This window comes from Synechococcus sp. MU1642, assembly GCF_020514115.1.
In the GTDB taxonomy this organism is placed as follows: domain Bacteria; phylum Cyanobacteriota; class Cyanobacteriia; order PCC-6307; family Cyanobiaceae; genus Parasynechococcus.
In genome coordinates, this window is record NZ_VTKZ01000004.1 from 110,059 (window position 1) to 162,892 (window position 52,834).

Genomic DNA, 52,834 nt, shown 5'->3' on the forward strand with positions numbered 1-52,834 from the left:
AGATTTTTCTTTCAGTGTTGAGGGAGGAGCGGGCCGAGGGAAGCGGAAGCCCGCTGCATGCATTCCCATCTCCCAAGACGTGGCAGTGGTGCTCGCGTCATTTGGATCGTCAGACAAGTGGAAACGATTCTCACTGAGCTGTCATGCCTATTGGTTCTTGATTCGGTTCGTGGGGCTACGCAGCTCAACCGCATCTGAGCCAGAGTTTGGTAGTGGTGTCTTAAGTGCATCGAGCATTTTTTTGAGGGGGGGGATGGCTGAGGGGCTTACCCGTTTTTTGTTGCCTGCCGCCTCAGCGCTGATGAGCGAATAACCACCTTCTGAATAGGGCAGTGTTCATTCGCCATCTGTCGTAAGACCGCAGCGACTCCGTGAGTGTTGCGGAATGCTTGGTAGATAGCCAATTGGTTGTTTAGGTGTTGGCAGCTCTTGCTTTTGGGATCCATTGGGTCAGTGCAGAGAACTGACTTGACGCTGGCCTTGGTTCGATATCGATTGAAGTGTGATCTGGCACAAATTGCTGACTACTGCTTTTGCCTTAGTGGTTTAGGCCTCCTGGACTGGTGCCCTCGAGCTTCGGTTTGGTGTTGAACAATCACCCTCTTCAACGCGTGACGGTCACGTCAGTCGAACTCAGCCAATACGGTATAGACGTTCTAGGAGTGATGCGACGAGCATTCGCTCGCAGTAGTAGGTAATACAAAAAAGACGGCACTCAGTCGTTTTTCAGGGAATTGAGAAATCGCTGCAGGGCTCCCGAACTGCCCCCATATTTGGTGTCCAGACGGTCTGCACGTATCACGTGTCACTGTCTTGGCAGCACGGGAGAGCGACCCGTCGGCTGGCAGTCAAAGCACCCTTGGCATGAGCGATGGTCAGGGGTTGCTTTCTGCGTTTTTTGCAAATTGGAAAAAATTTGTACTTTTTGACCTAAAGGTTTGTATACCTTTGAACATGTTTATGCGGATGCTGCATCGCTCGGGGAGGACTCGTTCCTCCTTGCAGTTCCGTGACCCCAAGTCCTTGCTTCGGTTGTTGACACACCGACGGAGGGGTCTGTCAGCAAGTAGGGCGGTTCGGGTTCGCTGTTCGGATTTCAGGGAGAAGGAGGCAGCCGTAAGCCTCCAACTCCACAACGGCAAGAAAGACCCCTGGTGGTGTCAGTCCCAGGGGCTGAGCTCTTCTCGCTGAACTCAAGTTGATGCGCCCATGTGACCAGGTTTTGATCAACACGCTCGGATTTGATGAGCAGGTGCAACTGGCAGGCTTATCTCCCCACTGGCTCCCTTAGGTCTTGAACGCCCCCAGACAGCTAATCCGTCAAGAGGTCAGGGCCATTGGCGCGAAGTGCTGCCACCAGCTCCCCCCATCAGAAACAGGGCAATGAGGCTTTCGCGGGTCATGGGTCAAACGTGACTGTCTTGAGTGTTCCCTGCTCTGTTCAAGCAATGAAAAACAGATGCTGTTCCTTAGCGTGGGTCATCCTTGAACCCCTGTATTGAACCTGAGTACGGGTAACATTTTCTGAGGCTTAGCTGAGAGACCTATTGGTATTCAGATGCTTATTGAGCCCAATTCACTTGCTTCTTCCATGAGTGTTTCCCGCTCATTCCAGAACGTCACTTCCCAGGCTAATGCTAGATGGTTTGCCAACCAGGATCCCGCTCTAAAGCCGCCTTCTTTGCCCGATTCAATGCGTAATCTCCGAGATATTCACCCTTGATGAGAGTCGTTAGCCGTCGTAGTGCATATCTGCTTTGCTCGTCGCTGATCTAGCCAAGGTTGTAGTAGGTGCAGGTCACGTTTAGCCACCCCTTAGCTTCGCCTTTTAGCTCGATCTCAGTCTCATCTATTAGAGATAATGCCATTAAAGGAGCACCTTCGAAAACACCAGAGGCTGTAATAAGCAGAAGAGCCAGCAGAAATCTCGTCAACACAAGAAGAGGTAGACGCGAATGATGCCGGTGATGTTCTCGGAGGTCACTCAGCGCTGTAACCCGGCTTCAGGAGCCCACCCCATCTCCCTATGCCACGTCGGCTCCACGAGCTTGCAGCTTTCTTGTGTGAGGTGCACCCCAACATCTAGTGGAAGCTCATATCAGATCAGCGTCACACCCTTGTTCCGGTAAAAGGCAAAGCGCTCGCGGATCTTTTCGGCGTCGGGCTTCGGGTTGTCGTAGGCCCACACCACATTGGCTATCACTTGATTGCCCACCACCACATCCCAGTAACGGGCCGTTCCCTTCCAGCCGCAGACGGTGGTGAGTCTCGAGTCACGAAAGAACTCTGTATTCATCGCTTCACGGGGGAAGTAGGGATTGCCATCCACCATCGCGATGTCGTCGCTCTCAGCAAGCACCGTGCCGTTAAAGGTCGCCTGCATGGCTTCTGTATTGAGCGTTAGAGAGATCGACTCTAAGAAGGTCATCCATCCACTGTGCACAGCACGCTGTTTCCACACTCGGCTGATTCACCCCAGAAGGCAATGAGCTCCATTTCAGTTGTTTGGGTACGAAAGACAGTGGGTTCCCTCTCCACGCCGCCTGAGGGTGCAAGGATTCTGAGGTTGACCTCAGTTGCTACCTGTTTTGCTATTCGCCGAGATGCAGCAACCTGCAGAACCGCGGCCACTACTGGCAATTAGTGTGTTGATTGTTGATCTGTGACGGTGATGCACCGTTGGTTGGTGCCGTTTATTGTCACCGCCCATGCGGTGGCAGCTTCAGCGGACCAGGTCACCGATAAAAAACAGCAGAGCACCATTGCCCGATGGACTGCCGAGAAAATCTGTGAGATGGGAGTAGATGCCTTTTATGCGTTGCAGGATTCTGAGCTCAAAATTATGTTTGAAGGCGACACTTCGATGCGTTACGAGGATGTCCCTGCCGCACCAAATGACCAGGAGAGAGCACGCATCACCGGGCAATTGATGGGATATCTAATGGCGGCTTGCCCGCAGCAGCTTGAGTCTTACAAAAACCGCTGAAGAGCAACGCGATGCGTAAGGAACGCTGCTGGGTTTGGTTCAAAGGTGGACTCTCTGAAGAGGGCCACTGGATGTCGGGCTGGGTGGCCAGCACAAGCGAGGAGCCGGGGCTGCTGATTGAACATCCCGGTTACGTCTCCTGCCGGGTGCCGGAATGGCGCGTCGTCTTCAAAGAGCCCAAAGACCTGAACCTGGCGCCGAGCATTCCCGACGCTGCGGTGTGGAAGCTGGTTTGAGCTGAGCTTGCGCTTGCGGCGCAGGACAAAGAACGGTACAAATGTATTGCCCGAACCTTTTCTTGCGGTGACCCGAGCCCCCCAGGAGCCCCTCACCACTGCTCAGCAAGAGCTTTACGACTGGCTGGCGGACTACATCGGCACCCATCGCCACAGCCCTTCCATCCGCCAGATGATGCAGGCGATGGGGCTGCGCTCTCCTGCACCGATCCAGAGCCGGTTGCGCCATCTTCAGCAGAAGGGATGGATCACCTGGCAGGAAGGCCAGGCGCGAACTCTGCAGTTGTTAGGAGACATGGTCGGTGTCGCTGGGATTCCTGTGCTTGGCGCCGTTGCGGCGGGTGGCCTTGTGACGGCTTTTGATGATGTTCAGGAGCATCTCGACCTGGCACCGGTGCTGGAGACCCGTGGACTGTTTGCCCTGACGGTGAATGGAGATTCGATGGTCGACTCCCACATCGCCGATGGTGATGTGGTGTTGATGGAGCCTGTTCAAGATCCCCAGCGGCTGCGCAACGGCACCGTGGTGAGTGCTCTGGTGGCCGGAAGCGGCACCACGCTCAAGCATTTTCATCGCCAGGGGGCGACGGTAGTTCTTGAAGCTGCCAACCCCGCTTATCAACCAATTGAGCTCCCTGCCGAACAGGTGGAGGTACAGGGTCGCCTGGTTGCCGTCTGGAGGCAGATCTAAGGCTCTCGCGGTGTAAGATTGCCCCGACAAAGGCGGCTCTGCAGCCACCACGTCGACATGGGGCCATAGCTCAGCTGGTAGAGCACCTGCATGGCATGCAGGGGGTCAGGAGTTCGAGTCTCCTTGGCTCCATTCTTGAAAACACTGTCCTAGATAGGGTTTTCGGCGGTCGCAAGACCGCTTTTTTAGTGCCCTTCTGCGCATCGTGTCCTACCTGGGTAGTCCCATGTCTGCCCATTTCTGCGCATGATTCTGCGCATAGGAATTTTTCTGCGCACATGCCTCAGCAGAAGTGGTTCGCCCGCCTTCGTGGGCAGATAAAAGACAGATGTGGACTGGGTTGGGGCATCGCTGATCGCAACGGTGACACCCAGCTCACCCGACGCATCAATGATGGAAAGCAGCACCAGAACCCGCGGCAATCGGTGCAGCTGGGGGTGCCATGGAACCCGGCCTGCAGCGGGGACATTTTTCTGAAGGTCTGCCAGCTCAAGCAGCTGGTGGACGAGCGCCACTGCTCGCTGGCTAAGGCCAAAAAGAAACTAGATGCCAAGGACAGCGCCACCCCCACCATCACCCGCTCGGTGGAGGACGAGGACAGCGGCTGGGAGGCCGTCATCGATGACTTCATCGACAGGCGACGGCAGGTGAACCGCGCCACAACCATGCGCGACCTGAACTGCCATATGAAGCGGGTGCTGAAGACCCTGGAGAAGAAGCCACGCCCCCAGAGCGGAGCGGACTTGATGAAGGCTTATGCCCGGCAGCATTTCAAGCATTGCCGCCCCGGTGGATCAGGTTGTTTCGGAGACGCGGGAGTTTCACCAACCTCCCGACACCATCGCAACCGTGATGATGCGCCACGTCCACAGCCTCAGCTGGGATAACGATCGTGTTCAGGATGAGTTGATCACCTGGCAGATCGCAAAGGACTGCGGCAACACCCCGATCCGCAAAGGTGGTGCGAAGGGCTTCAAAAAAGCCATCGCAGCTTTGGAGGAGCAGGGCTTGGGTGAAAGTCTCCTGGTGGGCACGGTGTGGGCGTTCAAAGCGTCCAAACCATGGCCGTAGACACAGCAGACAGCGGTGGACATGTGGATTGTCTGCTGCAATCGCAGTGGTCAGCTGGGCTCTGCGTTGATTCAGACAGATGGACACGGTTCCGAGTTCACTGAAGCTCCAGGGAACCCCTCCTTGGGGGGGGGGCATCTCGAAGCATGTCTTCCTGTCCGAACCGGCTCAGAGCCACTGCACCGCATGAGATCTGAGCAGACAGCATCCCTGTCTGAGCGTGTCCATGGTGTCTGACCTCCTCATGGGGGACAGGTGGCCAATCGCTGAGTCAGCAGCAGATGCAGCTACAGCAATTGTCAGCGCACAGGCAGCAAAAAAAAGAGGCAGGCCCCTCAGCCCACCCCAAACAGACGCATTAGAGGCACCACTGCCTCTTCAACCATTGTGGCTCTCGTGCGACTTGCTTGTGTAGCCCTATGAACTAAATCAAGAACCAATTAGGCATAACAGCTCAATGAGAATCGTTCCCACTTGTCTGATGATTTCCTTGGGGTGAGCACCACTGCACCGCCATCGGGAGATGTGAATGCATGCAGCGGGTTTCCCTCGGCCCGCTTCTCCCTCATTCTTCAGCGCACGGGCGGAGATGCATCGCGTCGAGCGATGAAGGATGCGACTCCGCCACCGTTGTGCCCTCGAACGCACAGCCGGCATTTTGGTTTTATCCCTGGACCAGGGATAGAAATTGAGTCACTTACTACCGGCAACAGCAGTCGGCAGTTTTGTGGCAGATCACACTTCAATTGCTTGCGAACCAAGGCCAGCGTCAAGTCAGTGATCTGCACTGGCCACATGGATCCCAAAAGCAAGAGCTGCCAAGACCTGAACAACCAATTGGCTATCTACCAAGCATTCCGCAACACTCATGGAGTCGCTGCGGTCTTGCGACAGATGGCGAATGAAAACTGCCCTATTCAGAAGGTAGTTATTCGCTAATCACCGCACAGGCGGGGGGCAGCGCCTCCAGCCCGTCTTCTGCATCGTCTGCCAAGCCTCAATGGCGTTGTGTCGCAGCATCCGCCTGCGAGTCATCGGCTCAGGTGGGCGGGGCGGTAATCACTAAACGCTCGCAGACACATTCCTAACGTCGAGCGATTTTTTCTTTTTAGTTTTTTACTCCGTTGATAAGGAGTGAGATGCGAGCAGCCATAACTCCAATGGAGAGGCTGGAGTTCGGTCTTCGGTGGGAGGCTTATCGGCTTGCCTACTTCTCGTCCATTGGTCACAGCACGAAAGTTGCCGCTTTGACCGCAAAACTACAAACGCTTGAAGAAGACCTGCGCAGAGAGAGCTACCAGTTCAGCGATGAAGGTCAAACAGCTTTCCAGTAGTCGCTAGTTAGTCAACATCCTGAGCCAGCTCAATCACGTTCCGCAGCGTCATTGCTGAGTTCAAAGCCTGGATTGGTCAATTAAGGATGTCGTCCCAAAGGGACGGCTCGTCGAACTCCTCAAGCAGTGAGTTTGCTTCCCGCTCTTCGCCGTGCTCAAGCAGGCATACGACTCTCGCCCAAATAAATCGAGTCAGGCGCTCTGCCTCCCTTCCCTGGTGCCCAGTCGCGAACTTCAGCGGCGGGAGGTCGTCAGGGCCTTCATCAAGAAAAGATGCTTTAGACACAAGACGAGACCAGGTGACCTCTGTCGTAACTCTCCTGGGTTCGGCGTTGGAGTATCAATGCACTCCTAAAGCAATCTTTGCCTTGAACGTCTAACGCTCTAAGCATTAAATGAACTCAGCAAGCTGAATCACGTATCGCAGCGTCACCCACTGCAAATGAGGTGAATAAGCTCTGCCTTACGGAAGGGATCTATCGGTTAGGATGTATCTCTATATCAGTGAAGCCTGATCAAGCAAAATCCTGTCAGAAGTTATGCCGAAAGGAGGTTTTTTGGGCCGAGACGTTGCGGTTCAAAAGGCCGTTAATTTCTTCGCCATGAAACAACTGAACACGGCTCACATCAGTGCCTCGTATGGCGTCTTACGCGTCCGTGCAGCTGTGGTAATAGCCGCGATCATGGCAGTGCTTGTTTTCGTTGGCGGAGCCAACGCTTGTCATCACAACGCTGAGACAGCCGAGCAGACCTCCACCGAAGCTCCTCAGAAAGCTGACGAGAAGACTCAATTCAAAGCCTGAGCAGCTTCCAAATGGATGACCGCTTGAAGGTCGCTGTTAGTGCGGTGCTCATTGCTGCAATGTTTGTAACCGCGGCTGGCGGGAACTGGATGGTTTTCCTTGTCCTCACCTCTATGGCACTACTTGTGACCCGGGAGTTCGGCTGAGAAGTAGATGAAAAAACTCCTACTGCTAGTAGTTGTTGCGGCATCAATCTGGTCTGGAATTGCTCTGGATAGAGCGGGTTGGCGATACCGAAAGGAGCTTTGGCAATTTCAAGGAGCCACAGCTGGCTTCGTTGCTGGATACCTACTAGGACGTTCAAGGCTTTTGTGAGTTCTCAGCGCCGTCTCCAAGACAGACGTCAAACAAAAAGCTGATTGATGCGATCGCTGCCAGCATGAGTCGAGTGGGTCCTTGCGCATGACCACCGCACCAGCCAGTTCCGGCGTCCCGGTCACCATTCTCAGCGGCTTCCTCGGAGCGGGAAAAACCACGCTGCTAAACCACATCCTGAGCAATCAGCATGGGGTGAAGACCGCGGTGCTGGTGAATGAGTTCGGTGAAATCGGCATCGACAACGATCTGATCGTCACCACCGATGAAGACATGGTGGAGCTGAGCAACGGTTGCATCTGCTGCTCGATCAACGACGAGTTGATGGAGGCGGTGGAACGTGTGATTGAACGCCCAGAGCCGCTCGACTACATCATTGTCGAAACCACCGGTTTGGCCGATCCCCTGCCGGTTGCGATGACCTTCCTTGGCAGTGAGCTGCGGAGTCAAACCCGCCTGGATTCGATCATCACGTTGATCGATGCAGAAAACTTCGACGACGTCGTTCTGGACACGGAAGTTGGCCGGGCCCAGGTGATTTACAGCGACATCCTGCTGCTGAACAAATGCGACCTCGTCTCCGAAGAGCGGCTTGAGGTCGTCGAGAAACGCCTCAGAGACATCAGGAACGATGCGCGGATCCTGCGGTCGGTGAAAGGAGAGGTGCCCCTAGCCCTGTTGCTGAGCGTTGGACTGTTCGAATCCGACAAGGTGAGTTCACCCGCCACCGATCCGAGCCTGGATCACAGCGACTGCGACCACGACCATGGCCACTGCAGCCATGACCACGACCACGGTCATGACGACCATGGTCATGATCACAGCCATGGTCACGGACACCATCACCACAGCCACAACCACGGGGACCATCAAGACATCGAGGGATTCACCTCCGTGTCCTTCCAAAGTGATGGTCCCTTCTCCCTGCGCAAGTTCCAGAACTTCCTGGACAACCAAATGCCCGAAGAGGTGTTCCGAGCAAAGGGAATCCTCTGGTTCAACGAAAGCGAACACCGCCATGTGTTCCATCTGGCGGGTAATCGATTTTCTCTCGATGACACCGACTGGACCGGCGATCGCAAGAATCAATTGGTGCTGATCGGCCGAAACATCGACCACGACACAGTTAGAGAGCAACTCCAAGCGTGTGTGACAACAGATATTTCAGCTGATTCAGCAAAGCCTAAAAATGCTGCTCTAAAAATCGGTTAATCGCTGTACGTGACCGTGCACCGCCAGCGTGTTTGGAATACATAGTTGATCTCCGTGCAAGAGGTGTCAGTAACCGTCGCTCCTTCAGGCACACGGCGGTTCGCCCTGGCAGTCGCGACCTCCAGTGACTTATCTGAGGCACGTGCCTTGTGGGAGTCATGGGCATACACAACTCCTGGACTCAGCAACACCAGCGAAAGAAGCGCAGCAAGTCGCATCGGCATAGAGCCCAGTACATCAATTTGATAGCAGCTCCAGCAGGGACAGAACCTTCTGAGTTCTCAGCGACGTCTTTGGGAGCGCAAATTAATCACCGTGTTGATGGCCGCCAAAGTGACCAGACAGGTGAGGCAAAAATCCTTGTAATCCATACGTGCAATGCGAGAGCCCCGCAGATTGCCACGTTGCCCTTGCGCCGCATCGTCCCCAAGGCCTGAGTTGCACCGATAGGGTCTCTTGGCTCTTAGGCATGCCTCTCGTGAACCGTCATCCGAACATTGCCTTCTTCGGTGGCACCGTGGTCATCGCGATCATGGTTATGGCTGCCTTCGCCAACGTCGCCAACGCTGGCGGTTGCTCCTACACCAAGTCCAAATCAACCGAAGCAACAACTGAAGAGATCAAAGGCACACCCGACCAAAAGTCTGAGGTTGAAGCCTGATGACCGACTATTCATCAGCTATCACTGCGCTCGTCATCGTCACCGTGGTGATCTCAGCGGCAGTCGTTTACGTACTGGCTCAGCCCACTGACCTGCCGAGATACAAGGAGAACGATCCGAGATCTAAGGAGGAAGACCGCTGAACGTCGATCACGCCACTTGCCGTCCCAGCTTGAGGAGGTGTCGGCGCCCCGCTGCCGCAGCCAGCTTTTCGTCTTCTATTTCCGCCCGCAGAAACCGTTTTCTCTGGGCTGACTCGTAACCACTCAGATCTGTCTGTTTTTTGGAATGTGGTTTGGGCTTCGGTTTGTCCAAACCCATCAGCAGGGGTGGATTCCTCTTCGGCTCATTGAACTCTTCTGATATGTGGTTTTCGCGTAGTGATCTGCCTGACCCAGCCGCGTCATTACGAGTATCTTGGCATTGGGCAAGGATTGCGGTGTAGGGGACGACATTTGCACTAAAACGTCGATCACGTTGGACGTTGAGTTGCCTAACGCCACAGGTAAGACATCACGCCGACGTAGCAGAAGGTGATGGGCTTAGCGTATGAGGCGGGGTGACGCCAAAGCAGCAAACCGTGTCGTCGGAATTACCTTCTTTGAGGGTGATTAAGTAACTCAAAGTTGGTATCAAGCGGTAAAGTCACTCCACCGCAGTGGATTTACATAACTCATTCTGGAACCACATGAAACGCAATGCTGGATATTCCGATTGCCTTTAGGTTTTTCCTATGGCATTCGCGGGGGGCAATCGTTGCAACTGTGGCTAACTCCAAAAAAGACTTTGCCTTGCTCGCGGGCACCTTCCTCTTAGGGCTTGGAGCCTTAGAAGCAGTCCTTAATTTCTTCGGCATCTAGGCCCTCCAAGTTGCAGAAAAAGATGGGCTGGGGAAAGACTCAGTTGCCCACTGTTTCGTCTGCTGACAATCCCCTAATCAACAGTTCGACGTTGTGACGCTGCAGCTTCAGCAGTGATGGAGCCGGTCCATCTTCAGTTGAGAGAGAGTCCACATAGAAGGTCCCTCCGAAACGAGCACCGGATTCGGCTGCGACCTGTCTCTGATTTTTGTCGCTCACTGTGCTTTCACAGAAGATCGCTGGGATCTGACGTTCGCGCACGGTGTTGATCAAACGCGCCATGCGTTTTGGTGTGACCTGGCTTTCAGCATTTACAGGCCATAGGTAAGCCTCATCAAGGCCGTAATCGCTGGCTAGATATGTGAAGGCTCCTTCGCAACTCACCAACACCCGGCGCTTTTTGGGAAGCGTTGAGAGTGCGGCCCGCAACTCCTGGTCGAGCCGATTCAGTTTCTGCTTGTAGGAGGAGGCGTTGGTAAGGAATTCATCAGCTCCTGCAGGATCCAGCTCACGGAATGCTTGCTCGAGGCGATCCACGTAGTCCATCGTGCGCTGGGGTGACATCCAGGCATGGGGGTTGGGCTTACCGGCGTAAGCGTCTTCTTCGATTAGCAGAGGCTCCATGCCCTCGGAGAGGGTCAGGGTGGGTATGTCGCCGCCGGCGCTGGCGGTGAATTTCCTCGCCCAGAGTTCCAGCCCCAGCCCGTTCTCAACGATCAGATCGGCTCCACTGGCCCGTTCGATATCACTAGGCGTCGGCTGGTAGCCGTGAATTTCTGACCCTGGCTTCACGATTGATCGAACGGTCAGGCGATCCCCTGCCACATTCCTGGCAAGGTCTGCCAGCACCGTGAAGGTGGTCAGAACAACAGGCTTGGCGGGGCTGACGTTGTCTTGTCTGACTTGCCTGCATCCACTGCTGAAAACTGCAAGAACTGTGAGGAAGAGCCCGGCGGCGAGGCGTTTCAACAATTGACTAAGGACTTGCGGGCAAATCTCGCATCCGTAGCGTTCGGTTCTGGTTTCAGCAGGGGTCAGCCGCTGAAGGAAACGGGGAAAGAGCAGTGAGAATCTGCCGCTGTCCCGCAGCTGTGAAACGTCGGCTCTTCGCCTTCGTCAGTCAGAACGCCCGCCAGGATTCCAAACGACGCGGATCGTATGAGCGCACTTTCGAAAGCCAGCCCCATGCTGAGGGCTGGTGTGATCTCCACAGCAGGATTGGTCGGCTTTTCCCTGTTCAGTCCTGCTCATGCCCATCATCCCTTCGGGATGGGAGACAGCACAGATCTATCTGCTCTGCAGGGATTCTTGAGTGGCATTGGCCACCCGCTGCTCGGTCCCGACCATTTGCTGTTTCTGCTGGCGATCGCCTTGATCGGCCTACCTCGACCTCGCACATGGGTACTCCCCTTGCTGGCTGCTGGCCTAGGGGGGAGTGTTCTGTCGCAGTTCATCCCCCTGCCGGATGCCGTGGCTCCCTGGGCTGAGGCGCTGGTGTCTCTCACCCTTGCAGCAGAGGGTCTGATGGCTCTTTTCGCCATCCCTTCCTCTCTTTTATTGCCGCTAGTGGCCCTACACGGTTTCCTGTTGGGCAGCACCATTGTTGGAGCGGAACCTACACCGCTGTTCACCTATTTCTTGGGTCTGCTTATCGGGCAAGGTGCCCTGCTGCTGGTGGTGACCAGCTGGTCCCAGTCTCTGCTTGAGCGCATCGGTGCCCAGGGCCAACGGCTTGGTGCTGGTATCTGGATGGGCATCGGCCTGGCATTTGCCTGGGTGGCTCTGATCGACTGATCACGAGCACGTCGTTCACAACTTCTCGCCCCAGAGATCCCCTCTGGGGTTTTTCTTTCCTGTACAAGCGAGCCAAGCCTTCGTCCTCTCGGGGAGAGCGTCCTTTCTCATTTGCTTGATCCAGTACTGCCACATCTCATCGCCTAAAAGCAGATAAATCAATCAGCGCCGGTAGTGGTGGTTCGAGTGACCGCGAAATCCTTTCTGGTCAGCCCCCAAAGCCATCATTCGATTCAACGCAGTAATGGCACCGACTGCCGCTGAAAACTGTCCTGCATTTTCTGCCTTACGGGCGATGCGCTCTAGCCGTCCCACCTGCTGGAAAAGCAAGTCCCGCTGGTCGATCTCCTCAGATCCATAGCAAGCATCCAACCAGTCCTTGTGGGCCGCAGCGACGACATCACGAGCCTGTCTGCGGGAGCACCCCCATGTTTCGGCAGTAAAGGCGGTTAATTCGCTGAGACCCATTCCGGCGTCTATCTGTCGCACCGCCCACTCATGGCGTTGTTTCTTCTCTCCCTTGGTGACTCTCTTCCGGGTCATGGCTACCTACAGGGCAGTGACTGATTGGTGTTGGAGTGAGTTGGAGTGCTCCTGCCTGGGTCGGGTTTAGCGATGGCAAGTACAGCGAACTGATCCAGTGGAAGGCTGTGGGAGTTACTAGACGCGAAAAGAGGCGTGGTGGCTAATACACCGTCAAGCAAGCGATAGAAGCCATTCATGAAGCGTTCCACCGTTGCAGCGGTTCTGACCCTTGCGACGGTTCCACGCTCGATCCAGAGCTGCTTGGCACCTACAGCAATGAGCGAAGTAAGGAGAGGGGTGCTGCTTACAAGCAGGAGATGGCGATTTTGCCGACCGTTGATCACGTCACAGCAGAGCCGGTCCCTGACTTTGAAATCGTCATCTGGCAGACCAATGACGCCAAAGGAGACATGCCTCCTGAGGAGTTCATCGCTTACTGCCGCAGAGTTGTTCAGGTCGCAGATCAACAAGGATCAGATCGACGTTGATCAATTTTTACTGTGATCGCGGCCTGATCGGTGCCTGGCAGTAGGACAAATCTGCGCACCTTTCTGCGCACATGTTTTGTATTAATTAGGCGTTAGCCCAGTACGGGCAGTGGGTTTCGGCCTCAAAAATACCTCTATGGCATGCAGGGGGTCAGGAGTTCGAGTCTCCTTGGCTCCATTCTTTAAAAAGTCAGTCCAACACTGGCATTTTATTGGCGGTCCACACGGGCCGCTTTTTGATGCCAAAACGCTGAATATCACTTTTGATGCGCAAAATACTGAGGGGGCGGCTAATTCGTTCTGGTTACGGGTTCAGTGCCCTCGGATAGCCTTAGAAAGGGCTCATTGCTGGTATGAGCATTTATCTAAGTAATACAAGAGACGAATTGTCGTTCAGTTGGTCGGGGAGCATGAGTGATAGGCAGTATTTACTGACCTAAGGAATAATGTTTCAACTAAAATTACGCCAAGTAGCCATTGGTCTAGTAGTAGCAGGAGGCCAGTTGCAATTGCTCGTGCTTCAAGAGATTATCCCGATGGAAATACTTGGGGTCTATCGCTAGATGGAGAATATCTGGGGATAATTTGGAAGCAGCCGAACGATGCTTGGCAGCAGAGGCATTATGAATCTGGAAATGCTGGAAACTACTATTCTGGTGGCTTGAGTAGCACACTTCATCCTTACTACGTAGTTGGCGAGGACTATTTTCAATATGATTTGAACAGAAATGGCAAGATTGATGATCACTCTTTTTTGTTCTATAAATAATACCAACGCTGTAGAAAGTAAGTCTGCAATTTTTCAGATAACTAGGTATTCGAGACTTGCTTGGGATGTAAAAGTTTTTCTTGTGCCTCCAAGTGTGGATATCATTTCAGGCGCAAAAGGGGCCAAGATGGAGAGGATCTTGAGTCGTTTAGTAAAACATTCTCTTTTGGACATGGTGAGACTTCTAAGACGGTTGTAATACCCACGATTGATGATTCCAGCCGAGAGGGTGACGAGCGAATTTCTTTATGGATGTCACCGGTAAATCACTCTTTTGTTGAAACAAAAAACCCACGGTACAGTGGCACATTAACGATAAAAGACGACGACGCCTTGCGTCCTTCTTACTATTCGTTGAGAACGATTGGTGATGTAGCTGAAAGCGTGAACGGTTGCAAGATTTTGCTCCAGACAAGTGGAGCCGTTGGTTGCAAGAAATATGGCTCCGCTGCACCGAGCAGATGAGCCCCGTCCCGATGCCTCAGTCGAAACCGTTCTGACTACGGCTATGTCGCCTCACCTACTACCGAATCGCAGACAGTCTTATCCATCGTGCATGGACCAGATCACCCGAGCCACACCTACCAACCTCTTGTGGGGAGTTTCTCTGTTGAGGTCATAGCTCTGTCGGCTTTGCCATACCGGATAGGAGTTCAGTCAACGAGTTCAGTGTCTTTGCGGACAAACCAGTCGGTCTCATCCGCGAATTCTTTGTCGATGCGGTGCCGAGTCTCGACGACTTGGCGGCGTTGTGCCCACAATTCACTTACGAACTTGGCGAGTCGTTCCCGGTGATCGCCAGGCTGCATGGCTACCAAGGGATCCTGTTCCGTTATTTCTGGATATCCAGAGGTCATCTAGATCGGGATGGTTGAACTCAACCCACAGCCAGATCTTTGGTTGTAGGCCATTCCCCAAAAAGAAACCCCGGAGGTGTCTCCGAGGTCGCTCATCCTTTCGGTTGATCCCCATCACCCGACCGGACTGGACAAAACTAGCCTCGTTGGACTCAGAAGCGCCAACAAATCCATATTCCGGACATAGTGCGGTGAAGTTCTGTACCGACTCTTAAGACACCACATGTGGGGCTAGGCAGTGGCTTAGAGCTGGGCCATATTGTCAGTTCCCCCATCACCCGGCCCGATGTGCGTGTCACAGCGGGTTTTTTTATGCCTTGAACCACTAGCAGTAGTGCTTTTGAGGTGCTTTGAGGCTCGAAGCTGCAGTTAGCGCTACTTGGTATGTGGATAACGCGAGGCAAAAGGAAACCCCCGCCGAAGGCAGGGGCTCCAAAACGTCTCTCGGGAATGTGACCTTGTTTCCACCCCGTGAGGCGTTTTCCCTCACCTCATCACTATCCGCACCCAACTGGCACAGTGACAGTTGTGGGTGGACGGCTTGTGGCTTGTCCTTAGCCAGCTTCTTGAGCCCAGCCCATCACCCTCTGCTGTGTCGGCGTGATGTCTTGACTGTGGCATTGGGGTAACTCAACATCCAACGTGGTCACGTTTTAGTGCAAATGTCGTCCCCTACACCGCAAATTCGTCCCACATAGGGATATTTATTTCACGCGGCTGGGTCAGGTAGACCACTACGCGACAACCACATATCAATCTAGTTCAATGAGCCGAAGAGGAATCCACCCGCTGCTGATGGGTTTGGACAAACCGAAGCCCAAACCACATTTCTCAAAACAGACAGATCTGAGTGGTTACGAGTCAGCCCAGAGAAAACGGTTTCTGCGGGCGGAAATAGAAGAGGAAAAGCTGGCTGCGGCAGCGGGGCGCCGACATCTCCTCAACCTGGAACGCCAAGTGGCGTGATCGACGTCTGAAGTCTTTTGGCCACGGGCTGGTAGGCGTCTCGTCGGTAGTCCGCGATACCACTGAACAGACGTTCACGGAAGATTTTCTGGAAACTAAAACCTGTCCAAAAAGTTGCTGCAAACTCCGGCGTTAGCCCCCATATTTGGTGTCCAGGCAGCAGACGCGTATCACGTGTCACTGTCCAGGCAGCATCGGGAGAGCGACCCGGTAGCTGGCAGATACAGCCCCCATGGCAAGAGCGATTGTCATGGGGAGCTTTCTGCGCATTTCAGATCTCTGAAAAGAGTTGGTGCATTCTCACTAAAGCTGTGTATTGCAACGAACTTGTTTGCAGCGGATACCGCATCTCTCGCGGACAACGCCGTTCTCCTTGCGGTTTCGTGGCCTCACATCATTGATTCGGTTAGTGGCTGTTAGTCAGCCCAACCGATAGAAGGGGCTGTCAGTGTCAGACCCTTGGGCCGCCCAACGTGTTCGACGTTCAGCGGTCGTCCTCAAAGATCCCGGATCGTTCTCTTTGTATCCCGGAAGATCAGTGGGCTGAGCCAGGACGTAAACGACTGCCGCAGATATAACCACGGTGACGATGACGAGCGCAGTGATGGCTGATGAATAGTCGGCGATCAGGCTTCAACCTCAGCTTTTTTATCGCCTGTGCCTCGCTTTGACCTTTAAGGCACGCTTGTTGCGCCATACGGCGAGATAACCGCCGAGCCCTAAGCCAACTAGCAGGAGTAGTGGGCTCATGCGTGTTCAGAGAGCATTAACCACCATCTACCTGACAGCCGACCACCGCTCCTGCCGCAGCCCCAACCGGGACTCCCACCCAACGGCCTTCTTTTCTGGATAATGCCGCTCCAAGACCAGCTCCAAGCAGTCCACCAATCACACTGCCCTGACTGCAGTCGTTGTTGTCGACATCAGCCGTTTGGTGTTTTTGTGTAGAGGATCGAGACGGCGTGTCAGAACAAGCTATCTCTACCTTTTCAGTCCAGTTACGTACGTATCCGGGCCTGTCTTTTGTGCCAGGGATGTATTCCTCCCTGTATTCGTCCCGAAAGCACTGAGTGGTGTGCGAATAACCAGGCTGCGAGACCGTTTGAGCTTTGGCTCCTGCAAGGCCAATGCATGGCACTGTCGCGGTGCCAATCAGAAGGGATGCAAGAGCAGCCTTAAGCGCAGGCATCAAGTTCGTTCCATTTCCTGAACGTTATCCCCCTTCATGAGTCGAACCCAGTTCATTTGACGGATATGTAGTGCTGAAGTCATGGAATGTGAAGAAGATGACTGAAGACAGCAATCGCAAGAGTTTCTTCCTGGCCTTGAGGACTCGCCTGGAATGCAAGAAACCTTGAGCTACGCCTCCCTGTCGTCTAGATAGGCCTGTGGCACTGAAGAATTGCAGCGTTGGTGAGCCAATGACTTGTAGGCGCTCTTCTCAACTCTGTTCAAGGACCTCCACTTCGCTTGGTCCAACCACTCTCTTAGCGCTGTATCTACACAGTTTTTGTAACCTTCATCTGGATCAAATCTCTCCCAAGCTCTAACAGGGTTTGCCGAAACCAGCAGAGGGGTGAGCAGCAGCAGTAGCCATTTCATCGCATAAGGCTCGGTATCTCACTCAGTTTGGCTAGGAGCTTGGATATGCCCAACAAAGACCGCAGCTTTCACGAGGCGCCACAGAAGGCCGGTGGTGAAGGGTGGCTGTATTCCGAGCAGCAGCAGCAGCTCTGTCACTTCAAGCCCGACACGGCGACGGTTCACGCGCAGTGGGTAGCCATCAGGACGTACAGCTACGTTCCGCCCCGCCCGCCTGAGCCGATCACTCGTAGGCGGATGCTGCGGCACAACGCGATTGAGGCTTGGCAGACCATGCAGAAGACGGGTTGGAGGCCCTGCCCCCCGCCTGTTCGCTGAAAGCAATCGTTTTTCGCTAAGTCAAGCGAACCCAGCAGTTTGCCGCTGACATGGGTCCGCGTCCCGCCCGGAGCCCTCCAGAACGGGACACATCTCAAATACGCCAGTGACACCAGTCGATTCAGCGTGAATTGATACCAACTTCGGTATTTTGTTACTGATAGAAAAAAGGGGTCAGAGTGGCGCCATGAGCAACACCAATGATCCGAACGCATGGCATCTGGGTCTGCGTCAGCCAATGGGGGGTGACCCTCTAAATGAACCCGTCATGGCGGCGATATACGGCTACAAGTTCAATGGCGAGTTATGGCGACTCAATGACCAGGGCTATCCAGAGCCTTTGTTAGAACCCATGCTCGGCCGGTGGGAACAACTGCACTATCCCGAGGGGTAGACCTCAAAATGGTTACCCCCGCCTGTGCGCTGATTATTCGCAGCAGCCGCATTGTTGCAGGGGAACCACTGTTACCCCGCTAACGACATTTGAATCCATAAGCACCTGTCCTTGAACTCCGCCACTGGGGTCTTCAGCTAGTTCCACAGCAAGCCCAACTAGCTCCTGTCCGTTGGCTTTCGTGTAGTTCAACAGCTCCACGCGTTGGAGTTCTTTGGGAGTGGACACAGGCAATAAAGCGATTTTGAGAGCTTTTTAACGCTGATCTGACTCCCCGCATCGCCTCAAGAAGTCAGTGGTGTTATCAGCGCCCAATTGTCATTGGAGAAACCATTGGAAGGAGGCTGCAGGAACCCTCCGAAGACAACATCACCCCTGAAGGGGTTATGTGCCGTTCAGATGAGGCGATGGCAGTGACCAAATGAGCCGCGACTACTACTGCTGTTGCTGCATCTGCTGCTGACGCTTGGTCAGCGATGCGGTGAGCTTGGCGTTGGCTGCACCAAAGGCAGCATCGAGGCCAGCCTCATCAGTCCACTGGCCGTAGTGCTTCATGTGAGTGCGCACGTCGTGGCCCATGGATGCAGCGAGTTGTCTGAGAGGTATGCCGGCAAGGGCTCCGCGGTAGGCGTAGCCATGCCGAAGGCTGTAAGGGGAGAGCCCAGGATTGGCCTTCACCAGCGCAGCCCAATAGGGATGGCGATCGAGGTATTGCCGGAAGGTGTGCCCGCAGGTTTTGAAGTCTTGAGCGTTCAGGATCCCGACCGGCAGCTTGACCAGCCCGCTGCTGAGCTGAGCCAGAGCCTGACCTGCTGCACCTGCGAGTTCTGAAATCTCCAGTGGGTAGGCAATGCGATCGGGCTTGGGAGCCTTTGCTGTTGCTCGGTTGCGTTTGACGTTGCCGACCTTGAGCTTCCCGTCCTCCACACGCATTGCTTTCAGCTCTGCTGGACGTAGACCGAACAGCCCCACAAGGGTGACGGCGAGGCGTAGCTCCGGCTTCTGGTAAAGGCTGTCGATCAAGCCAAAGAGCTGCTCAGGCTTAACCGGGACTTTGTCCTCTTTCCTCGTCTCCGCCAGGCCGATTAGGTCTTGGAGATCGTCACCTTCCAGTGGGAGGTACGACGCTTCTGCACCGCACTTTTTGACCGCAAAGCGCAGGAAGCGTGAAACATCGAGCAGGGTGCGCTTGCGTCCGACGCCACCCAGCTTGAGGTCTGCCAGGTGCTGGCTTGTGTAGTTCCGCATGACACCTGGCCCATCATTCGCAGCCCCGCGCCCTTTGGCGCAGATCAGCTCGATGGTGCGTTCAATGCGACTGCGTTCCTCGCGGTCGTAGGTCGCAGCTTTGACCTGTCCTGTGCTGACGCGGCTGGCCTCATATCGCTTCGCCACTTCCTGCCAGTTCACCGAGCCGCCAGCACCCTTCTCAGGCGCTTTGCTCGTCAGCTCATAAGCGGCGTAGAGCCCCAAGTTGAGGTCAGCCATCTTTTCGATCAGCTCACCGATCAACACCTGGAGTGCTGTGCCGCTGCTGGGTGCAAAGGCGATGTTGGTGCAGATGGTGGGGCGCTTGGCTGCCTTGCCCTGAGCGTCACGTCGCGGGCCTTCGATTTTCTGGACTTTGAAGTTCCCTGATTGCTCTTCAAGCACCCACCCCTGGCCATAGGTGCGGCGCACCGTTGAGCGGAGGTCTTTCAGCCAACGGGCCGCTTTGGCCATGAGCGCCTGATGGGCATGCAGGTGCTCATTCTCTCCGATTTAGTGTGTTTTTCTAGTGTGTTTTCTGCATGAACTTGCTACGACATGTCCCTGCAACACTCGGAGCTGATCTGTCCAAGCCAGTAATAGCAATAGATTTAACCTGATAGTCGCAGGGTTCTCAGAGATTTGCTGAGACGCTTAGCATGCAGGGGGTCAGGAGTTCGAGTCTCCTTGGCTCCATTCACAAGCAAAGTCAGTTCAGGACTGACATTTGAGCGGTCCATAAGGGCCGCTTTTTAGTACAAAACAGCTAAATATCATTTTTTGTGCGCCAAATAGCCTTAGAGGGCGGCATGAATATACTCATCAGCCGTTGATTCATTACGACTTCCAAGTTCCTGATCGTAATTTTATGTTAGATGTTTCTATTCAGCTTGGCTTTTAGGAGAATTAGGTAGTTCGTGAGCTAAGTTGACCTCATTCACTCAAACTGCATTGACAGTTGTTCTCGCGTTTCCCAATAAGTCACTTTAATTATGAAAGTCAAGACAAATAGTAACAAGGAATCAGCCAAGTTTGGATTTGGTGCGAAACCTGGTTGGCTGTTCTTGGTAATAGCTATTTGCGTTGCCTTTGGCTTACGGGCATTACTTTTGGTTGATGCCTCAACTCTTTGGGGTGATGAGCTTTATACTGTAGGGAAGAGCTTTCTTCCAAGCTTTAGAGGAATGCTTGGTAATTTAAAGGGGGATATGCATCCTCCTTTTTACGACATCTTGCTCTGGCTATGGGGCCGTTTGTTAGGCCAAAGCCCAGTCACCCTTCGTTTATTGTCATGGCTGACTTACTTGGCAGCAGGCTTCATCATGGTTCGCCAAGCGTCAGTTCTTGGTGGTGCACGCCCCAAGGTGATCGCTATCGCAATGATTTTTGCTTTCTGCAGTCCATATCCGCTTCGTTTTGCGATTGAGGGTAGGAGTTATTCACTGCTTGTTCTTTTGATTACGCTTCTTTGGTGGTGGCGTAATGCAGAAAATCGATTGTTTTACGGAGTTGCTGCTTGTCTCACCGGACTTACGCACTTTTATGGAATAGCTATTGTGCTGGCAGTTGCTACCTGGGATTGTTGGCAGCGACGATGGAATTTTGCGGCTGCTGCTTTGCTTGGCGCCATCCCCGGCTTGGCATATATTTGCTACGCATTTGATCATCTCAGTACATCTACACAAGCATCGTGGATTCCCCGGCCAAATTATGGCTTATTTGAAGAAATCCTGGCTCGTGGTATTGGTATTTGGCCAATTCCAAAGTTGGCAATCTTTCTGCTTTTGATTATTGTCTTGAGGCGCTATGGAGGTTTGAAAAGTTATCGATGGCCTCAATTGTCTTTGCTCGACCGAAGTGGTGTGATGCCGTCCTTATTAATGGTTTTCGGGGTTGTTGTTATTTCTTTTGCTAAGCCGATTGCCTTTAGTAGATATTTTGTTGTGCTTACACCTGCTGTAGTTCCTTTTTTGGCTACTCAGTTGGGTGGTTGGGAACTTAATCGTTTTGGTCGTTCCTGTTTTCTTTTGGTGTTAGGACTTTTATTAGTTAGTTGGTGGGGACCCGGATTTGCCGAAATAGATACTGGTGTTAGCGGTATACGCGAGTCCGATCAATTTCGTTCGGTTAGTCAGCGCACAAGTGGCTTGATAAATCGATACAGTCCTCGTGCACGGATGTTTAATCTCAGTGATCGCATGGAACTATCAATGGGGCGTATTCCATTCAATCCGGATCCGTGGGGCAACTATTCAGACTTAAAAAGTCTTCTTGATAAGTCATCGCTACCGAAGGAACTGTGGCTTGCTAACAGTGGTACAACAGCGATTAGTCAGCTAAATGCCCTGCAGTCATTCCAGGTTCAGGTTGAAAGCGTTGGTTTTACTTGCCAGGATCGATCAGCTGACCTAACCCGTGCACGAGTCCTGCAATGTGAATACATTCCATAGGTAGATATTGTACTGTTTCTACAATGATCTTTTTTAGAATATCAGACCCATGTATTGGTTATTACTGTTTTTAGCCGTTTCAGTCATCAATTCAAAATATAGTAAATATTGGTGGTATTTCTGAACCTATATTTCCGGCCTGTGGTTTATAGGGTTCTTCGAGAGAAATATTTTTTAAGTTTATGCTGTATTATATTCATCGGCGTTAAGTTTTCAGGCCAAGATTTCGGGGTTTGGCTGACAAGGTATTAAGCGGCTTGGTTGGTAGGAAAATATTTTAGCTGCCTGCGACTTTCCATATAAACTTTGAGGTTGCAACGTAGTTCCAGATGTAAGCAACGATGATTCCTGCTAGTTGTGCGGTATTTGTATTTGAAATGAGTTCTTTGTAGACTAAGTTTGCTACACTTATATTTAGTGCTACTGGTAGGGATATAACGAGAAGGTATTGAATAAAGCCTTTAAGAAAATCCATGCCGTGCAGGCTCTCAAACCTAAAAGTTAGAATGTTATTTATGCAAAAATTTGAGGCGGCTGCTATAAATACTGAGGCAATCAATCTCGCCTCGAAGCTGGAACCTAAAGCGTTTTCAAGTGCGTGAAAGCTAATAAGCTGGACTAGAACGCCTATACATCCTACAAGCCCGAATGAGATTGCTCTTCTTGGAATTATTTTAAAGGTAAACCCGTAAGCAAGTGAAATGACGAAATCCCAAACTATTGGTATGTTTAGTTTCGACTCACCGTATTGCCTTTCTTCAAAGTCAAGGGGCACATCGCCACAAGAGATTGTTTTGCCTCCTGTCGAAAGGAATTCATACAAGAATTTAAACCCCTTGACCTCAATCCGTTTCGCAACTTCGTTCACATGGCTAGTGTTTTTTAATATAAAAAAACCGCTCATGTAATCGCTTAAATGACTGTGTTTTTTGTCGAGGCTTAGTCGAGCTATTTTGTTGGCTAGTAGTGATCCGTTTGTTCTTCTTTTGCTCAGGCCTCTAACGCTTGAGTCGTCCATGAATCTACTCCCTACTACTATGTCAAGGCTTTCATTAATTATTTTCTTTAGAGCAGATTTGACGTTTTCAGCTTTATGTTGTCCGTCGCTATCCATTACTACTATGTAATCGTTGTAGCTGTTGAGGATTCCTTCTTTGATGGCGCTTGCAAGTCCTTTTCTGTCAAATCTTTCTATGAGTCTGAGGTTGCTGTCTTCATTCGACCGTAATGCAATTGCTTCCTTGGTTCCGTCAGTTGAATTGTCGTCAATCACTAGGATGTCTAGTTTAAATTCGTTAAGCTCTTTATTTAACGAATCTATTAACCTGACTATATTATCTCTTTCGTTAAGAGCGGGAAGGATTATGGAAATTGATGGATTCTCTTTATTCATGGAATGACGTGCTTCTTTATATAGAACTGTACCACCTCGTGTAGTTTGTTCGGTGGTTATCGTGTTAGCTGATCTGTTCCTGCTTTGTTGGTTTAAGTCAGGATTGTTTGTGATTCATCTGGTTGTGTTGAGTTGCTCTGAGATTAGCCTTTGAAGTTGTATTAATATGGCTTGCGTTTCTCGTGTATTTGGCGATTAATTTTTTGCCTGTTTTTTGTCGGATATGCTTTAGTTGGATAATCATCGTTTTTCTGATTCTCTTCTCTGTAAAGTTCAGTTTTTAGTGGGTTATCCATGGCCAGGACAAGCAGGGCTGAACGCCACAGACGCCGTGAATTAGCTTTGGCTCTAGTCAGTCAGGGCAAAAGCTGCAGTGATGTTTTGATCGCTCAGATGTCTCAATGGGTTGCTCACGTTCATTTGCCCAGCGGGACTGTCGTTGGGCGCATGACCAGCTTGAACTGAGCGTTGATTCACACGATGCTCAGCATCTAATGGTGCACATGGCGACAAGCCTTCAACGCATCTCTCTCAAGGCTGAGGGGAATAAGCAATTCGCCGCGGCTGACGGTGCCCAGAAGATGCTCTACGAGCTTTTGCTGCGCCGGAAAATGGATGACGAAGCTGCCAAAGCAAGTCGTCCTGGTTTGGGTCGTCGCCACGGCAACACCCGGCATTAAAGATGACAACGTCATCTTTTTCATGCTTGACACACTAACTGGCGCACATCAGAGGTGTTTGCGGTTGCTGGCTGCTTTTGTGGTTTTGGACTATCTGACCAACTTCACGACTAATAGGGGGGCAGGAGTTCGAGTCTCCTTGGCTCTATTTAGTTATCACGAGAGCTCTCGGAATTCCGCGGGCTTTTTTTGTTGCTTGACCCGGGCGGCGGAGCCCTTATTCATGGCAGAAGCAAGTGGGCTGGGTGATCAAAAACCGCGTCCGTCACGCTCCCGCATTTCCAGGCGAAGTTTCTGGTAGCGAAGCAAGGCCCGCTACTCATCCAGTTGAGGAAATAGCAAACGCGCCTCCTCCAGGCTCGGGGGATCCAAGAGCCAGTCATCAGAGCGATCCGGGGCCACTTGCTCAGGATTGCGATCCCAACGCTGGCGACCTGGCGCAACCCAGCCCAACAAGCGACGAAAGCGATCGAACAGCTCGAGTGGGTGCATCAAATCACCCTAGGAAGATCACGAATCCAAGCGCATCTGAGATGCGTGTGAGCTGGTTTGCAGCCGAGGGCAATGCTGTAACTGGGGGGTATCCATTGGCATGCTCCCCTTGGAGGATGTGAAAAACCAGCGCTGATCAGCCCGAGGGACCAGCCTGTTCAGAGCGATGAACTGACTCGTTCCGAGGTATCAAGCTTTTAGGAGTTTGTTGCCGTGGATCCTCTCCGTTGCGCCAGGGGGTGAACAACAGGAAATTTCCGGCCACCAGCCCTGCCGTCACGATCACCGCAGCAAGCTGTTCCAGCTGTTCAACATCCATCCCTGCATTGTCACGCTTTCTCCGAGTAAGGGCGTCGCCTTAGCCGTTGATTGCTCGTAATTCAATCCTGTCTGCAGTTCTAGGCAAAGGGCCGTGCCCAGCATCACTGTGATCACGGCCAGCCCCTGAGTCAGCTTGAGCCTTCGCTGGGGTTTGCGGAAAGTACAGCAGGTCATACCAGGACCTTGCTTCACAGCCTGGTTTGAAGCCTCTTTTCAGTTCAGATTGAAGCGTTTGCCACGAGAAAGCTGGGAAAACGCTGAGACGACTGGGCTCAATCCTCTTTTGGGTTCTCCAGGTCTCGGCGGATCAGAGCCAGCAGGTAGGAGGGGGACTTGTAGCGGGTTGGCAGGCAGCGGTTCAGCGTCTCTAGGTGCCCCCGCAGACCGTACGCTCAATGTCCTGAGCAGTTTTTCCCTGCTGGAGGAGACGCCGCAGCGCCTTGCAATACATCGGATATCCCGCCTCTAGTTCACCGATGGTGAGTTTCGCCTGAGGCATGGGACCACTGAAGCCAGTTCCAACCTATGCCCCCGAGGGTCAGGCTCAGCTGCCGAGCCAGGCGACGCAGTCGATTTCCACCCGTGCTCCCTTGGGGAGGGCCGCCACCTGAAGGCAGGCGCGAGCTGGGCTGACCCCCTCACCAAATACCTCGGCATAGATGCCATTGACGGTTTGGAAATCGCCCAGGTCGGCCAAGAAGACCGTGGTGCGTACTACCTGAGCAGGGGTGGCGCCGGCTTCCTTCAACACAGCACAGAGGTTTTTCAGCACCTGATGCGCTTCCGCCGCCACATCACCGTTACCCACCATCTCGCCGCTGGCTGGATCCAGGGGAATCTGCCCGGAGCAATAGAGCCACTCTCCGGCAAGCACCGCTTGGTTGTAAGGCCCAACCGGTGCAGGGGCGTCTTGAGTGGTGATGGCCTTGGCGCTCATGGGGTGTTTCTGAACAGCATTCACCCCGATCATCGCCGTTGGTGATCCCGTTCTTCGCCATCGCTCATGCCGGCCGCCACTGATCCTTGTCCTGGCGAAGCATGGCCAACTCCGCGGCTGAACTGGCCTGCATGAACAGGTTGGTGCGGCGTTCCATGCCGATGCTGCTGGGCAGGCTTAGGGCGCCTTTGGCGCGAAGGCTCCGCACCTCCCGGTAACGATCAGCCAAAACCGTGTCGTTGGGGCGTTGCTCAACGGCCCATCGCAGATTGGACTCGGTGTACTCGTGGGCACAACACACCTTCGTGGCCTCGGGAAGTTCGGCCAGCTTCTGTAGAGCCTGATGCATCTGTTCAGCGCTGCCTTCAAACAATCGGCCGCAGCCCCCGCTGAACAGGGTGTCCCCGCAGAACAACAGCGGTCCGATCTCGGCGCCCTCCGGGTTCGGGATGAAGAAAGCGATGTGGGCTCTGGTGTGGGCCGCTACATCCAGCACCTCCACCTCTTCCCCAAGAACAGTGATCTGGTCTCCATCCCGCACCGGCATGGTCTGGAACGGAATCCGCTCCCGATCATCAGCGGAGGCAATCACCGCAGACTGGGGCCAACTGTTCAGCAAGTCCGAAGTGCCGCCGATGTGGTCGGCATGGTGATGGGTCTGCAGGACGGCAGCCAGGTTCAACTGCCGTTCTTCCAGCCACGCCTGCACCGGCGGCGCAACAGCGGGGTCGATCACCACGGCCTCCGCGCCCTTCACCCATATCCAGATCACGTTGTCCTGGAGAACCGGTAAGGCATGAAGTGAGGAATGCATCGTTAAAGTCCTGCCTGTTTAACCGGCCAGCGCTGGACCCATGATCACCGTCGCGTTGGCCAAAGGAGCGCTGCTCAAAGACTCGGTGGCCCGCTTTGCCGCGGCTGGTCTCGATTTCTCCGCTGTTCTGGACAAGGACAACCGTCAGCTGATGGTGCCCACCCCTTGCGGGCGCGCTAGGGCCCTGCTGGTTCGCAACGGTGATGTGCCCACCTATGTGGCCTACGGTCAAGCCCAGTTGGGGGTCGTGGGTTACGACGTGCTCAAGGAGCACCAGCTCCCCGTCGCACAATTGGTGGATCTCGGCTTTGGCGGCTGCCGCATGGCTGTTGCGGTCCAGGAGAGCAGTGGTTACGTCCGTGCCGCTGATCTGCCCCCCCATTGCCGGGTGGCCAGCAAATTCACCCACTGCGCTCGGGAATATTTCGATGCCCTCGACCTTCCCGTTGAGTTGGTGCACCTCAATGGCTCGGTGGAGCTGGGGCCAATTACGGGAATGTCGGAAGCGATTGTCGACCTGGTGGCCACCGGTCGAACCCTTAGGGACAACGGTTTGATCGCCATTGAAGACCTCTTCCAGTCCACGGCTCGATTGGTAGGACATCCCCTGTCCATTCGCCTGGACAACGGCCCCCTGTCGTCAATCGTCGAAGCGATCCGCGCAGCAACACCCGTCGGGAGCTCCAGCTGATGGGAGCTGTCGCGGACTGGCGCAGGGTCCGTCGTCTGGGCCGTTACCTCGTGCGAGATCGCCGGCGACTTCTGGTTGCCCTGCTGCTGCTGCTTCCCTTGGCCTTTGCGGGAGCACTGCAGCCTGTCCTGCTGGGGCAGGCCGTCAGCGTCCTTCGCGGTGAGCCCAGTCTCCCCTGGTTGTCGGGGTTGAGTCTGTCCGCATCGATCCGCATGATCATCGGGCTCTATTTCGTCTCGGTGATGCTTCGGCTCGGCCTGCAGGGCGTGCAGACCTTCAGCATCCAGGCCGTCGGTCAACGGCTCACCGCGCGTATCCGGGACGACCTCTTCGAACATTCGTTGTCGCTGTCCCTGCGCTTTCACGACCGCATGCCGGTGGGCAAGTTGCTCACAAGGCTCACCAGCGATGTGGATGCCCTGGCTGAGGTGTTTGCAAGTGGCGCCGTCGGGGTGCTCAGTGATCTGGTGAGCCTGCTGGTGCTCGCCTCAACGATGCTGTTGATCGAGTGGAGGCTGGGGCTGCTCCTGTTGTTCACGCAGGTGCCCGTCACCCTGGCCGTGCTTTGGCTGCAGCGCCGTTACCGCAAGGCCAATTACCGGGTGCGTGAGGAGCTCTCCCAGCTCAATGCCGATTTCCAAGAGAATCTTCAGGGCCTTGAGGTGGTTCAGATGTATGGCCGTGAAACGGTCAACAGCGCCCGCTTCCTGCGCACTGGCAAGGACTACCGCAGCGCTGTTAACGGAACGATCTTTTACGACAGCAGCATTTCAGCCTTCTTGGAATGGGTAGCTCTGGCCGCCATTGCTCTGGTTCTGGCACTTGGTGGCTTGATGGTGACCAATGGTGCGATGGGCCTAGGCACCCTCACCACATTCATCCTTGCCTCCCAGCGTCTGTTCGACCCTCTGCGTCAGCTGGCGGAGCGTTTCACCCAGATTCAAGGTGGGCTGACAGCTGTGGAACGCATTGGCGAGTTGATGGAGGCGCCCCTCGAGATCGCCGAGGCCAAGGGTGCTCGCCCTCACGTGACGGGTGGTGGTGGCGAGGTGATCTTTGAGAACGTGAGCTTTGCCTACCGGCCGGATGATCCGATCCTCCGCAACCTTTCCTTCCGCATTGCCCCTGGTGAGCATGTGGCGCTGGTGGGTCCCACGGGGTCCGGCAAAAGCACGATTATTCGTTTGCTGTGCCGCCTTTATGAACCTCAGCAGGGGCGCATCCTTCTTGATGGGCGGGACATCCGCACGATCCCGATGGTGGATCTCCGTCGTGAGTTGGGAGTTGTGCTTCAGGACACGTTCCTGTTCAGCGGCAATGTGGCCGACAATCTGCGACTCAATGCTTCGGTGAGTGATCGAGAGTTGTCTCAGGTCTGTGCTGAGCTCGGTCTCAACGACCTGTTGGCCAAGCTTCCCAAGGGGCTGGAGACGGAGCTGCGCGAGCGGGGCGGCAATCTCTCCTCAGGTGAGCGCCAATTGCTGGCGGTGGCTCGGGTGGCGATCCGCAATCCAACGGTATTGGTGATGGATGAAGCCACTGCCTTCATGGATCCTTCAACGGAGGCGACGCTCCAGGCCGATCTCGATCGTCTTCTGCAAAAGCGCACAGCCATCGTCATCGCCCACCGCCTCGCGACGGTGGAAGCCTCGGATCGCATCCTTGTTCTGCGCCGGGGCGAGCTGATCGAGGAGGGCACTCATCGCGAGCTCAGGGCCCGCGGTGGGCTTTATGCCCAACTCGCCGAGTTGCAGGAACGGGGGTTGGCGCGTCTGTGATCGCTCCTCTCCCCATCCCTGCTGAGTCGCTGTTGGAGCAGTACGGCCAGGGGGCGCGTCTCTGCACCTGCGCCAATGAACAGATCACCTTGGTGTTCAGCCAGGAGTACCCCTTCGATCTTGTGGAGCTCGAGCAGTTGCTGGAAGCGGTGGGCTGGAGTCGCCGGCCGATTCGTCGGGTGCGTAAAGCGCTCAGCCATAGCTTGCTCAAAGTGGGGCTCTGGCGGCACGACCCCCGGGTGCCCCGTCTGGTGGGTTTTGCGCGCTGCACCGGGGATGGTGTTTTTGAAGCCACCGTCTGGGACGTCGCCGTGCATCCCCTCTACCAGGGAAATGGTCTGGGCAAGCAGATGATGACCTACATCCTTGAGGCCCTCGATCAGATGGGAACCGAACGGGTCAGCCTGTTCGCGGATCCGGGCGTCGTCAGCTTCTACCAGGGCCAGGGCTGGGATCTCGAGCCTCAGGGCCATCGCTGTGCCTTCTGGTACGCCAACTGATCGGATCCTCTATCGCCGGTAGATCCGCAATAGCTGCTCCGTTGATCGGCCCTGACGCCAGAGCCAGCGCAGCCGGGCATTGCGCCAGGTCTGCACCAGCACGCTCCGCTTCTGCCAGCGCCCCCCGCTGGTGAGAAGGGCACAGTTCAATGAGCGGAGGGACGCGACCTTGCTCAGGCGTTCCACCAGGTCCAGGTCTTCCATTAGCGCCAGGGGCCGGTAGCCGCCGACGCGCTCATAAAGCTGGCGCTGAATCAACAGGCCCTGATCGCCGTAGGGACGCTGCAGCCATCGGCTGCGCAGGTTCACCATTCGCTCCAGCAGCCACAGCATCGGCCGCCTCTTCGCATCCACATTGAAGTCGAAGCACCAGGCGCTCAGGTGAGCCTCCGGCGTGTTTAGAACCGTCCTCACCCTTTGATGCCAAGTGCTCGGGAGTCGGCTGTCGGCATGCAGCACCAGCATCCAGGCATGGGAGCTGTGGTCAACGCCCCAGCGCAGCTGTGGCCCACGTCCGGCTTTCGGGCTGTCGAGCACGGTGGCACCGGCCAGCTGCGCCACTTCTCGGGTCTGATCCCTGCTCCCGCCGTCAGAGACGATCACCTCCAACTCCCCCGGCCATCGCTGCAGATCCGCCAGCAGCAGCGGCAGCCTGCTGGCTTCCTCCAGGGTTGGAATAACAACACTCAGCCCTGCCATGGTTTTAGATCGCTCCAGCGATCCAGATCATTCCGTTGGGGGATGAGGGCGCAAGAGAGCTGTTGCCTGTGCGCCTCCCTCAGCGTTGCTTCCAGCACGGTCGGGCCGCCCCAGGGAATGCCGATTAGGGGCCAGTGCTGCGGGCTGCGGATCAGGGATGCGCCGATCCCCAGCAGCCAGTACCCCCCATCGGAGGCTGGTCCCAACACCAGATCATGGTGTTCCAAGTGCTCAACTGCCTGCTTCACGTCATCGGAATTGAGTTCGGGCAGATCCGTGCCGATCACAAGGCAGGGCCTGTGATGGCGATGGCCGTGCATTAACTGCCGTCGCAATCGGGTGCCGAGTTGCCCCCTCCCCTGCAGCCGCACCTGCCTCAGCCCCAGCTGCTGCCCCCAGCGATCGGCCGCACGGGGCCCCAGCCCGCTCACCGCCAGCACAGGCTCGATCTCCACTGCGCCGGCGAGGCCGCGCACTACCGCAGCGGTGTGCTGCGTGAGCCGCCGCTGAATTCGTGTGGCGCGCTCGTTGCTGTTGGACAAGCCCAGCTCATTGTTGAGATCGTGGCTCAAGCGGCGTTTGCATCGGCCGGGTGATGGCCAGCGGGCCATCACGACGATCTGCACCATCTCAGTTATTGCGAGGTAGTTCCCGCGGGCGCACCTGCACGGTCAGCTCCTCTCCATTGCGTTGGAGGGTGAGCTGCATCGGTTCCCCCACCTGGCCGCGGTCCACGGCGAGTTGCACTTCGGTGGGTGTTTGAACGGGGTTGTTCTCCACCTTGAGAATCAGATCGCACTGGCGGATGCCTGCAGCAGCGGCCGGCGTGCCCTTGACCACACCCTTGACCAAAACGCCATTCAGCTCGGGAACTGTGCAGGCGCTGTTGGTGGCATTTATTTCTCGTGCCAGCTGCGGCGTGAGGTTCATCAGCTGCACGCCGATGAAGGGATGGGAGGCCTGACCGGTGCTGACGATCTGTTGTGCGATCCGCTTGGCCAGGTTGATCGGAACCGCAAAACTCAAGCCGCCACCAGGCGCAGTACGGATTGCAGTGTTGATGCCGATCACCTGACCGGTGGCATTGATCAGGGGGCCGCCGCTGTTGCCGGGGTTCACCGCTGCATCGGTCTGGATGTAAGGAACCCGTTGGCCGTCACTGATCGCATTCAGGCGGCCGACAGCGCTGATGATGCCTGCGGTCACGGTGTTGTTAAGGCCGAAGGGGTTGCCGATGGCAATGGCCCATTCTCCCGGCTTGAGCTGGTCGGAGTTGCCTAGGGCCGCCACCGGCAGGTTATCGGCCACTACTTTCACCACCGCCACGTCGGTGAGGGGGTCGGTGCCGAGAACCTTGCCCTTGAAACTGCGTCCGTCCGGAAGGGTCACCGCCACTTGATCCGCACCACGGACCACATGCTCATTGGTGAAGATCAGCCCGCTGGCCCGGGTGATGAAGCCGGAGCCCTGGCCCTGCTGTCGCTGGCTGGAGGGACCCCTGCCGAAAATTCCTCCGAAGGGGTTCGAGATCTCCTTCACCACATCGATGCGCACCACAGCCGGTCCGACACGATCCACCGCCTTCACGATTACGTTGTCCCCCGGCTGCAGTGGAGCACTTCGGGGCTGATCGTGCACCACCGGCGGTACTGTCATCGGTGGCTTGGGCGTCAGCCCCAGCTGGTCTCTCACCAGGCTGCAACCGGAGAGTGCGCTCCCGGCCAGGGCGATGGCGAGCCAATGCTGGGCGTTGAGCATCACGACGAGATGTGTGCTGATGCATTTAAGACGGCCTGAGCGGATCGGCATGCGTAGATTCAGCGCTCGGGCGATGGGCGGTTTTGGCGCAGACGGGCGAAGAGCTCTGGATCAAGGTGCGGGATGGGTTGCAGGCCAAGCTGAGCAAGCCCACCTTCGAGACCTTCATTCGCCCTACGGGTTGCAGCAGCTTTGCCAATGGCGAGCTAAAGCTTCTCGCTCCGAATCCCTTCGCCAGCGTTCGTCTGCGTGAGCAGCTGCTGCCCACGATCGCTGAGATGGCCAGCAGCATCAGCGGTCAGCCCGTTCAGGTGACGGTTCTGGCAGAAACCGCCTTGCCGCCGCCGGACGCCACCGATGAGGCCTCAGCCGCTGCTGATGCAGCTCCACCGCCAGCACCATACGAGTCGGCGTCGGCTCCGGCCCGGAACGGCTCCCCACGGCGCTACTTGCCCGGGCTCAATCCCCGATACGTGTTTGGCCGTTTCGTGGTCGGCCCCAACAGCCGGATGGCCCATGCGGCGGCTCTGGCTGTGGCCGAAGCACCGGGCCGGGAATTCAACCCTCTGTTCATCTGCGGCGGTGTGGGCCTGGGGAAAACCCACCTGATGCAAGCCATCGGTCACTACCGGTTGGAAATTGATCCCGGGGCTCGGGTGGCTTACGTCTCAACCGAAACCTTCACCAATGATCTGATCCAGGCCATCCGCAAGGACGGGATGCAGGCCTTCCGCGATCGCTATCGCGCCGCTGATCTGATCCTGGTGGATGACATTCAATTCATCGAAGGCAAGGAGTACACCCAGGAGGAGTTCTTCCACACCTTCAATGCCCTGCACGAGGCAGGCCGTCAGGTGGTGATCGCCAGTGATCGTCCCCCCAGTCAGATTCCGCGGTTGCAGCAGCGTTTGATCTCCCGGTTCCAGATGGGACTGATCGCTGACATTCAGTCGCCTGACCTGGAGACACGCATGGCGATCCTTCAGAAGAAAGCGGAGCAGGAGCGCATGTCGCTGCCCCGTGATCTGATCCAATACATCGCCGGCCGCTTCACCTCGAACATCCGCGAGTTGGAAGGGGCCCTGACCCGGGCTGTTGCCTTCGCCTCAATCACGGGGTTGCCGATGACAGTTGAATCTGTGGCGCCGATGCTCGACCCCACGGGGCAGGGGGTGGAGGTCACGCCGCAACAGGTGATTGACAAGGTGTCTGAAGTGTTTGATGTCACGGCTGAGGAGATGTGCAGCAGCACCCGACGCCGTGCCGTGAGCCAGGCCCGTCAGGTGGGGATGTACCTCATGCGCCGTGGTACTGACCTCAGTTTACCTAGGATCGGCGACAACTTCGGCGGAAAGGACCACACCACGGTGATGTATGCAATCGAGCAGGTGGAGAAAAAACTAGCCTCCGATCCCCAGCTCGCCGGTCAAGTGCAGAAAGTGAAGGATCTGCTGCAGATTGATTCACGCAAGAAGCGCTGATCAGCGGCAGGCTTTCTTATCGCCTTGCCAGCCCGGCATGTTTTGTGCAGCTGTAGAGCACACCAGTTGGCGTGCTGCTGCGAGCGCTGGGTCCAGCCGCCTGGAGCTGAAGGGCGGCAGGGGGCGGCTGCGCAGCCAGGAACCCCAACGAAACTCGTGATACGGGATGAGGGGCTGAGGCTTGATCCAGCCCTCCTGCTTCAACTTCCAAACGAGGCTCCGGTAAGGATCGTCGTCCAGCCCCAGCAGGCTTTTGGGCAGCTGCTCGACCGGGCGGGGGCCGTTGCCTCGCCCGTCGTAGAGGTAGAGCCAGCCCTGGTTGTGCAGATAGGCCAGCACAGCGCTTCGGTCGGCGGTTGGGAGCTCCTGCACCACGTAAGCCCAGGTGGTGGCACCTGGGTCTATGCCGATCAGACCCCGCAGCCGGTGGTGTCGGTCCAGCATCCACATGGCGCCATCGGCAGACCGGATCAAAGGGACCGGTTTCCCACGTAGGTAGTCGAGACGTTGCTGACGACTGTCCTGGGCGAAATCTTTTTCGCGCGACCAGATCTCCGCCAGTCCCACACACCACTGGGTCGGCTGCAGCTTCGCCGCTGACACTTCAATCAGATCGGTCCCCCGATCGGGAGCTGGGATCTGTTGGTAGGCGGGCAGTCGTAGGGGCACGACTCAGCGTTGATGCTCCCGCACTATGACCCAATTAAGAAGGGTCGGGGATCCTGATCAAAGCGATCCCTCACTGGCAGAGGTTTGGCTTGTTCAGGCCCATCCAGCTGGGCGGTGGCTTCGAGGGCTTGACGAAGCAGACGCGCTGCCGGGAGCGGCATGTCCCTTGGAACCGAAATACGGTCGCGCAGGTAGCGGAGGCCGGCGGCACTCCCCGCTGGCGGGGGGCAGGGCGTGTTGCGAACCAACCGGGTGAGGGCACAGCGCAGGGGCAGATCAAAGGCTGTAGCACCCATAGGATTAACGTCCCGAAGCCGTTGTTGGTGACGCAGAACCCGGCTCAGGGCGATGACGGCCTGATTGGCTTGATGGTCCGCATCCCAGCAGGCTTCGTCCTCGCCAAGTCCATCACCTCGGTCGATCTGTTCGGCTAGGCGGTGTGCGTCCGCTCCATCGTCTGACCAGCAGCCGCCCATCTGGGGAGGAAGGTCATGGGCATGGGTGTGGAAGTCGCTTTGGGTGCCGCGGTAGGTATCCAGTTGTTCTAGAGCGCGGAACCAGCGATCAATGGCTGGATGCTCAGCCCTCAGCCGGTATCCCTTGTAGTACGCCAGCGAGGCATTCATCCGTTCCACGTAGGGAACAAAGATCAGATCCACTGTCTGCGGCTCCGGTCCCCGCAGCCACGGTCCCACTCCCTGGTTCAGCTCCCGTTCAAAGCGCTGGGCGATGTCTCGAAACTGCTCTCGGGCCAGAACCTGTTGCCTCGGACTCAGCCGTGGCGAACACAGCCAGATGCACCAGGCCCTAAACAGTAGCCGTTCAAGACGGCGCAGCTCAAGAGCCTCCGGTGCTGTCATCGCCATGCCCAGGGGGCCGAACTGCTGTTCGAGGGCCAGCAGGATTTCGTCGCTTTCGGTGATCAAACGCCCTTTGAGCTCCAGGGCCGGCAACATCCCCGAAGGAACTCTCTCCAGGAACCACGTCTCCTTCGGGCCGTAGCACCGCATGGTGACTTTGCGGATCCGGTAGGGGATTCGCTTGAACTCCAGCCAAAGCCAGATTTTTTGGCAATAGGGGCACCAAGCGTGGTGGTCGCGGTACAGCGTGACCACCACGTTGGATTCAGGCTGTCCGAATAGGCGCAACGTGGCTTGGGCACTGGTCGGCCCTTTGATCCGATTTGGTTCCGGCTTCGCCAGGCTGGCCAATTCCGACCAACTCAGGGGTTCAGCTGATTCCGATGAAAGGGGCATGCAGGATTGGCTCAAGCGTTGCACGTCCATAGGCCCGCCAGTCGCCCAGTTCGTGCATCAGCGCCAGACAGTCCTGCTGGCGGCCCTGATCAGCCAACTGTTTGAGCCGAAGTCTCATGTCGTCGCTGGTGATCATCATCACGATCTCGCGGCGCTGCGATCTTTTGAGGTGCAGCTCAGGTTCAGGCGGCTGCCGGCGGCGCTTGGAAGAACTATTCATGATTTAAGAATGCGGTTGAAGTACGGCCGACTCGTCTTGGGCTTTAACAACCCCTCTTCCTCGGACCATAACGCCATCTTTACGATTACGCCCGTCGTTTCGGGCACCCTCTTGTTATGGGCGCTGATCTGGATCTGATTGTTGTTGGAGCGGGCTCCGGTGGGTTGGCCGCTGCAAAACGCGCTGCCCGTCATGGAGCCCGCGTCGCGATCGTGGAGGGAGATCGCGTCGGTGGCACCTGCGTGATCCGCGGCTGTGTTCCCAAGAAGCTTTTGGTGTACGGCGCCCAGGCCCGCCATCAATTGGCGGATGCCTCGGCCTATGGCCTGCACATCCAGTCGGTGCGTTCCGATGTGCCTGAACTCTTGCGTCGGGTGCGCGCCGAGGTGGATCGGCTTAATGCACTGCATCTCGGATTCCTGGACAAGGCCGGCGTTCAGTTGATCTCCGGTTGGGGATGCTTCATGGCCCCAGATCGCATCAGCATTTGCGATCAACGTGGCGGGTCCGTGCAACAGGAGCTCTCAGCCCCGCGGTTCCTTGTGGCAGTGGGTGGCCGTCCGGCCCGGCCTGAGATTCCAGGGGTTGAAAACACCTGGGTTAGTGACGACATGTTTTTGCTGGAGGATGTCCCTTCCTCTGTGGTGGTGGTGGGCGCAGGCTTTATTGCCTGCGAGTTCGCCTGCATCCTGCGGGGGCTTGGTGTTGCGGTAACCCAGGTGGTGCGTGGGCCTCGGTTGCTGCGTGGCTTTGATGCCGAGTTGGCAGGTGCCGTGCTGGATGGCATGCATGAGCAGGGCATCGAGGTGCTGCTGGAGCAGACGGTGGTGGCCGTGGAGGGAGATCCCGGGGCGCTGACGGCGCGGCTGGGGAATGGTCAGTCCTTGGATTGCGGGGGTGTGCTGATGGCCACTGGCCGTCGCCCCTGGCTTGCGGATCTGGGGTTGGACGCTGCCGGTGTTGCGGTCGACAACGGTCGCATCAGGGTCGATGCCAACTCCTGCACGTCGGTGCCCCATATCCATGCCGTCGGCGATGTCACTGATCGGGTCAACCTCACGCCTGTGGCCATTGATGAAGGTCGTGCTTTCGCCGACAGCGTCTTCGGTTCGCGTCAGCGGCAGGTGAACCACGATCTCGTGGCCAGTGCAGTGTTCACCGCTCCAGAGCTCGCGACCGTTGGCCTATCGGAAGAACAGGCCATCGAACGCCATGGCGTGGACGGTGTTGTTGTGCATCGCGCCCGATTCCGTTCGATGGCGCGGGCCTTGCCCGCTTCCGGTTCCCGCTGTCTGCTCAAGCTGGTGGTGGAGAAGCACACCGATCGGGTGCTGGGCTGCCACATGGTGGGCGAGCATGCCGCGGAGATCATTCAGATGGCGGCGATTGCCGTGGGGATGGGCGCCACCAAGGATGATTTCGACCGCACCATGGCTCTGCACCCTTCTGTTTCAGAGGAGTTCGTGACGATGCTCTGATCCAGCAATCCTTTCGACAGTGTGAAAGGTGCAAGACAATGCATATATGGCGATCTAGACCACGAGTAGATCGATATATATGACGTGGAATCATTCATGCAGACTCGAGGTCATAAGGCTGATTTTGCTCATTTTTTGATTGAATCTGGCGAGCAATTGCTCAGTCTTCTTTGGCCTGCAGCTGATGCTCGTCGGGCAGCATCTTTAGAGATCATCGCTCGCACGGCCTATACGGCTGAGGAAAGTGCTTGTCATTACCTTGAAACGATTGGCCTTGATCAGAGCGGTGCTATTCGTAAGACTCTGGAGCTGGCACGTCGGCAGGATAGTAATGAGCAGACGCATGAAGACATTTTTTCTCGTGATCTTGGTGGACTGTCTTTATGGATAGATCGCTTTGTGGCAAGGCATGTGGCTGTCCTTGTTTATTGGATATTTGCTCTTATTACCTTGTTGGATCACGAGTTGGCCTCTTTGCTTGGAGAAGCTGTTGAGGCCGAAGCTGTCAAGACGTACCGGCGCATGCTTTTGGAGCAGCCAGAGGAGTGGTTGCAGCAGCCCGTCACGCCGATCGCAACGGCCTATTGGAGAAAAGATGGAAACATGTGGGCTGCCCGTGATGAACGTGAGCCTAAAACTCTTCGAGATGTGATCGAATTAATTGCCAGAGATGAGTTGGATCATGTGGCGGCTAATAGCCAAAAAGCAATTGCTTTCTAGGTATTAATTTCAAATGGTTGGGCTGTTCTGGTTGTTCCGCCAATAAAAAACAGCCTGAGTGAAAATCACGATCATTATGATTGGAATTACAGCGCAGAGCACCACAAGGCGAAATTCAGCGGCCCAGCTGGCCATAGCCGTTCGGGGCAAAACATTGTCGATTAGATATAGAACATAGAGACCTAGAAGTAGCCCTCCTTCAACGCGCGAGATGCGACCTTTCGTCCAAAAGATCGGCATGCAGGCAAGGCTGGTGAGCAGCATTACCGGCAGGTCGTCCTGAATCAGTTCCGGGCTGACTTCAAGTCCGTTGCCAGCTGCCGCTATAGCTCCGCTGCCCAGCACCAGCATCAGGTTCAACAGGCAGCTGCCCACCACGTTGCCGATGGCCAGATCGGTGCGTCCGCGCAGGGCCGCCACCAGGGACGTGATCAATTCAGGCATCGACGTTCCGGCTGAAACGATCGTCAGACCGATCACTGCCTCACTAACTCCCAGAAGGGTTGCGGCGCTGACCGCGCCATTCACCAGAACCCTTGATCCGATCGAGAGGACGGTAATGCCGGCAATTAATCGCACTGAGGCGGGGATCAATCCACCTTTGCTTGCTTCGAGACTGATTTCGGGTTCAGCGCTGCCGCTGTCGTCCGGTTGTTCACGGGCGGTGCGGATCTCCCAGATGGTGTTGATCAGGAGCCCCAACAGCAACGCCAGGCCCGCTTGCCAAGTGACCCGTCCTGCGGAGGCCATGCCCCAGACCGCCGCCGAGATCGCAATCATCAGAGGCACATCCCGCCTCACAAGACGGCTTTCGACGCGCAAGGGCAGCACAAGAGCGCTGCTGCCCAGCACCACCATCACGTTGAAGATGTTGCTGCCCACCACATTGCTCACGGCGAGGGCGTCAGCCCCCTGCAGCACCGAACTCAAACTCACGAACAGTTCCGGTGCGCTGGTGCCCAGGGAAACCACCGTGAGGCCAATCACGAGCTGGGGGATCCCGAAGATCACCGCCATGGCGACGGACCCCTGAACGAACAGTTCTCCGCCGCCGAACAGCAGTCCGATGCCCAGCATCACTTGGATCGAGGCCTGGAGAAATTCAGGCATGGGCTAGATCAGGTGTTTGGGGATTCTGCTTTGAGTGGAATCAACCTAAGGTCTCTCATCTGGGTAATAGATAAGAAACCTTGTTGAACCGGATCAGCACCAGCAACCTGCGGGGTGACGCCTTTGGTGGCTTGACCGCCGCGGTGATTGCTCTGCCGATGGCTCTGGCCTTCGGGGTTGCCGCAACGGGCGACCCTGCCCCTGGGCTTTGGGGGGCCGTGATCATCGGCTTGGTGGCGTCTGTTTTCGGCGGAACGCCCACCTTGATCTCCGAACCCACCGGTCCGATGACGGTGGTGTTCACCTCGGTGATCCTGAGCTTCACCGCCACCGCTCCGGACAAGGAAACGGCGATGGCCATGGCCTTCACCGTCGTCATCCTGGCGGGCCTGTTCCAAATCCTTTTCGGCGTCTTCCGTCTGGGTCGATACGTCACCCAGATGCCCTACACGGTGATCTCCGGCTTCATGTCGGGGATTGGAGCGATCTTGGTGATTCTCCAGCTGCCCGCCTTCCTGGGGCAGACCGTACCGGGCGGGGTGATGGGAACCCTGTCCAGCCTGCCGGACTTGATTGCTGGTATTCAGCCTATGGAGCTGTCGCTGGCTTTGATCACTGTCGCGATCCTCTGGTTCACCCCAGCCAGTGTGAAGCGTTTCTGTCCGCCGCAGCTGTTGGCTCTGGTGTTGGGAACGGTTCTGTCGATGACCTTGTTCCACGACGCTGGCCTCAAGACCATTCCGCCGTTCAACGCTGAGCTTCCCAGCTTGCATGTGCCCACCTTTTCGGGTGGACAGCTGCGTTTGATGTTCGTGGATGCAGCTGTGCTGGGCATGCTCGGCTGCATCGATGCGCTGCTCACGTCTGTTGTGGCCGACAGCCTCACCCGCACAGAGCACAACTCAAACAAGGAATTGGTTGGCCAGGGACTGGCCAACATTGCTTCGGGCGTCTTTGGAGGACTGCCTGGAGCGGGAGCCACCATGGGCACCGTGGTCAACATTCAGGCCGGTGGACGTTCGGCCCTATCGGGCATTGTCCGGGCAGTGATTCTGATGGTGGTCGTCTTGGCCGCTGCCCCTCTCGCATCCACGATTCCCCTCGCTGTGCTGGCGGGCATCGCCCTGAAGGTGGGCATCGACATCATCGATTGGGATTTCCTCCAACGGGCCCATCATCTCTCGGTGAAAGCGGCCGTGATCACTTACGGCGTGATTGCACTCACGGTGCTGGTCGATCTCATCACTGCAGTGGGCATAGGTGTTTTCGTGGCCAACGTTCTCACCATTGATCGGATGAGTGCGTTGCAGTCCAGAAAAGTGAAAACGATCAGCACCGCCGATGATGATGTTGAGCTGACGAATGAAGAGCAGGTTTTGCTGGATCAGGCCTCCGGCAAGGTTTTGTTGTTCCAGCTCGCCGGTCCGATGATCTTCGGTGTGGCCAAGGCCATCTCGCGCGAGCACAACGCCATTGGCAATTGTCAGGCGGTGGTCTTCGACCTTTCCGAGGTGTCACACCTGGGGGTCACCGCTGCAATCGCCCTCGAGAATGCCGTCAAGGAAGCGATTGAAGAAGGCCGTCAGGTGTTCCTGGTGGGTGCAACCGGCAGCACTGAGAAGCGTCTTCAGAAGCTGAAGCTGTTGGAACGGCTTCCCCAAAGCCACATCAGTGGTGATCGTCTTGATGCCTTGCGCCTTGCCGTGAACGGTTTGCCGCTGAATGTCTGATCAGATCTCGATCATCGCTCCAGATGATTGGCATGTTCATCTCCGCGATGGAGAGATGCTGAACCAGGTTGTGGCTTTCACAGCCCGCCGTTTTCAGCGCGCCATCGTGATGCCTAACCTGCGTCCCCCTGTGACCACGGTGGCTGCTGCACGTGCTTACTGCGACCGCATTCAGGCGGTTTGCCCCGCTGATCTGGAGTTCACGCCCCTGATGACGGCGTATCTCACGGATTCGATTTCCCCTGCCGAGCTGGAGACGGGGTTTCGCGAGGGCGTCTTTGCTGCGGCCAAGCTTTATCCGGCCAACGCCACCACCAATTCCGCAGCAGGGGTGACGGATCTGCTGGAGATCGATCCTGTGCTGGAAACGATGGCCCGGATCGGCATGCCATTGCTGATCCACGGTGAAGTCACGGATAGCGAGATCGACATCTTCGACCGTGAGGCGGTGTTCATCGAACGCCATCTGGCACCGCTGCGGGACCGCCATCCCGAGCTGAAGGTTGTGTTCGAGCACATCACCACCGAGCAAGCGGTGCAGTACGTCAGCTCAGCGGATCGTCATCTCGCCGCCACCATCACCCCCCACCATCTCCACATCAATCGCAACGCCATGTTTGCTGGCGGGTTGCGGAGCGATTTTTATTGCCTCCCCGTGGCCAAACGGGAATGTCACCGACAGGCCCTGCGCCGGGCGGCCACCAGCGGTGACCCACGCTTCTTCCTCGGCACCGACACGGCACCGCATGAGCGGGTATCCAAAGAAAGTTCCTGCGGATGCGCAGGCATCTTCAATGCACCCTTCGCCCTGGAGAGCTATGCCCAGGTTTTTGATGAGGAAGGCGCTTTGGCCAATCTCGAAGCCTTCACCAGTCTGAATGGCCCTGCCTTTTACAACCTTCCGGTCAATAGCCGTCAGATCACGTTGCAACGTCGTGACCATCTTGTGCCGGAACTTGTGAATGGACTGGTTCCTTTCCATGCTGGAGAGATCTTGTCCTGGGCAGTCGCCGATGCATCTGATCAAGTTCAGCTCTGAAGATTGCGGCACCTGTCACCGCATGAGTCACTACGACGGCAAGGTGGCCGAGGAACTCGGCTGCAGCTTCATCTCCGTGATGCTGCAGGACACGGAGATGTATCGGAAATACCGGAAGATTCTTCTCAAGCAATACCCCAACAAGGAGGGGATGGGCTGGCCTACCTATCTGCTAGTGAACGATCCTGATGGAGATTTTTCGATCGAAGGAGAACTGAAGGGCGGCATGCCCAAGGGAGATTTCCGCACCAAGCTCGCTGAGTTGCTGCCGTCTTGATGGCGGGTGGTGGGGGCAGGGGGACTTGAACCCCCACAGGCCTTTCGGCCCAAGCGATTTTAAGTCGCGTGCGTCTACCGATTCCGCCATGCCCCCGCCAGGACATCTTAGATTTCCCCAAGCTGTCCTCAAGCCTTGGACCTATCGTCCCTGCTTTCTCAAGTCCCACAGGACACGTTGTTGGTTCTATTGGCCTACATCGTTCTGGGCGGCCTTTATCTCGTTGTGATTCCCCTCGCCCTCTACGCGTGGATGAATCAGCGTTGGCATCGCATGGGCAAACTGGAGCGTCTGGGGATTTATGGAATGGTCTTCTTCTTTTTCCCAGGGATGATCCTGTTTGCCCCCTTCCTCAATTTCCGGCTGAGCGGGCAAGGAGACGTCTGAATTGACGCGTGGCAAGGTTCTTCTGATCGGACTTGCAGTCCTCCTGCTTGGAGCGCTTGGGCAGGTCGGTTTTCAGGCTGCAGGCTTTGAGGGGTTTTCGGCAGGGATTGCTGCTGAGGCCCTGCTTGTTGTGATTGTGGTGGTGTGGACAAGTTCTTATCTGTTTCGTGTGGTCACCGGCCAGATGACCTACATGAACCAACGGCGTCGCTACCGCGAGGTCTACGACAAAGAGGAAGCTGAGGCGCTTCAAGCCCGATTTGACGCTCTCTCCGAGGAGGAACAGCAGGAACTGCTGCGCAAGATTGGAGCGGATGCTTCGGTTCCCACGGACGGTGAGGCCCCCGTCGACTCATAGGCTTCCGAAGTTTGTTCCTGGTCGGTTGACCGAGATGCCCAATCAGCAGTCCTCTTCCATCGCCCAGCGCTTTGAGCAGCTGAAGCAGGACGGTCGCCTCGCCTTGATGCCATTCCTAATGGCCGGCGATCCGGATCTCGCAGTCACCGCTGATGTGCTCCTCAGTCTGCAAAGCGCGGGTGCCGACATGGTGGAACTGGGAATGCCGTACAGCGACCCACTCGCTGATGGGCCGGTTATTCAGGCTGCTGCTTCTCGTGCCCTTGATGCTGGAACCACCCCTACGGGTGTTCTGGACATGCTGCGGTCGTTGAAAGGGCAGCTGCAGATTCCCGTGATCCTGTTCACGTATTCCAATCCACTGCTCAATGTGGGGATGGAGGCGTTTTGCCAGTCTGCAGCGGAGGTTGGAGCCGCGGGTTTGGTGGTTCCTGATCTACCCCTCGAAGAGGCGGAGCGGTTGTCGACAATCGCAGAGCTTCATGGCTTGGATTTGGTGCTCTTGGTTGCACCTACCACGCCCCAAGATCGAATGGGTCGGATTGCGACATGCAGCCGAGGTTTCACTTACCTGGTGAGTGTCACCGGTGTAACCGGTGAGCGAGCACAGATGGAAAGCAGGGTTGAAGGTTTGGTCCAGCAACTCAAACAAACCTCGCCGGTTCCTGTTGCCGTTGGCTTCGGGATCTCCGGTGCGGAGCAGGTGCGTCAGGTTCGGGGCTGGGGTGCCGATGGAGCGATTGTGGGTAGTGCACTTGTGAAACGGATGGCTGCAGCATCTTCAGGAGAAATTGCTCAGGAAGCTGGTCGTTTTTGCGCTGAGTTGCGTGCCGCCGCTGATCAGCCCTAGTGGCTGCCATCCCGCTCAAGCCATGAAAAAACCCAGCGCTGGCCGGGGTTGCATTGCTTTCAAAGGTTCAATCACTCTTCGTCTTCGTCAGTGGCACCTACAGGTGTCAGACGGATTTGTTTGCGACCCAGTTTGATTTCAAATTCATCTCCAGACTTCAGGTCGAGCAGCGCCGTATACGCCTTGCCGATGAGCAGATTGCCGTTGCCTTGCACAGTGGCCACATAGCTGAGTTTGCGGCCGCCTTTGCCCACGCCGCCAATACCACCCACGCCAAGACTGACGCCTTTGGCTTCTAGCAGCGCTTCGTAAAAAGCGGTGAAATTCAGACGTTCAGTACCATCCTTTTTGTTGGAGACATAGCCACAGGTACGAACAAGATCAGACTTGCTGACGTCACCCAGGTCTTTGACTTTATTGAGAAGGTCGCTCCCAGTGAGCATCGCTTTCGAGAGAAATCAACCTTCACAACATAGCCCTTGTTCCAGTCTTTATGCCATCATTTTTCACTGAAAAGTTCTTCGTTGTTTCACCCTTCGCTATGGCACGTTTCGTCTTGTGGGGCACTTACTGCACGGATGCTCTTGCGAAGCGTGCTCCTTATCGTGATGAGCACCTCGCTCGTCTTCAGGCTCTTAAAGAGCAGGGGACGCTGGTCACACTTGGTCCCACCGAAGGAAGCACCCACGTTTTCGGAATCTTCGAAGCAGACAACATCTACGCCGTTCGCAAGCTGGTTGAGGACGACATCTATTGGAAGCAGAGGATTTGGACGGCGCTTGAGGTTTATCCCTGGGTCCAAGCGTTCTGAGCCTGGATGAGGACCCATTCGGCCACGAGCTGATCCCCATCAGTCCCAAGAACGTCGGCATAACCGCTCATTTGGCCTCGCCCTCCCCGGGCGATGGCTGCGATGGCCGTCACCGTCGCAATCTCATCACGCTCGAGGGTCTTCAGCTTCAGGTTTTTCCCACGGCGAATGATGTTGCCACCGTTGATGTGGCATCCAGCGCAATGCTGTTCGAACAACAGAGCGCCGGGGCTGGTGTCTGCCCCGGCTGCAAGCGATGCTCCGGTTGATCCAAGGCTCAGCAGCAGAACTAGAAACGCACCAATGCAGCAGCGCAGGACTTGGCTCAGCACAGGGATGGTGTGGCTTTGATCAGTCTGCTTGAGCAGGTGATGCCTCCTTTTGGTATCGCTGGATCAGTTCGTCGGGAGAGCGGTAGTCCTTCGGAAGCGAAGTGTGCAACCTGTTGAGGTAATCCCAGCAGACTGTCCGGCGAATGGTGTTGAGGTCGCTTCCATCGGCAACAAGGCGACGAAGGGCCTGGCAGTAGGTCGAGAATCCAGCTTCCAGATCTCCGATGGTGAGTGCCTTGGTTGCAGACGGCATGAAACAGAAGGTCAGGATTTACTGACTTTTGCGTCCATCTCTGATTTGGTCTGTTGTCAGGATCACTGTTGAAGGTGTGTGGTGGTCCTCATGGCGGAGCCGGATCTGATCCGTTTCCTCAACAAGATTTCCCAACTTCAGGTCCTTGCGGAGCGTGTGCAGAACGACTCCAGCAGCCGTGAACAGTTGGCGGCTTGTGCTGATCACAACCAGGTTGTTCAGCTGGCCCAATCCTGGGGCTTCGACATCGGTCGGCGCTGGGGTGAGCGTGACCACGCGCCGGGAGGAGAATCCAACCTGTTGGCGACCCCGTGCCCTCCTCCCGGTGAAGAATCAACGCGAGTGTTGGCGTCTGCCGAGACGTGGAGATTGCTGCTGATTGCATCCAACGGCTACTGGTCACCCCATGACGAATGGATGGACCAGGCCGATCACGAATGGGTGCTTGTGTTGCGGGGAAGCGCCTGTGTTGCCCTGCAGAACCCCGATCGGATTGTGGATCTCAGTCCTGGCGATCATCTTTTGATTCCGCCCCATCAACGCCACAAGGTGGAGCGCACGGATCCCGATCCTGGAACCCTCTGGCTGGCCATGCACTGGGATGCCACTTCTGTCCACTGAGGCACACCATTCCCACCGTGGGTTGGACAGGCCCCGAAAGGCAATGAGCACGACAGCTGATTGCCGCCGGCTTCATCGCTGACGAGAGTGAGTGCATCGAGATCGGAGGAGCCCATGACGGTCGACACTCCACCTGAGCAAACCCCAGAAGCAGATTGACTTTCTGGCCCCTGCTCCAACAGTTTCCACCCACTCGTAAGCGATTCGTCTGGCGCGACAACGAAGAGCGTCAAGCCAGTCGACTCCCCTCTGCATCGTTCGTAGGTGCCCCGCAGGAGAGCCGCTTTACACCTGGACCTGATGGCCCCAGGGTGCCTAGAGCCAGACGCTTCGACCTTCCCGTCTCAGTTCCATTGCTAAAGAAGATTTCCCAAGGCATCAGACACTGAAGTTGAGGTCGATTGCCATGCGCAAACGAGCGAGTTAGGCCGTCTTTCCACCTGGAAGGCCGGCCTTCCTGTTGGCTCGTCAACCCTCAGTCTGGGAAATCAAGCTTGGTGGCTGATCCTCCCCATCCCAGTCGCTTACGGGAGGGAGTGGCATTGGCACGCTTCACCAACCAGTAAGCGGCTGAAAGTGAGACGACTGCGATGCCAAGGCCCACCAGAAGTTGGGGTTTGTTTTCAGCGCCTGAGGGCAACACGATTACCTTTCGAGCCACTGCGGTCAGCGCGGTGACCAGAACCAGTTCGATCTGCACCACGTGGCGTCTTAGGTAACTGGTGATGTTCTGCAGCACCTCAAGGGCGATCAAAACGGTGAGCAGATCTCCGAGGATCTTGATCAGGTCATCACCCAACCACGTTGCAGTTGACCCAGCCAGCAACTTGGAGCCCAAGGAAATCATCAGCTTGATGATGGCGGCGCTGATCACCACAGCCGTGATGAGGGTTAGCAGGCGGGCGACTTCACGCTCACCAGCATCAACCAAACCAAGGAAACTTCTCTTGGAACGAGTGGGTTCGCTCACGGGGTTCAGTCGTTGAAGGGGTTGTAGCGAGGGCGAGCTTTGGTGTCGCTGGCCGGGTTGACCACTTTGGTGTCGCAGGTGACCGAACCGTCTTCTGCCGTGACGCAATCGGCTTCAATTTTGCTGTCTTTACCTGTGGCACTTCCCGGTCCCCGCACCCACCCCTCGGTTTGCGCAAAGGCCGAGGAACCGCTGAACACCGACATCATCACAGAAAACAGGCGCTGAAGGGTTGAGTGGGCGTCATCGTGGAGATGTCTGAGCCACCACTTTGCCCGTGTCGGCGCCCTAATCGGTGCAGTCGTCTCGAATTTCCTGCAAAAGAAGATCAAGTTGGCCGAACGGATCGTCCTCGGCTGTTGCGACACCGGCATTCTCGCTTGAGGGCTGGCCATGCCATTCGGCTTCAACACTGCAAAGCCGATCCGCCAGTCCAGCCAGTCCATGCAGTTTGTGTTCGCGCTCCAGCACCTCCAGCAGGGCTGGCATTCGGGTCGACACAGCACGCAAGTTTCGACGCAGGTCGGCCTGTGTGCGCCCTTGCTGCTTCAACCAGTCCTTCAGCAGCAGAGTGAGATCCGCTTCAAATTCAGGGGTCCAGCCAGACATTGATCAGCGATTCAGTTCAGCGATTCAGTGCACAAGAGGAAACCAGCGATCCAGTTTCCGGCGAGCCCGCATCCGGATTGCTGGAGTGACGTGATTGCTCCACAAACCCACCATGGCCGTAAGCGCCACCAGATCATCACTGAAACCGGCCACCGGCAGCAGGTCTGGAATCAGGTCGGCTGGCATTAAGAGATAGCTAAGGGCCGCGAGCATGGTCAGCCGCGCGGCTGAGGGGGTCTCGGGGTCAAGCATCAACTCCAGGGCTTCCAGGGCTGGGACGGCAAGACCTCTGCCGGCTCGCTGCAAAAGGCGCTGCAGCAGGCTTTCGTCGATCACCTCCCGTTCAAGCACGTCGGCTTCAACGGTGGTATGCGCAGCATGATCAGCCATGCAAAAGGAACCGATTGGACCCACTCTCCCCAGCCCCTCAGCAAAACGCCAGCGGGGCGTGCCGATGTTCAGGGTGTGGATTCCACGAGTCCGCTCTGAAGTCCCGTCTTGCGCAGTTTGCGCAGAGCCCGCTGTACCACCTGACGGCAATACTCCCGTGAACAGTTCATATGGCGAGCCACTTCAGCGAGGGTGCGCCATTCGTTGGTGCCATCCAGCCCAAAGCGCAGGGTCACAACGGTGTGTTCTTTCGGTGTGAGATTGGCTTTGGCCAGCAAGGACCAGACCGATGCGGTGCGTTCATCGATCTCGGCCCGTTCCATCGGCGGTAGCTCCTCGCTGGGCAGCACATCCACCAGCTCGGAGGGATCCGATTTCGATTTCACAACACCCTGCAGGCTCACGGTGACGCTACGCAATTCACAGGCCAGCAGATCTTCCACCTCAGCGATGGGGATCTCCATGAACTCCGCCAGTTGCTCACTGCTGGGGCTAAGGCCGTTTCGCTGCATCAGGCGTGCTTTGGCGGCCCGCAATTTGGTGAGCTTTTCGTTCACATTCACGGGAATGCGAATCGTGCGGCTTTGAGTGGATAGCGCTCGGTTCAGGCCCTGCCGAATCCACCAGTAGGCATAGGTGGAGAAACGATGGCCGCGGGTGGGGTCGTATTTCTCGACGGCACGGGTCAGGCCAAGGGTTCCTTCTTGAATCAGATCGAGCAGATCTAGACCCTTGCCCTGATAACGCTTGGCCAGATTGACAACAAGGCGAAGGTTGGACGTAATCATCTGATTCTTGGCACGTTCGCCACGGCGAATCACACCTTTTTCTTCATTGCTGTACACACATGCTGGGCCAGTTCCGCCAGCTAGATGACAGCGTTCTGTTATGGCGACCATCGCCTGAACCTTTCTCCCCATCATGAGTTCCTGCTCTGGAGTGAGCAGTTGATGGCGACCAATTTCGCCGAGAAAAGCACTCAGAGAACTCGTCATGATGGCTATACGGCTCAATTGAACCTAGAACCAAAGTGTTTTTTTCTGACAGTCATAATAAAGACTCCCGAATTAATATTTTGTGCGCTATTTCACTCTTTCTTCTTGTTGGTGAAGTGAATCTTTCATTGTTAATTCAATTGGGTGGCTAAGGTCGCCGCACCTTCTTCTGCTACGCCCATGCCTCTGGCCGTCGCTCTCACGTCCGACATCGCCAAAAACGCTGGCGTTGCCTACGTTCACTACCTCAGTTTCATGCTCTGCTTTGGCGCGTTGGTGCTGGAGCGGAAGCTGATCAAAGCTGATCCGAATCGCCAGGAAGCCACGGCGATGGTGATCACCGACATCATTTACGGCATCGCTGCTCTGGCTCTTCTCGTGAGTGGAATCCTGCGGGTGATCCACTTCGGCCAGGGAGCCGAGTTTTACACCCAGAATCCCTTGTTCTGGTGGAAGGTTGGTTTGTACTTGTCGGTGGGGGGGCTGTCGCTTTATCCCACGATCACCTACATCCTCTGGGCGATTCCGCTGCGCAAGGGTGAACTGCCGAAGGTGAGCGAAGCCCTCGCGACCCGTCTGGCCTGGATCATCAACGTTGAATTGGTGGGCTTCGCCAGCATCCCCTTGATGGCGACCCTGATGGCGCGCGGTGTGGGTCTCCCTGCCGCCTGATGCAGCCCGAGCTATGTCCTCCACAACAGCAGGTTCGAACTCTGCGGGTGGCTTTGGAACGCCAGGCTCCAGGCCATAGGCCGGGGTATGCCTCCTCAATCGCCACCACCTCCTTGGGACCGCCGGTGTTGAAGCACTGGTGCGTTTGGGTTCAGCCCGCTGCCGCCACACCGGCCAACCGGTGGGACCAACGCTGGTTTGATCAGGTGTCCTCGGCGCTGACCACCTGGGGTGCATTTGTTCCGCTCACCCTGGTGGACAGGCCGGAACAGGCGAACGTTTTGATTCATCGTCAGCGTCCGGCCCGACGGCAGGTCGCTGGCGTGTGGCGGGCCAGCAACGGACGCACACAACTTCAGGTTGTCGACGTGCAGCGCCAGGGCCGCCGAAGGCTTGAGCCCCGGGTGAAGGTGACGGTGTCACCCGGGCTGCGGGCTGATTCATTGCAGGCCACGGCCCTGCACGAACTGGGCCATGCCTTTGGCCTCTGGGGCCACAGTTCTGAGCCCACTGACGTCCTGGCGATCAGCCAAGGCGAACGTCCGGTGTTGGTGCCATCGGAACGGGATCGCCTCACGCTGGCCTGGGTGATGGAGCAGACCACCCGTTTCGGTTCGACGTTTCGTCGGCCTAACCAACCGGCCGAATCCGAATCACCTGAGTGACGTCACCATTTGGGCGCGGCAAGCTGCCGGCAGTTGTGGTCGATCCATGAACCTGATCCGTTCTCTGGCGCTAGCCGGCCTGCTGGTGAGCCTGGTGGGTTGTCGTTCCAACAACAGCCTGCCCCAGCAGGACCCACAGGTTCGGGAACCGATTCGGATCCAGCTGGACGGCAGCAATCCAGGAGCCAGTGAAGGGGTGTTGGATCGTGCTGAAGGACCGTTGAGTTTCACCGTTGGCCATGGTCGCCATGGCATCGGTTGTGAAGGCACCACCTTTGAAGAGGGGGTTACGCCGCTTGGAACGTTTCAGGTCAACGCCATCCTCAGCAACGACCGCTTCGAGATGGATCCCTCCCTGGTGGAACAATCTGGGAAAACGGAGGAGGAGTTGCGCGAGAGCCTATTCACCAACATGAACTCCATTGACTTCAAAGGTGATGGAGAAACCGGTGAATACGGCATCGGTTACATCAGCCTGGCTCCTGTGCCGGCCACAAATCAGCCCTTTCGCTTCAATACTTACAACGGTGTCTTCCGCTGGTACAGCTTCGCCATTCATGGAACCAATGACGAGTCCAGGATCGGCAAGGCTGTGACTGGCGGTTGCATCAACACCGGTCGGCTCACCATGGGGGTGTTGTTGGACACCGTGGAGCTTGGCGATGAAGTGGTGATCAGCAGCGACAGCCCCTGCCTGCCTTAGTGCCGGCGCGGGGCACCCCGTCGCGCTGCCAGCACTTCCTGCACCTGCCGCCAGCTCACGCCGTGGTGGGCCAGGGCCACCTGCATGTGGAAGACGATGTCTGCAGCCTCGCCGGCGATTTCTACGGCGTTGTCGTCTTTGCAGGCCATCACGAATTCAGCGCTCTCCTCTCCGATCTTCTTGAGGATGCTGTTGTCTCCCCCCGCCAGCAGCTTGTTGGTGTAACTGCCTTCCTCCGGTTGCTCACGTCTCCCCTCAATCACCCGGAAGAGTTCGGTGCAGGCATCTGTTGGCGGCGCTAAAGCCTCTGCCCCACCTGTAGATCGGGCATCGCTGTTTTCGTAAAAACAACTGCGGGAACCGGTGTGGCAGGCCACATCCCCAGCCTGCTCCACGGTCACCAGCAGCACGTCGGCATCACAGTCGTAGCGGATCTCCCGCATCGTCTGGATGTGACCGCTGGTGCCTCCCTTGTGCCAAAGCTCCTGGCGTGAGCGGCTCCAGTAATGCACCTCACCGCTTTGCAGGGTTGCTTCAATCGCGTCCCGGTTCATCCAGGCCACCATCAGCACAGCCCCGTCAAGCCAGTCCTGGGCCACAGCTGGAATCAGCCCCGCTTCGTTAAAACGGAGTTGGTCAATGAAGGCGGGGCTGAGGGGCTGCATCAGGCCTCGGACATTCGGGCAACGCCTGAATCTTCCCGCAGCGTGCTCCATTCCGCGTTTTCACCCCTTGCTCGTTTCTCCGACCCCCTACAGCTGCACCAAAGCTTTCAGCGGCTATCCCTGTTGTCACCGGCAGTGGCGCCACCAAGGCCATTGCCGCTTCGTGCATGGGTATAGCCGCAGTTTCAACCTCTGGTTCGCCGCAATGGAGCTGGATGCCTGCGGTTTTGTTGTTGATTTCTCCAGCCTTCGCCCCTTTGAACAACGCTTGCGGCAGCAGTTTGACCACACCTTTCTGGTCAATGCCGACGATCCCCTGCTGGCGGAATGGCAGCGGCTGCACGATCTCGAGGCCATTGATCTCCGTGTGATGGAAAACGTGGGCATGGAGGCGACGGCGGCTTTGATCTGGACCTGGGCCAACGAGCTGCTGCACGAGCGGGATGGTGCTCGCACCTGTTGCTATGCCGTGGAGGCGCGGGAGAACAGCAGCAATGCGGCCACGTACAGCGCGGTTCCCCCTTGGTTTTCAGCGCAGGGCTAACGCGTCCGATTCCAGCTCCACGCTGATTGCCTGCCCCTCGCTGTAACGACCCGCCAGGATGGCCTTGGCAATGGGTGTCTCCAACTCGCGTTGCACAGCTCGTTTGAGCGGTCGTGCACCGTAGACGGGGTCATGTCCGGCATTGGCGAGCCAGTCGGCGGCCCCATCACTCAGGCTGAGCTCCAGCTTGCGCTCGGCCAGCCGTTGGCGCAGACGTTCCACCTGGAGGGTGACGATCTGGCGCAGCTCCTCCCGCCTGAGGCTGTGGAAGATGATCTGATCGTCGAGGCGATTGAGGAATTCCGGCCGGAAATGAGCCCGGAGCGCTTCATTTACCCGGCTTTCCATCGCTCCGTGCTGCTCTGGATCGCCGGCCAGCTCCAGGATCGACTGGCTGCCGATGTTGCTGGTGAGAATCAGCACGGTGTTGGTGAAGTCCACGGTGCGGCCCTGCCCATCGGTGACGCGACCGTCATCGAGGATCTGCAGCATCACGTTGAAGACATCCGGGTGGGCTTTCTCCACCTCGTCGAACAGGATCACGGCGTAGGGCCGACGACGTACCGCTTCGGTGAGCTGGCCACCGGCCTCATATCCCACGTAGCCGGGAGGCGCACCGATCAAACGGCTCACGGTGTGCTTCTCCATGTACTCCGACATGTCGATGCGCACCATGGCGTCGTCGCTGTCGAACAGCCGGTTGGCGAGCGCTTTGGAGAGTTCCGTCTTGCCGACACCGGTGGGGCCTAGAAACAGGAAGCTGGCGATGGGGCGGTTCGGATCGCTCAGGCCAGCCCTGGACCGTTGAATTGCATCCGCGACGGCGGTGACGGCCTGGTGTTGGCCGATCACCCGCTGATGCAGGTCATCCTCCAGCTGCAGCAGCTTCTCCATTTCGCTCTGCACCAGCCGCGCCACGGGGATTCCGGTCCACTTGGCGATTACCTCGGCGATGTCGTCTTCACTCACCTCCTCCCGCAGTAAGCCTTTCTCGCCAGGCTCCTCTGAGGCGATTTGGGCTTCCTGCTCGAGCAACTGCTTCTGCAGTGAGGCCAGGGTGCCGTATTCCAGTTCCGCCGCTTTGTTGAGGTCGTAGCTGCGTTTGGCCTGTTCCACCTGCAGCTGCACCCGTTCGATCTCCTCTTTGAGCGATGACAGCTCATCGATCGCGCCCTTCTCCTGCTGCCATTGGGCATTCAGGGAACTTTGCTGTTCGCCCAGGTCCGCTAGTTCCCGTTCGATCCGTTGCAGCCTTTCTTGGCTGGCACTGTCGGATTCACGGCCGAGGGAGAGCTTTTCCATCTCCAGCTGTAGGATTTTGCGATCGATTTCATCGATCTCCTCCGGTTTGGAGGTGATCTCCATCTTCAGGCGAGCGGCTGATTC

The 52,834-nt window shown here is 56.5% G+C and carries 60 protein-coding genes, 2 tRNA genes, 2 pseudogenes and 1 riboswitch (1 of these 65 cut by a window edge); of the genes and pseudogenes, 33 read left to right on the forward strand and 31 right to left on the reverse strand.

The genetic code is table 11. The features are described 5' to 3' along the window. Nucleotides 1-2,098: 2,098 nt before the first annotated feature. On the reverse strand, nucleotides 2,099-2,383 hold the full coding sequence (locus FZZ85_RS05925; protein WP_226413333.1) for a DUF427 domain-containing protein: 285 nt from the start codon (nucleotides 2,381-2,383) through the stop codon (nucleotides 2,099-2,101). Between the two features lie 288 nt (nucleotides 2,384-2,671). On the opposite strand from FZZ85_RS05925, the gene FZZ85_RS05930 reads away from it, so the two are divergent. The 6 genes from FZZ85_RS05930 (at nucleotide 2,672) to FZZ85_RS05955 (ending at nucleotide 4,984) form a co-directional block, all read left to right on the forward strand. After that, on the forward strand, nucleotides 2,672-2,986 hold the full coding sequence (locus FZZ85_RS05930; protein WP_226413335.1) for a hypothetical protein: 315 nt from the start codon (nucleotides 2,672-2,674) through the stop codon (nucleotides 2,984-2,986). 11 nt (nucleotides 2,987-2,997) lie between these two features. Continuing rightward, a complete protein-coding gene (locus FZZ85_RS05935; protein WP_226413130.1) occupies nucleotides 2,998-3,222 on the forward strand; it encodes a hypothetical protein in 225 nt (74 codons plus the stop codon). A 67-nt stretch (nucleotides 3,223-3,289) separates the two neighbouring features. Then, entirely contained in the window at nucleotides 3,290-3,913 is a 624-nt protein-coding gene (lexA, locus tag FZZ85_RS05940) for a transcriptional repressor LexA (RefSeq protein ID WP_226413132.1), read from the forward strand. 59 nt (nucleotides 3,914-3,972) lie between these two features. Then, nucleotides 3,973-4,045: transfer RNA gene (locus FZZ85_RS05945), tRNA-Ala, on the forward strand. A 146-nt stretch (nucleotides 4,046-4,191) separates the two neighbouring features. Then, entirely contained in the window at nucleotides 4,192-4,800 is a 609-nt protein-coding gene (locus tag FZZ85_RS05950) for a hypothetical protein (protein WP_226413134.1), read from the forward strand. Beyond that, a complete protein-coding gene (locus FZZ85_RS05955) occupies nucleotides 4,769-4,984 on the forward strand; it encodes a hypothetical protein (protein ID WP_226413136.1) in 216 nt (71 codons plus the stop codon). The genes FZZ85_RS05950 and FZZ85_RS05955 overlap by 32 nt, the downstream gene beginning before the upstream one ends. A 939-nt stretch (nucleotides 4,985-5,923) precedes the next feature. Here the strand turns inward: FZZ85_RS05955 and FZZ85_RS05960 are convergent. Further along, a pseudogene (locus tag FZZ85_RS05960) lies at nucleotides 5,924-6,040 on the reverse strand (DUF1651 domain-containing protein); the annotation flags it as partial. A gap of 1,483 nt (nucleotides 6,041-7,523) precedes the next feature. Here FZZ85_RS05960 and FZZ85_RS05965 point away from each other — a divergent pair. The 3 genes from FZZ85_RS05965 (at nucleotide 7,524) to FZZ85_RS05975 (ending at nucleotide 9,452) form a co-directional block, all read left to right on the forward strand. Continuing rightward, nucleotides 7,524-8,648, forward strand: coding sequence for a GTP-binding protein (locus tag FZZ85_RS05965; protein WP_226413138.1), 1,125 nt, complete (start codon nucleotides 7,524-7,526; stop codon nucleotides 8,646-8,648). 469 nt (nucleotides 8,649-9,117) lie between these two features. After that, a complete protein-coding gene (locus FZZ85_RS05970; RefSeq protein ID WP_226413140.1) occupies nucleotides 9,118-9,309 on the forward strand; it encodes a hypothetical protein in 192 nt (63 codons plus the stop codon). Next, on the forward strand, nucleotides 9,309-9,452 hold the full coding sequence (locus FZZ85_RS05975; protein ID WP_226413142.1) for a hypothetical protein: 144 nt from the start codon (nucleotides 9,309-9,311) through the stop codon (nucleotides 9,450-9,452). Before FZZ85_RS05970 ends, FZZ85_RS05975 begins: the two co-directional genes overlap by 1 nt. Nucleotides 9,453-10,208: 756 nt before the next feature. On the opposite strand, the gene FZZ85_RS05980 is transcribed toward FZZ85_RS05975, so the two are convergent. Continuing rightward, nucleotides 10,209-11,033 carry a metal ABC transporter substrate-binding protein gene (locus FZZ85_RS05980; RefSeq protein WP_226413337.1) on the reverse strand — a complete coding sequence of 275 codons (825 nt, stop codon included), beginning with the start codon at nucleotides 11,031-11,033 and terminating at the stop codon, nucleotides 10,209-10,211. A gap of 138 nt (nucleotides 11,034-11,171) precedes the next feature. Next, nucleotides 11,172-11,321: riboswitch (cobalamin riboswitch) on the forward strand. 33 nt (nucleotides 11,322-11,354) lie between these two features. Between FZZ85_RS05980 and FZZ85_RS05985 the strand changes: the two genes are divergently transcribed. Next, nucleotides 11,355-11,963, forward strand: coding sequence for a HupE/UreJ family protein (locus FZZ85_RS05985; protein WP_370631149.1), 609 nt, complete (start codon nucleotides 11,355-11,357; stop codon nucleotides 11,961-11,963). Nucleotides 11,964-12,125: 162 nt separating this feature from the next. On the opposite strand, the gene FZZ85_RS05990 is transcribed toward FZZ85_RS05985, so the two are convergent. Next, on the reverse strand, nucleotides 12,126-12,506 hold the full coding sequence (locus FZZ85_RS05990) for a hypothetical protein (RefSeq protein ID WP_226413146.1): 381 nt from the start codon (nucleotides 12,504-12,506) through the stop codon (nucleotides 12,126-12,128). Between the two features lie 299 nt (nucleotides 12,507-12,805). On the opposite strand from FZZ85_RS05990, the gene FZZ85_RS05995 reads away from it, so the two are divergent. Continuing rightward, nucleotides 12,806-12,976 (forward strand): hypothetical protein, encoded by a 171-nt coding sequence (locus tag FZZ85_RS05995; RefSeq protein WP_226413148.1) that lies wholly within the window; start codon nucleotides 12,806-12,808, stop codon nucleotides 12,974-12,976. A 1,422-nt stretch (nucleotides 12,977-14,398) separates the two neighbouring features. Here the strand turns inward: FZZ85_RS05995 and FZZ85_RS06000 are convergent. Together FZZ85_RS06000 and FZZ85_RS06005 are read right to left on the reverse strand one after the other, a co-directional pair. Further along, the gene (locus tag FZZ85_RS06000; RefSeq protein WP_226413150.1) at nucleotides 14,399-14,602 is read right to left on the reverse strand and encodes a hypothetical protein; all 204 of its coding nucleotides are present in this window, start codon (nucleotides 14,600-14,602) and stop codon (nucleotides 14,399-14,401) included. Nucleotides 14,603-16,334: 1,732 nt separating this feature from the next. Next, nucleotides 16,335-16,757 carry a glycine zipper 2TM domain-containing protein gene (locus tag FZZ85_RS06005; protein WP_226413152.1) on the reverse strand — a complete coding sequence of 141 codons (423 nt, stop codon included), beginning with the start codon at nucleotides 16,755-16,757 and terminating at the stop codon, nucleotides 16,335-16,337. Between the two features lie 458 nt (nucleotides 16,758-17,215). On the opposite strand from FZZ85_RS06005, the gene FZZ85_RS06010 reads away from it, so the two are divergent. Both FZZ85_RS06010 and FZZ85_RS06015 read left to right on the forward strand, forming a co-directional pair. After that, nucleotides 17,216-17,488 (forward strand): DUF1651 domain-containing protein, encoded by a 273-nt coding sequence (locus FZZ85_RS06010; protein WP_226413339.1) that lies wholly within the window; start codon nucleotides 17,216-17,218, stop codon nucleotides 17,486-17,488. 187 nt (nucleotides 17,489-17,675) lie between these two features. Beyond that, on the forward strand, nucleotides 17,676-17,882 hold the full coding sequence (locus FZZ85_RS06015; protein WP_226413154.1) for a hypothetical protein: 207 nt from the start codon (nucleotides 17,676-17,678) through the stop codon (nucleotides 17,880-17,882). Between the two features lie 435 nt (nucleotides 17,883-18,317). On the opposite strand, the gene FZZ85_RS06020 is transcribed toward FZZ85_RS06015, so the two are convergent. Beyond that, the gene (locus tag FZZ85_RS06020) at nucleotides 18,318-19,604 is read right to left on the reverse strand and encodes a tyrosine-type recombinase/integrase (RefSeq protein WP_226413156.1); all 1,287 of its coding nucleotides are present in this window, start codon (nucleotides 19,602-19,604) and stop codon (nucleotides 18,318-18,320) included. Between the two features lie 518 nt (nucleotides 19,605-20,122). Here FZZ85_RS06020 and FZZ85_RS06025 point away from each other — a divergent pair. Beyond that, entirely contained in the window at nucleotides 20,123-21,580 is a 1,458-nt protein-coding gene (locus tag FZZ85_RS06025; protein ID WP_226413158.1) for a hypothetical protein, read from the forward strand. Between the two features lie 277 nt (nucleotides 21,581-21,857). Here the strand turns inward: FZZ85_RS06025 and FZZ85_RS06030 are convergent, their stop codons facing one another. Further along, nucleotides 21,858-22,973, reverse strand: a complete 1,116-nt coding sequence (locus tag FZZ85_RS06030; RefSeq protein WP_226413160.1) for a glycosyltransferase — start codon at nucleotides 22,971-22,973, stop codon at nucleotides 21,858-21,860. A gap of 503 nt (nucleotides 22,974-23,476) precedes the next feature. Between FZZ85_RS06030 and FZZ85_RS06035 the strand changes: the two genes are divergently transcribed. Further along, entirely contained in the window at nucleotides 23,477-23,653 is a 177-nt protein-coding gene (locus FZZ85_RS06035; RefSeq protein WP_226413162.1) for a hypothetical protein, read from the forward strand. A gap of 315 nt (nucleotides 23,654-23,968) precedes the next feature. On the opposite strand, the gene FZZ85_RS06040 is transcribed toward FZZ85_RS06035, so the two are convergent. The 5 genes and pseudogenes from FZZ85_RS06040 to gloB all read right to left on the reverse strand — a co-directional run bounded on the left by FZZ85_RS06040 (nucleotide 23,969) and on the right by gloB (nucleotide 26,217). Then, on the reverse strand, nucleotides 23,969-24,145 hold the full coding sequence (locus FZZ85_RS06040) for a hypothetical protein (protein WP_226413164.1): 177 nt from the start codon (nucleotides 24,143-24,145) through the stop codon (nucleotides 23,969-23,971). A 136-nt stretch (nucleotides 24,146-24,281) separates the two neighbouring features. Further along, nucleotides 24,282-24,464, reverse strand: a complete 183-nt coding sequence (locus FZZ85_RS06045) for a hypothetical protein (RefSeq protein WP_226413166.1) — start codon at nucleotides 24,462-24,464, stop codon at nucleotides 24,282-24,284. 274 nt (nucleotides 24,465-24,738) lie between these two features. After that, nucleotides 24,739-24,965, reverse strand: a pseudogene (locus FZZ85_RS06050) (DUF3136 domain-containing protein). A 45-nt stretch (nucleotides 24,966-25,010) separates the two neighbouring features. Further along, on the reverse strand, nucleotides 25,011-25,403 hold the full coding sequence (locus tag FZZ85_RS06055) for a RidA family protein (protein WP_226413168.1): 393 nt from the start codon (nucleotides 25,401-25,403) through the stop codon (nucleotides 25,011-25,013). 64 nt (nucleotides 25,404-25,467) lie between these two features. Next, nucleotides 25,468-26,217: a hydroxyacylglutathione hydrolase gene (gloB, locus tag FZZ85_RS06060; protein WP_226413170.1), complete on the reverse strand. Its 750-nt coding sequence runs from the start codon at nucleotides 26,215-26,217 to the stop codon at nucleotides 25,468-25,470. A 40-nt stretch (nucleotides 26,218-26,257) separates the two neighbouring features. On the opposite strand from gloB, the gene hisG reads away from it, so the two are divergent. Genes hisG through FZZ85_RS06075 form a run of 3 tightly spaced genes read left to right on the forward strand, consistent with a single transcriptional unit; the run spans nucleotide 26,258 to nucleotide 29,186 of the window. Continuing rightward, nucleotides 26,258-26,908, forward strand: coding sequence for an ATP phosphoribosyltransferase (gene hisG, locus FZZ85_RS06065; protein WP_226413172.1), 651 nt, complete (start codon nucleotides 26,258-26,260; stop codon nucleotides 26,906-26,908). Beyond that, nucleotides 26,908-28,686 (forward strand): ABC transporter ATP-binding protein, encoded by a 1,779-nt coding sequence (locus FZZ85_RS06070; protein WP_226413174.1) that lies wholly within the window; start codon nucleotides 26,908-26,910, stop codon nucleotides 28,684-28,686. The genes hisG and FZZ85_RS06070 overlap by 1 nt, the downstream gene beginning before the upstream one ends. Then, a complete protein-coding gene (locus FZZ85_RS06075) occupies nucleotides 28,683-29,186 on the forward strand; it encodes a GNAT family N-acetyltransferase (protein ID WP_226413176.1) in 504 nt (167 codons plus the stop codon). Before FZZ85_RS06070 ends, FZZ85_RS06075 begins: the two co-directional genes overlap by 4 nt. Before the next feature lie 9 nt (nucleotides 29,187-29,195). On the opposite strand, the gene FZZ85_RS06080 is transcribed toward FZZ85_RS06075, so the two are convergent. The 3 genes from FZZ85_RS06080 to FZZ85_RS06090 are packed head-to-tail and all read right to left on the reverse strand — an operon-like array spanning nucleotide 29,196 to nucleotide 31,643. After that, entirely contained in the window at nucleotides 29,196-29,885 is a 690-nt protein-coding gene (locus FZZ85_RS06080) for a TIGR04283 family arsenosugar biosynthesis glycosyltransferase (RefSeq protein WP_226413178.1), read from the reverse strand. Then, nucleotides 29,873-30,514 carry a TIGR04282 family arsenosugar biosynthesis glycosyltransferase gene (locus tag FZZ85_RS06085; RefSeq protein WP_226413180.1) on the reverse strand — a complete coding sequence of 214 codons (642 nt, stop codon included), beginning with the start codon at nucleotides 30,512-30,514 and terminating at the stop codon, nucleotides 29,873-29,875. Before FZZ85_RS06085 ends, FZZ85_RS06080 begins: the two co-directional genes overlap by 13 nt. A gap of 1 nt (nucleotide 30,515) precedes the next feature. Next, nucleotides 30,516-31,643 (reverse strand): trypsin-like peptidase domain-containing protein, encoded by a 1,128-nt coding sequence (locus tag FZZ85_RS06090; RefSeq protein WP_226413341.1) that lies wholly within the window; start codon nucleotides 31,641-31,643, stop codon nucleotides 30,516-30,518. Nucleotides 31,644-31,726: 83 nt separating this feature from the next. Between FZZ85_RS06090 and dnaA the strand changes: the two genes are divergently transcribed. Continuing rightward, nucleotides 31,727-33,124, forward strand: a complete 1,398-nt coding sequence (gene dnaA, locus FZZ85_RS06095; RefSeq protein ID WP_226413182.1) for a chromosomal replication initiator protein DnaA — start codon at nucleotides 31,727-31,729, stop codon at nucleotides 33,122-33,124. Here the strand turns inward: dnaA and FZZ85_RS06100 are convergent, their stop codons facing one another. From FZZ85_RS06100 to FZZ85_RS06110, 3 genes are read right to left on the reverse strand one after another with little or no spacing between them, the layout of a single operon-like run. Further along, nucleotides 33,125-33,793 (reverse strand): ParB-like protein, encoded by a 669-nt coding sequence (locus tag FZZ85_RS06100; protein ID WP_226413184.1) that lies wholly within the window; start codon nucleotides 33,791-33,793, stop codon nucleotides 33,125-33,127. A 23-nt stretch (nucleotides 33,794-33,816) separates the two neighbouring features. Beyond that, nucleotides 33,817-35,049 (reverse strand): glutathione S-transferase family protein, encoded by a 1,233-nt coding sequence (locus FZZ85_RS06105; protein ID WP_226413186.1) that lies wholly within the window; start codon nucleotides 35,047-35,049, stop codon nucleotides 33,817-33,819. After that, a complete protein-coding gene (locus tag FZZ85_RS06110; RefSeq protein ID WP_226413188.1) occupies nucleotides 35,024-35,269 on the reverse strand; it encodes a hypothetical protein in 246 nt (81 codons plus the stop codon). The genes FZZ85_RS06105 and FZZ85_RS06110 overlap by 26 nt, the downstream gene beginning before the upstream one ends. A gap of 116 nt (nucleotides 35,270-35,385) precedes the next feature. Here FZZ85_RS06110 and gorA point away from each other — a divergent pair, with 116 nt between their 5' ends. Together gorA and FZZ85_RS06120 are read left to right on the forward strand one after the other, a co-directional pair. Further along, nucleotides 35,386-36,747: a glutathione-disulfide reductase gene (gene gorA, locus FZZ85_RS06115; protein ID WP_226413190.1), complete on the forward strand. Its 1,362-nt coding sequence runs from the start codon at nucleotides 35,386-35,388 to the stop codon at nucleotides 36,745-36,747. A 96-nt stretch (nucleotides 36,748-36,843) separates the two neighbouring features. Beyond that, nucleotides 36,844-37,467 carry an alternative oxidase gene (locus tag FZZ85_RS06120; RefSeq protein WP_226413192.1) on the forward strand — a complete coding sequence of 208 codons (624 nt, stop codon included), beginning with the start codon at nucleotides 36,844-36,846 and terminating at the stop codon, nucleotides 37,465-37,467. 9 nt (nucleotides 37,468-37,476) lie between these two features. On the opposite strand, the gene FZZ85_RS06125 is transcribed toward FZZ85_RS06120, so the two are convergent. Beyond that, nucleotides 37,477-38,577, reverse strand: a complete 1,101-nt coding sequence (locus FZZ85_RS06125) for a calcium/sodium antiporter (RefSeq protein WP_226413194.1) — start codon at nucleotides 38,575-38,577, stop codon at nucleotides 37,477-37,479. Between the two features lie 80 nt (nucleotides 38,578-38,657). Between FZZ85_RS06125 and FZZ85_RS06130 the strand changes: the two genes are divergently transcribed. The 3 genes from FZZ85_RS06130 to FZZ85_RS06140 are packed head-to-tail and all read left to right on the forward strand — an operon-like array spanning nucleotide 38,658 to nucleotide 41,623. Continuing rightward, on the forward strand, nucleotides 38,658-40,307 hold the full coding sequence (locus FZZ85_RS06130; protein ID WP_226413196.1) for a SulP family inorganic anion transporter: 1,650 nt from the start codon (nucleotides 38,658-38,660) through the stop codon (nucleotides 40,305-40,307). After that, nucleotides 40,300-41,346 (forward strand): dihydroorotase, encoded by a 1,047-nt coding sequence (gene pyrC / locus FZZ85_RS06135; RefSeq protein ID WP_226413198.1) that lies wholly within the window; start codon nucleotides 40,300-40,302, stop codon nucleotides 41,344-41,346. The genes FZZ85_RS06130 and pyrC overlap by 8 nt, the downstream gene beginning before the upstream one ends. Then, nucleotides 41,321-41,623, forward strand: coding sequence for a thioredoxin family protein (locus FZZ85_RS06140; protein WP_025362365.1), 303 nt, complete (start codon nucleotides 41,321-41,323; stop codon nucleotides 41,621-41,623). Before pyrC ends, FZZ85_RS06140 begins: the two co-directional genes overlap by 26 nt. 7 nt (nucleotides 41,624-41,630) lie before the next feature. Here FZZ85_RS06140 and FZZ85_RS06145 read toward each other — a convergent pair. Continuing rightward, nucleotides 41,631-41,719 (reverse strand) — tRNA-Leu (locus tag FZZ85_RS06145). A gap of 39 nt (nucleotides 41,720-41,758) precedes the next feature. Between FZZ85_RS06145 and FZZ85_RS06150 the strand changes: the two genes are divergently transcribed. From FZZ85_RS06150 to trpA, 3 genes are read left to right on the forward strand one after another with little or no spacing between them, the layout of a single operon-like run. Then, a complete protein-coding gene (locus FZZ85_RS06150) occupies nucleotides 41,759-42,010 on the forward strand; it encodes an NAD(P)H-quinone oxidoreductase subunit L (protein ID WP_226402680.1) in 252 nt (83 codons plus the stop codon). Nucleotide 42,011: 1 nt separating this feature from the next. Beyond that, nucleotides 42,012-42,368, forward strand: coding sequence for a DUF3007 family protein (locus FZZ85_RS06155; RefSeq protein ID WP_226413200.1), 357 nt, complete (start codon nucleotides 42,012-42,014; stop codon nucleotides 42,366-42,368). A 34-nt stretch (nucleotides 42,369-42,402) separates the two neighbouring features. Then, nucleotides 42,403-43,218 carry a tryptophan synthase subunit alpha gene (gene trpA, locus FZZ85_RS06160; RefSeq protein WP_226413202.1) on the forward strand — a complete coding sequence of 272 codons (816 nt, stop codon included), beginning with the start codon at nucleotides 42,403-42,405 and terminating at the stop codon, nucleotides 43,216-43,218. Between the two features lie 71 nt (nucleotides 43,219-43,289). On the opposite strand, the gene FZZ85_RS06165 is transcribed toward trpA, so the two are convergent. Next, nucleotides 43,290-43,661, reverse strand: a complete 372-nt coding sequence (locus FZZ85_RS06165; protein ID WP_226413204.1) for an AbrB family transcriptional regulator — start codon at nucleotides 43,659-43,661, stop codon at nucleotides 43,290-43,292. A 98-nt stretch (nucleotides 43,662-43,759) separates the two neighbouring features. Between FZZ85_RS06165 and FZZ85_RS06170 the strand changes: the two genes are divergently transcribed. After that, nucleotides 43,760-44,029: a YciI family protein gene (locus FZZ85_RS06170; RefSeq protein ID WP_226413206.1), complete on the forward strand. Its 270-nt coding sequence runs from the start codon at nucleotides 43,760-43,762 to the stop codon at nucleotides 44,027-44,029. On the opposite strand, the gene FZZ85_RS06175 is transcribed toward FZZ85_RS06170, so the two are convergent. Next, nucleotides 44,005-44,361, reverse strand: coding sequence for a c-type cytochrome (locus FZZ85_RS06175; protein ID WP_226413208.1), 357 nt, complete (start codon nucleotides 44,359-44,361; stop codon nucleotides 44,005-44,007). The two genes, FZZ85_RS06170 and FZZ85_RS06175, sit on opposite strands and share 25 nt — an antisense overlap. 19 nt (nucleotides 44,362-44,380) lie before the next feature. Beyond that, on the reverse strand, nucleotides 44,381-44,614 hold the full coding sequence (locus FZZ85_RS06180; RefSeq protein ID WP_226413210.1) for a DUF3136 domain-containing protein: 234 nt from the start codon (nucleotides 44,612-44,614) through the stop codon (nucleotides 44,381-44,383). A gap of 90 nt (nucleotides 44,615-44,704) precedes the next feature. Here FZZ85_RS06180 and FZZ85_RS06185 point away from each other — a divergent pair, with 90 nt between their 5' ends. Beyond that, nucleotides 44,705-45,235, forward strand: coding sequence for a Nif11 domain/cupin domain-containing protein (locus FZZ85_RS06185; RefSeq protein WP_226413212.1), 531 nt, complete (start codon nucleotides 44,705-44,707; stop codon nucleotides 45,233-45,235). Nucleotides 45,236-45,710: 475 nt separating this feature from the next. On the opposite strand, the gene FZZ85_RS06190 is transcribed toward FZZ85_RS06185, so the two are convergent. From FZZ85_RS06190 to FZZ85_RS06210, 5 genes are all read right to left on the reverse strand, one after another. Beyond that, nucleotides 45,711-46,205, reverse strand: a complete 495-nt coding sequence (locus FZZ85_RS06190; RefSeq protein WP_226413214.1) for a phosphate-starvation-inducible PsiE family protein — start codon at nucleotides 46,203-46,205, stop codon at nucleotides 45,711-45,713. A 5-nt stretch (nucleotides 46,206-46,210) separates the two neighbouring features. Further along, complete coding sequence (locus tag FZZ85_RS06195) at nucleotides 46,211-46,411, reverse strand: hypothetical protein (RefSeq protein ID WP_226413217.1); 201 nt, start codon at nucleotides 46,409-46,411, stop codon at nucleotides 46,211-46,213. Between the two features lie 82 nt (nucleotides 46,412-46,493). Further along, nucleotides 46,494-46,814, reverse strand: a complete 321-nt coding sequence (locus FZZ85_RS06200; protein ID WP_226413219.1) for a hypothetical protein — start codon at nucleotides 46,812-46,814, stop codon at nucleotides 46,494-46,496. Nucleotides 46,815-46,838: 24 nt separating this feature from the next. After that, nucleotides 46,839-47,204: a YkvA family protein gene (locus tag FZZ85_RS06205; protein WP_226413221.1), complete on the reverse strand. Its 366-nt coding sequence runs from the start codon at nucleotides 47,202-47,204 to the stop codon at nucleotides 46,839-46,841. 68 nt (nucleotides 47,205-47,272) lie between these two features. Beyond that, entirely contained in the window at nucleotides 47,273-48,199 is a 927-nt protein-coding gene (locus FZZ85_RS06210) for a sigma-70 family RNA polymerase sigma factor (protein ID WP_226413223.1), read from the reverse strand. Between the two features lie 180 nt (nucleotides 48,200-48,379). Here FZZ85_RS06210 and FZZ85_RS06215 point away from each other — a divergent pair, with 180 nt between their 5' ends. The 3 genes from FZZ85_RS06215 to FZZ85_RS06225 are packed head-to-tail and all read left to right on the forward strand — an operon-like array spanning nucleotide 48,380 to nucleotide 50,239. After that, nucleotides 48,380-48,871, forward strand: a complete 492-nt coding sequence (locus FZZ85_RS06215) for a DUF2214 family protein (RefSeq protein WP_226413343.1) — start codon at nucleotides 48,380-48,382, stop codon at nucleotides 48,869-48,871. After that, the gene (locus FZZ85_RS06220) at nucleotides 48,871-49,536 is read left to right on the forward strand and encodes a peptidase (protein ID WP_226413225.1); all 666 of its coding nucleotides are present in this window, start codon (nucleotides 48,871-48,873) and stop codon (nucleotides 49,534-49,536) included. Before FZZ85_RS06215 ends, FZZ85_RS06220 begins: the two co-directional genes overlap by 1 nt. 46 nt (nucleotides 49,537-49,582) lie before the next feature. Then, a complete protein-coding gene (locus FZZ85_RS06225; RefSeq protein WP_226413227.1) occupies nucleotides 49,583-50,239 on the forward strand; it encodes a L,D-transpeptidase in 657 nt (218 codons plus the stop codon). Here the strand turns inward: FZZ85_RS06225 and hisIE are convergent. After that, nucleotides 50,236-50,904 (reverse strand): bifunctional phosphoribosyl-AMP cyclohydrolase/phosphoribosyl-ATP diphosphatase HisIE, encoded by a 669-nt coding sequence (hisIE, locus tag FZZ85_RS06230; RefSeq protein WP_226413229.1) that lies wholly within the window; start codon nucleotides 50,902-50,904, stop codon nucleotides 50,236-50,238. The two genes, FZZ85_RS06225 and hisIE, sit on opposite strands and share 4 nt — an antisense overlap. 67 nt (nucleotides 50,905-50,971) lie before the next feature. On the opposite strand from hisIE, the gene FZZ85_RS06235 reads away from it, so the two are divergent. Next, nucleotides 50,972-51,448: a 6-carboxytetrahydropterin synthase gene (locus FZZ85_RS06235; RefSeq protein WP_226413231.1), complete on the forward strand. Its 477-nt coding sequence runs from the start codon at nucleotides 50,972-50,974 to the stop codon at nucleotides 51,446-51,448. Here FZZ85_RS06235 and clpB read toward each other — a convergent pair. Beyond that, nucleotides 51,434-52,834: the 3' portion of an ATP-dependent chaperone ClpB gene (clpB, locus tag FZZ85_RS06240; protein WP_226413233.1), read on the reverse strand. It continues 1,188 nt past the right edge of the window; only the last 1,401 of its 2,589 coding nucleotides appear in the window; its start codon lies beyond the right edge, outside the window; it ends in the stop codon at nucleotides 51,434-51,436. The two genes, FZZ85_RS06235 and clpB, sit on opposite strands and share 15 nt — an antisense overlap.

Coding starts and splice junctions, on each gene's coding strand:
- hisIE (WP_226413229.1), bottom strand. CDS start 50,904: ATGCAGCCCCTCAGCCCCGCCTTCATTGACCAACTCCGTTTTAACGAA.
- FZZ85_RS06040 (WP_226413164.1), bottom strand. CDS start 24,145: ATGCACCCACTCGAGCTGTTCGATCGCTTTCGTCGCTTGTTGGGCTGG.
- FZZ85_RS06010 (WP_226413339.1), top strand. CDS start 17,216: ATGCCCAACAAAGACCGCAGCTTTCACGAGGCGCCACAGAAGGCCGGT.
- FZZ85_RS06140 (WP_025362365.1), top strand. CDS start 41,321: ATGCATCTGATCAAGTTCAGCTCTGAAGATTGCGGCACCTGTCACCGC.
- pyrC (WP_226413198.1), top strand. CDS start 40,300: ATGTCTGATCAGATCTCGATCATCGCTCCAGATGATTGGCATGTTCAT.
- FZZ85_RS05935 (WP_226413130.1), top strand. CDS start 2,998: ATGCGTAAGGAACGCTGCTGGGTTTGGTTCAAAGGTGGACTCTCTGAA.
- FZZ85_RS05930 (WP_226413335.1), top strand. CDS start 2,672: ATGCACCGTTGGTTGGTGCCGTTTATTGTCACCGCCCATGCGGTGGCA.
- FZZ85_RS06045 (WP_226413166.1), bottom strand. CDS start 24,464: ATGGATGTTGAACAGCTGGAACAGCTTGCTGCGGTGATCGTGACGGCA.
- FZZ85_RS06035 (WP_226413162.1), top strand. CDS start 23,477: ATGGCGACAAGCCTTCAACGCATCTCTCTCAAGGCTGAGGGGAATAAG.
- FZZ85_RS05995 (WP_226413148.1), top strand. CDS start 12,806: ATGGCGATTTTGCCGACCGTTGATCACGTCACAGCAGAGCCGGTCCCT.
- FZZ85_RS06070 (WP_226413174.1), top strand. CDS start 26,908: ATGGGAGCTGTCGCGGACTGGCGCAGGGTCCGTCGTCTGGGCCGTTAC.
- FZZ85_RS06105 (WP_226413186.1), bottom strand. CDS start 35,049: ATGCCCCTTTCATCGGAATCAGCTGAACCCCTGAGTTGGTCGGAATTG.
- FZZ85_RS06110 (WP_226413188.1), bottom strand. CDS start 35,269: ATGAATAGTTCTTCCAAGCGCCGCCGGCAGCCGCCTGAACCTGAGCTG.
- gloB (WP_226413170.1), bottom strand. CDS start 26,217: ATGCATTCCTCACTTCATGCCTTACCGGTTCTCCAGGACAACGTGATC.
- FZZ85_RS06180 (WP_226413210.1), bottom strand. CDS start 44,614: ATGCCGTCTGCAACCAAGGCACTCACCATCGGAGATCTGGAAGCTGGA.
- FZZ85_RS06210 (WP_226413223.1), bottom strand. CDS start 48,199: ATGACGAGTTCTCTGAGTGCTTTTCTCGGCGAAATTGGTCGCCATCAA.
- FZZ85_RS06015 (WP_226413154.1), top strand. CDS start 17,676: ATGAGCAACACCAATGATCCGAACGCATGGCATCTGGGTCTGCGTCAG.
- FZZ85_RS05975 (WP_226413142.1), top strand. CDS start 9,309: ATGACCGACTATTCATCAGCTATCACTGCGCTCGTCATCGTCACCGTG.
- FZZ85_RS06170 (WP_226413206.1), top strand. CDS start 43,760: ATGGCACGTTTCGTCTTGTGGGGCACTTACTGCACGGATGCTCTTGCG.
- FZZ85_RS05950 (WP_226413134.1), top strand. CDS start 4,192: ATGCCTCAGCAGAAGTGGTTCGCCCGCCTTCGTGGGCAGATAAAAGAC.
- FZZ85_RS06000 (WP_226413150.1), bottom strand. CDS start 14,602: ATGACCTCTGGATATCCAGAAATAACGGAACAGGATCCCTTGGTAGCC.
- FZZ85_RS06220 (WP_226413225.1), top strand. CDS start 48,871: ATGCAGCCCGAGCTATGTCCTCCACAACAGCAGGTTCGAACTCTGCGG.
- FZZ85_RS05970 (WP_226413140.1), top strand. CDS start 9,118: ATGCCTCTCGTGAACCGTCATCCGAACATTGCCTTCTTCGGTGGCACC.
- gorA (WP_226413190.1), top strand. CDS start 35,386: ATGGGCGCTGATCTGGATCTGATTGTTGTTGGAGCGGGCTCCGGTGGG.
- FZZ85_RS06215 (WP_226413343.1), top strand. CDS start 48,380: ATGCCTCTGGCCGTCGCTCTCACGTCCGACATCGCCAAAAACGCTGGC.
- FZZ85_RS06165 (WP_226413204.1), bottom strand. CDS start 43,661: ATGCTCACTGGGAGCGACCTTCTCAATAAAGTCAAAGACCTGGGTGAC.
- FZZ85_RS05965 (WP_226413138.1), top strand. CDS start 7,524: ATGACCACCGCACCAGCCAGTTCCGGCGTCCCGGTCACCATTCTCAGC.
- FZZ85_RS05925 (WP_226413333.1), bottom strand. CDS start 2,383: ATGCAGGCGACCTTTAACGGCACGGTGCTTGCTGAGAGCGACGACATC.
- FZZ85_RS06030 (WP_226413160.1), bottom strand. CDS start 22,973: ATGAATAAAGAGAATCCATCAATTTCCATAATCCTTCCCGCTCTTAAC.
- FZZ85_RS06090 (WP_226413341.1), bottom strand. CDS start 31,643: ATGCTCAACGCCCAGCATTGGCTCGCCATCGCCCTGGCCGGGAGCGCA.
- FZZ85_RS06120 (WP_226413192.1), top strand. CDS start 36,844: ATGCAGACTCGAGGTCATAAGGCTGATTTTGCTCATTTTTTGATTGAA.
- FZZ85_RS06080 (WP_226413178.1), bottom strand. CDS start 29,885: ATGGCAGGGCTGAGTGTTGTTATTCCAACCCTGGAGGAAGCCAGCAGG.
- FZZ85_RS06225 (WP_226413227.1), top strand. CDS start 49,583: ATGAACCTGATCCGTTCTCTGGCGCTAGCCGGCCTGCTGGTGAGCCTG.
- FZZ85_RS06085 (WP_226413180.1), bottom strand. CDS start 30,514: ATGGTGCAGATCGTCGTGATGGCCCGCTGGCCATCACCCGGCCGATGC.
- FZZ85_RS05990 (WP_226413146.1), bottom strand. CDS start 12,506: ATGACCCGGAAGAGAGTCACCAAGGGAGAGAAGAAACAACGCCATGAG.
- FZZ85_RS06200 (WP_226413219.1), bottom strand. CDS start 46,814: ATGTCTGGCTGGACCCCTGAATTTGAAGCGGATCTCACTCTGCTGCTG.
- FZZ85_RS05955 (WP_226413136.1), top strand. CDS start 4,769: ATGCGCCACGTCCACAGCCTCAGCTGGGATAACGATCGTGTTCAGGAT.
- FZZ85_RS05985 (WP_370631149.1), top strand. CDS start 11,355: ATGCTGAGGGCTGGTGTGATCTCCACAGCAGGATTGGTCGGCTTTTCC.
- FZZ85_RS06005 (WP_226413152.1), bottom strand. CDS start 16,757: ATGCCTGCGCTTAAGGCTGCTCTTGCATCCCTTCTGATTGGCACCGCG.
- FZZ85_RS06205 (WP_226413221.1), bottom strand. CDS start 47,204: ATGGCTGATCATGCTGCGCATACCACCGTTGAAGCCGACGTGCTTGAA.
- FZZ85_RS06185 (WP_226413212.1), top strand. CDS start 44,705: ATGGCGGAGCCGGATCTGATCCGTTTCCTCAACAAGATTTCCCAACTT.
- FZZ85_RS06025 (WP_226413158.1), top strand. CDS start 20,123: ATGAAAGTCAAGACAAATAGTAACAAGGAATCAGCCAAGTTTGGATTT.
- FZZ85_RS06020 (WP_226413156.1), bottom strand. CDS start 19,604: ATGGCCAAAGCGGCCCGTTGGCTGAAAGACCTCCGCTCAACGGTGCGC.
- hisG (WP_226413172.1), top strand. CDS start 26,258: ATGATCACCGTCGCGTTGGCCAAAGGAGCGCTGCTCAAAGACTCGGTG.
- FZZ85_RS06195 (WP_226413217.1), bottom strand. CDS start 46,411: ATGTCGGTGTTCAGCGGTTCCTCGGCCTTTGCGCAAACCGAGGGGTGG.
- trpA (WP_226413202.1), top strand. CDS start 42,403: ATGCCCAATCAGCAGTCCTCTTCCATCGCCCAGCGCTTTGAGCAGCTG.
- FZZ85_RS06055 (WP_226413168.1), bottom strand. CDS start 25,403: ATGAGCGCCAAGGCCATCACCACTCAAGACGCCCCTGCACCGGTTGGG.
- FZZ85_RS06125 (WP_226413194.1), bottom strand. CDS start 38,577: ATGCCTGAATTTCTCCAGGCCTCGATCCAAGTGATGCTGGGCATCGGA.